The sequence below is a fragment of the Microvirga vignae genome, from assembly GCF_001017175.1.
In the GTDB taxonomy this organism is placed as follows: Bacteria; Pseudomonadota; Alphaproteobacteria; order Rhizobiales; family Beijerinckiaceae; genus Microvirga; species Microvirga vignae.
Map to the genome: position 1 here is coordinate 112,020 of NZ_LCYG01000042.1, position 55,283 is coordinate 167,302.

A 55,283-nucleotide genomic window follows, 5' to 3' on the forward strand; every position below is an offset into this window, starting at 1 on the left:
ACCTAGGCATCCATGCCTTGGCGGCGTGGCGGTTAAAGACGTGGATGGCCGGCACAAGGCCGGCCATGACGTGCAGTGTTTAAGCAAGGGCCGGATTGATTTGCTTGCAGGCGTCCACGAGGCCCTGCACGGAAGCGACCGACTTCTCGAACATGGCCTTCTCTTCGCCCGAGAACGACACTTCGACAACGCGCTCCACTCCGTTCTCGCCGATCACGATCGGAACGCCGACGAACATGTCCTTCACGCCGTACTGGCCGTTGAGGTAAGCGGCGCAAGGCAGAACGCGCTTCTTGTCCTTCAGGTAGCTCTCGGCCATCGCGATGGCGGAAGCAGCCGGAGCGTAGAAGGCCGAACCCGTCTTGAGCAGGTTGACGATCTCGCCACCGCCCTTGCGGGTGCGCTCGACCATGGCATCGAGCTTTTCCTGGGAGGTCCAGCCCATCTTCACGAGGTCGGTCAGCGGAATGCCGGCAACAGTGGAGTAGCGAACGAGCGGCACCATGTCGTCACCGTGGCCGCCGAGCACGAAGGCGGTCACGTCTTCGACCGATACGTTGAACTCTTCAGCCAGGAAGTGACGGAAGCGGGCGCTGTCCAGAACGCCGGCCATGCCGACGATCTTCTCAGGCCTCACGCCGGAGAACTTCTGAAGCGCCCACACCATCGCATCGAGCGGGTTGGTGATGCAGATGACGAAAGCGTTCGGGGCATATTGCTTGATGCCGTTGCCGACAGCTTCCATGACCTTCAGGTTGATACCGATGAGGTCGTCTCGGCTCATGCCGGGCTTGCGCGGCACGCCGGCGGTGACGATGATCACGTCAGCGCCTTCGATGGCGGCGTAGTCGTTCGCGCCCTTGTATTTGGCGTCGAAACCGTCGACCGGTGCGGATTCTGCGATATCGAGGCCCTTGCCCTGGGGAATGCCTTCGGCGATATCGAAGAGAACGACGTCGCCGAGTTCCTTCAAGCCGACGAGATGAGCCAGCGTACCGCCGATCTGGCCTGCACCGATGAGCGCGATCTTTTTCCGGGCCATGGTCTGTCCTTGGGTGTTGTTCAGGCTAGCGCCTTATAAGAGGTGGCGCTGTTTGACTCAGAAATGGGCCTGCTTCAAGCCAGCAAAAGGTTAACCAGCAAGGCTTCGAAGCCCTTTGGGATTAGCCGGCAGCTTGACCGTTTCAGAATAGCTCTGCTTTTTCAGGAGTTTAGATCCGTGTTCTTGCGGCAAATTTTCCTGTTACATTTTTATAGAAATGTAACTTAGCCTAGACGGAGCCGATTTCGAGGGACCTGAGGATAACCCGGATCATGGCCGCCAAGCGCTGATCCAGGATGTCCTGGGGCACCTCCGCATCGAGCCTTACCGTCAAAGGATTGATAAAGCGATAAACTGCATCGCTGATGAAGGCGAGCGCCCTCTCCCGGTCCCGAGGGTCGAACTTGCCCGTGACGATGCCTTCGTCCAGCACCCGTTCGATCAGCACTCTCATCCGGGACCGGTGCTTCCGAACGAGCGCCCGCGAGGTCTCGGTTGCAGAGCAGTAGACGTCGAAAAGGTGCCGGTCCTCCTTCAAGAGTTCTCGGTGGGTACGTGCCCAGGCCTGGATCAGGCGCTCCAGCTTGTCGTCGGCGGGGTCTGGAGAATCCGCGATTTCTGCGATGGTCGCCTCGAGCCGCCGAAGCCACTGGCCCGCCACAGCATCGATGAGCGCGGCCTTGGAGGCAAAATAGCGGTACACATTCGCATGGGTCATGCCGGCGGCATCGGCGATGCTCACCACCGTCACATGCCTGGGCCCGAAGCGCTTGAGCTGGTCGGCAGCAATGGCAAGCAGGCGGCTGTCGGCCGGTGCATCGACCTCCCCGATCCGCTGGATGCCGCCGCGGGGCCTTCTCATGTCTCGACCAGCCCTTCAGAGCTGCCGGATTCCTCGCGTCCATGGGGCAGGGAGAGATACTCCTCCGAGCGCATCTCGATGAGACGTGAGACCGTGCGGTCGAACTCGAAGGCCTCGCGCCCGCTATCGGCGTGATAGAGGTCCGGCGCCTCGGCTTCGGCGGAGGCGAGCAGCTTCACTTTGGCATCGTAGAGCGCATCGACCAACATGATGAAGCGCTTCGCCTCGTTGCGGCGCTCGAAGGTCATCTTCGGAATGTTTTCGAGAATGACGGTCTCGAACTCATCGGCGATGGCGAGGTAATCGGCAGCTCCGAGGGGCTTCGAGCAGAGGTCCTCGAAGGAGAAACGTGCCACGCTGGAGGCTGCCTGCGGCACCTCGACCGGATGACCCTTCACGGTCAGCGCCATCGGTTTGCCATGCTCATGACCGGTCAGGCTCTTGAAGGCCCGCGTGAGCGCCACATGAGAGCTCTCATCGGCGGGCGTGTAGAAGACGGGGCTTCCCGCCAGCTTTTCGAGACGAAAATCCGTGCGGGATTCGAGCTTCACGACGTTCATCCGCTCCTGCAGCAGAGCGATGAAGGGCAGGAAGAGCGCGCGGTTGAGGCCGCCTTCGTAAAGATGCTGCGGCTCCACGTTGGAGGTGGCGATCACCACGACCCCATGCGCGAAGAGCGCCGTGAACAGGCGGCCCAAAATCATCGCGTCCGCGATATCGGTGACCGTGAATTCATCGAAGCACAGCACCCAGGCTTCCTGCGCCAGGGCTTCGGCCACCGGCGCAATGGGATCGTCGCCTGTCACCGCGCCGGTCTTCAGCTTCTGCCGGAATTCGTGGATGCGCTCATGCACATCCGCCATGAAGGCATGGAAATGGACCCGGCGCTTGCGTCTGACCGGCAGCGCCTCGAAGAACAGGTCCATGAGCATGGTCTTGCCGCGCCCCACCGAGCCCCAGACATAGAGCCCTTTCGGCGGCGCGGGATTCTTCTTGCTGAACAGCCAACCGAGCGCACTGGGCTTGCGCGCCAAGCGATAGTTGCCGAGGTTTTCTGCAAGCGCTTCGAGCTGACGGAGCAGCTTCACCTGCGCGGGATCGCGCTCGATCACGCCTGAGGACACAAGCGCATCGTAGCGGGCGGTGATGGATTGTGGAGAGTGGAAGGTATTGGTCACGGATCAACCGATACCGTTCCACCTGACCAAGAGCAATGCGCTTGTAGGTGTCCGACGCTCAGCGCGACAGCGACAGCGGAGCGCCGGACTTGGCGATCACGCCGGAGAGCGCTGAAGGTGAGCCGCGCAGACGCGCCGCCACCGAGCCGCCGGTCTGGTAGAGATAAACCTCGCCGTCGCGGTAATCCCAGGCATTCACCTTCGACAGATCCTGGTTGGAGCAGCCCGAGGCCGAGGCGCGGTAGAGATCGAGTGCGGGCGAGCTCGACAGCTGGATGCGGCAGGACGAGCCTGCGGCATTCCGGACCGTCCAGTTGCCGACCATGGCGGTGCGGCTTGCCGGAGCCGCGGGAGCGGGCGCCGGAGCCGGAGGCAGAGTTGCAACGTCCGTTCCGCCTGCGGGAGGCGTCAGGCCGGGAGCAAGGGGAGCGGTCGACCCGGCGATCGGCGGCAGGGCCTGGCCTTCGATGGGAGCCAGCGGCGCCGATTCGACCGGTCCGGACGGCACCGCCTCGATAGGCGCAGGAGCGGGAGCCGCGGCGCTGCGCACCGGGGATCCGCCCAGTCGCGTGGAGGAGCATGCGCTGAGCGCCAGAGCGGCGCACAGGGTGGCAGTCAGAGCATAAGCACGTCGTTTCATGTCGATCATTGCAGCAGGTTGCTTTTGTCTTTCCAGGAAGGTCGTCGCGGCTACCGTGAAATGGCAGAGATCGGGAACGAGTCAAGCCGAGGCGGTCGCGCAAGCAATCATCCCGGAAGTCAGCGGCGCCGAGCACCCCAAATAGGCAGGACAAGCAGGCATGAAAAACTCCGGGAGTGAGCCAGAAGGTCACGCCCGGAGTGTTACACCAAAGCACCAGCGTTGCGCTAGGCTTTTAGTCCGGTCAGACGGCGCGAGCCACCATCATCTTCTTTACCTCGGCAATGGCCTTTGCCGGGTTCAGGCCCTTGGGGCAGGTGTTGGCGCAGTTCATGATCGTGTGGCAGCGATAGAGCCGGAACGGATCGTGCAGGTTGTCCAGACGCTCGCCGGTGGCCTCGTCGCGGGAATCGATGAGCCAGCGATAGGCCTGGAGCAGAGCCGCCGGACCCAGGAAGCGGTCGCCGTTCCACCAGTAGCTCGGGCAGGAGGTGGTGCAGCAGGCGCAGAGAATGCACTCGTAGAGTCCGTCGAGCTTGGAGCGCTCTTCGGGAGTCTGACGCCACTCGGTCTCGGGCTCCGCCGTCTCTGTCTGCAGCCAGGGCTGGATGGAGGCGTGCTGGGCGAAGAAGCTCGTGAGATCCGGCACCAGATCCTTCAGCACCGGCATGTGCGGCAGCGGATAGATCTTGATCGAATCCGATCCGCAATCGTCGATGCCGAGCGTGCAGGCCAGCGTATTGCCGCCCATGATGTTCATAGCGCAGGAACCGCAGATGCCTTCGCGGCAGGAGCGGCGGAAGGTCAGCGTCGAGTCGACATTGTTCTTGATCCAGAGCAGCGCGTCGAGAACCATCGGGCCGCAATCGTCGCGGTCGATGTAGTAGGTGTCGATGCGCGGGTTGGCGCCGTCATCCGGGTTCCAGCGGTAGATGCGGAATTCCTGGACGTTGGAAGCCCCGGCCGGCTTCGGCCAGGTCTTGCCTTCGGTGTACTTGGAGTTCTTGGGAAGAGTGAACTGAGCCATTGTTTTTCGTCTTCCTTAGTACACGCGGGCCTTCGGCTCGATGTACTGGATGTCATTCGACATGGTGTAGGTGTGCACCGGACGGTAATCGAGGATCACCCTGTGGGTGTTGTCATCGAGCCATGCCAAGGTGTGCTTCATCCAGTTCTTGTCGTCACGCTCGGAGAAGTCCTCGCGGGCGTGAGCGCCACGGGATTCCTGGCGGTTGAGTGCGCCTTCCATGGTGACGACCGCCTGACCGATGAGGTTGTCGAACTCAAGCGTCTCGAGAAGGTCGGTGTTCCAGATGAGCGAGCGATCCGTGACCTTGATGTCGGATGCGGCGCTCCACACGTCGTGGATGAGCTTCTTTCCTTCTTCCAGAACCTCGCCGGTGCGGAACACCGCGCAGTTGTTCTGCATGGTCTTCTGCATCTGGAGGCGCAGTTCCGCGGTCGGGGTCGAGCCGTTGGCATAGCGGAACTTGTCGAGGCGCGAGAGCGCAAGCTCGTCTGCGTTCTTCGGCAGATCCGCATGACGGGCATTCGGCTCCAGGATCTCGGCGCAGCGCAGGCCGGCCGCGCGGCCGAACACCACGAGGTCGATGAGCGAGTTCGAGCCGAGGCGGTTCGCGCCGTGCACGGACACGCAGGCCGCTTCGCCGAGCGCCATGAGGCCCGGCACCACCGTATCCGGGTTGCCGTTCTTCAGGGTGAGCACTTCGCCGTGATAGTTCGTCGGGATGCCGCCCATGTTGTAGTGCACGGTCGGCAGAACCGGGATCGGCTCCTTCGTCACGTCGACGCCCGCGAAGATCTTCGCGCTTTCCGAGATGCCGGGCAGGCGCTCGTGCAGGATCTTTGGGTCGAGGTGATCGAGGTGGAGATAGATGTGGTCCTTGTTCTTGCCCACGCCGCGGCCTGCGCGGATTTCCATGGTCATCGAGCGGGAGACCACGTCGCGGGACGCAAGGTCCTTGGCCGAGGGCGCGTAGCGCTCCATGAAGCGCTCGCCTTCCGAGTTCGTGAGGTAACCGCCCTCGCCGCGCGCACCCTCGGTGATGAGGCAGCCCGCGCCGTAGATGCCGGTCGGGTGGAACTGCACGAACTCCATATCCTGCAGCGGCAGGCCCGCGCGCAGCACCATGGCGTTGCCGTCGCCGGTGCAGGTGTGAGCGGATGTAGCCGAGAAATACGCGCGTCCGTAGCCGCCCGTGGCGAGGATCGTCATGTGGGCGCGGAAGCGGTGGATCTCGCCGGTCGCCTGATTGAGCGCGACCACGCCGATGCAGCGGCCTTCCGAATCCATCATCAGGTCGAGCGCGAAATACTCGATGAAGAAGTTCGTCTGGTTCCTCACCGCCTGGCCGTAGAGCGTGTGCAGGATCGCGTGGCCCGTGCGGTCGGCGGCGGCGCAGGTGCGCTGCGCGATGCCCTTGCCGTATTCGGTGGTCATGCCACCGAAGGGACGCTGATAGATCTTGCCTTCCGCCGTGCGGGAGAAGGGAACGCCCCAGTGCTCCAGCTCATAGACGGCAGCCGGTGCGTTGCGGACGAGGTACTCGATGGCGTCCTGGTCGCCGAGCCAGTCCGAACCCTTCACGGTGTCGTACATGTGCCAGCGCCAATCGTCCGGACCCATGTTGCCCAGCGAGGCGGAGATACCGCCCTGCGCTGCAACCGTATGCGAGCGGGTGGGGAACACCTTTGTGATGCAGGCGGTCCGCAGTCCTGCCTGCGAGCAGCCGACGGTGGCGCGAAGACCCGCACCGCCCGCGCCTACGACCACCACGTCGAAGGTATGGTCGACGATATTATAGGCCTTGTTGATGGCCGGGCCGTTCGTTGCTTGAGCCATGAGAGAATTCCTTAAACCAGGATGCGGCCGAGGCTGACCTTGAGGATGGCGTAGAGGCACGCCACACCGATGATCACGGCATAGAAGTTGTTCACGATGAGGGCGACGATCTTGTAGCCTTTATCGTGCACGTAATCCTCGATGATGATCTGCATGCCGAGGCGCATGTGATTGGTCACCGAGATCACGGCGAGGATGAGAATGATCGCTATCAGCGGATGCGAGATGATCGCAATCGCCTGCTCATAGGAGGAACCGGCGAGCGCGGCGACGATGATCACGAAGGAAATGATGAGCGGGATGTTCGACACCGCCGTGACGCGGTGGATCCACCAATGCTCGACGCCGTGCCCGGCAGCGCCGAGACCCTTCACGCGGGCAAGCGGGGTGCGCATGGAAACGCGGGTGTCAGCCCTGTTGTCGGCCATGGGTCCGTCTCCTTAGAACAGCAGGAAAGCGATCGCCCAGATCGCGACGGTGAGCGCGATCGAGCCGATGAGAGTGAAGCGGGCCATGTTGATGCGCTGAACGGCTTCCATGCCGTAGCCGAAGTCCCAGACCAGATGGCGCACGCCACCGAGCATGTGGTGCATCAAGATCCAGGTATAGCCGAAGAGGATCAGGTACCCGAGCGGCGAGCCGAAGAACCCCTGCACGGCATCGAACGTGGCTGGGCCGGAAGCCAGGGCCACGAGCCAGACCGCGAAGAGCGCGATGCCGATATAAAGGGCAGAGCCCGTGGCGCGATGGAAGATGGACATGGCCATCGTCCAGCTCCACCGGTAAATCTGAAGATGTGGGGACAAGGGCCGCGGGGCCACTTTCGCCTCAGCCATAGCTTTCACTCCTGATCGGCGACACTATCGCCCGTAGTTTGGAATGGTTCGTATCGGAAGCGCGGGGACACCGCAATGCGCCTTCCGCCCGAGATGGTGACAAGACGGCACACTTCGTCAGCGGCGAAGAATGCCCTGAGCTCGCTTAACGGACAATTTTTAATTATTCTCATCTCCCTTCGCGAATGACGAAGGGAACCTATGCAATTTGATCTGACTGATTTGAGCTTGTTCCGTCACGTGGTCGAGGCGGGCAGCATTACCCACGGAGCCGAGCGGGCGCATCTAGCGCTCGCCGCCGCCAGTACCCGCATCCGCAACATGGAAAAATCGCTGGGGGCTCCCCTCCTCCTGCGCACCCGGGCAGGAGTGACACCGACGCCAGCCGGGCGCACCCTGCTCCAGCATGCCCGCACGCTCCTGACCCAGGCCGAGAAGCTCAAGGAGGATCTGGGGACTTATACCGGCGGCCTGGCAGGCCAGATCCGCATTCTCTCCAACACCAATGCGCTCACCGAATTCCTGCCCGAGGCGCTCGGGGCCTTCCTGACCCAGCACCCGCAGGTCTCCATCGATCTGGAAGAGCGATTGAGCGACGAAATCGTGGGGCTGATCGCCGAGGGTGTGGGAGATCTCGGTATCGTGGCGGGCACGGTGGATACCGGGCAACTTGAGACCTACCCGTTCCGCAGCGACCGTTTCGTGCTGGTGGTGCCGCAGGGGCATCCCCTTGCCTCCCGCTCCAGCATCGCCTTCGCCGAGGTTCTGGAGCACGACTTCGTCGGTCTCGACCGGGCAAGCGCCCTCCAGCGTTTCCTCTCCGGCAAGGCCAGCCGCATTGGCAAGCCCCTTCGCCTCAGGGTGCAGCTGCGCAGCTTCGATGCAGTCTGCCGCATGGTGGAAGCGGGCGTCGGCCTCGGTATCGTGCCCGAGACAACGGCCCAGCGCGCTGCCCGCACCATGGCCATCAGCCCCATCACTCTCGACGATCCCTGGGCCGCCCGCGACCTGACGCTCTGCATCAGATCGATAAAGGACCTGCCGCCCTCGGCGCGGCAGCTGGCAGAGCATTTACGGCAAAAGGCCTAGTCGATCACGAGATTGGGAAGCTGTTCTCCCTTCGCCCGCCTCCAAAATGTCGCAGGAAGGACGAAAATCCTCTTGTGACAGCAGCATCGTAAGTTGCGCACTCGTATCAGGAGGAACGAATGAGCAGGGTGGAAAGCTTGAGTCTCATGATGGTCGCGGGCCTTCTAGCCCTACCCCCCTTCAGTGCCCAAGCCCAGGGCACCGGCACGCCTGCCGATACGACCTTCTTCGTGACCAGCGTCGGGTCAGGCAAGGGCGCGGATCTCGGCGGGCTGGAGGGCGCAGACCGGCACTGCCAGAATCTCGCCGAGGTCTCCGGCATCCGCGGCAAGGTCTAGCGGGCTTATCTCTCCTCCCAGGCCTCAGGCGGCGCCACCGCCGTTAATGCCCGCGACAGGATCGGCCGAGGGCCTTGGCAGAACGCCAAGGGTGTTGTGATCGCCAAGGACGTGGCGGACCTGCACAGCGCCAACAACAACCTCAACAAGCAGACCGCGCTCACCGAAAAGGGCGAGATGGTGAAGGGCCGCGGCGACAGCCCGAGCGAGCACGACATTCTCACCGGATCGCAGCCCGACGGCACGGCTTTTGCGGGCGGTCAGGACATGACCTGCGGCAACTGGACGAAGAGCGGCACGGACGGCGCGGCCATGACCGGGCATCACGACCGCATGGGCCTGAGCGAGGAGCCCCCGGCGAAGTCCTGGAACTCCTCGCATGCCACGCGCGGCGGGTGCAGCCAGGATGCCCTGAAGAGCACCGGTGGGGCAGGTTTGTTCTATTGCTTTGCGGCGAACTGATCAGCGCCTCGTGCGGAACCGGAGGTCCGCGTCAGCGACCCGAGGGGCCACGTCAGTGAAAAGGGGACCCGGTTATTCGCTGGCGCGGCCCTTCGGGTCGCACCCAACGATGCGCTCATTTCGGGCCCGATGCTCACGCCGCGAAATCGACCTGGGGCATCGGGATGCCGCGGCGCAGGCAGGCGGCTTCCAGGGTGTTGCGCAAGAGGCAGGCGATGGTCATGGGGCCGACGCCGCCGGGGACGGGCGTAATGGCGGACGCAACCTGCGCCGCCTCCGCATAGGCAACATCACCGACAACCTTGGTTCTGCCCTCGCCTGCGGCGGGGTTCGACACCCGGTTGATGCCTACATCAATCACGATGGCGCCGCGCTTGACCCAATCGCCCCGCACCATCTCGGGCCGTCCGACGGCGGCGACGAGAATATCGGCCTCGCGGCAGACCTCAGGCAGATCGCGGGTCCTGGAATGGGCGACCGTGACCGTGCAGCTCTGGGCAATGAGGAGCTGCGCCATGGGCTTGCCGACAATATTGGAGCGGCCCACGACGACGGCGTTGAGACCGCTAAGATCCCGGCGCACCGACTGAATGAGAAGCAGGCAGCCGAGCGGCGTGCAGGAGATGAGGCCCGGAACGCCGGTCATCAGCTTGCCCGCATTGATGGGGTGGAAGCCGTCCACGTCCTTCGTCGGATCGATGGCCTCGATCACCTTCTGCGCATCGATCTGCTTCGGCAGCGGCAGCTGCACGAGAATGCCGTCCACCGCCGGGTCAGCATTGAGCTGCGCGACCAAGCCGAGAAGCTCCGCCTCGCTCGTGGAGGCGGGAAGTACGTGCTTGAAGGAGCGCATCCCCACGTCCACAGTCTGGCGGGCCTTGTTCTTCACATAGAGCTGGCTTGCCGGGTCCTCACCCACAATCACCACGGCAAGCCCAGGCGTCACGCCCTGGCCCGACAGGTCCCTCACCGCATTGGCGATCCGGGCGCAAAGACCTTCGGCATACGCTTTTCCGTCGATGATCGTGGCGGTCATGGGCTAACGTCCTGTCAAAGCAGCAATGTCTCTGGCGAGGGCTTCCCCCTCGCCGGCAATCAGAAAGGTCTTCAGTCGGGTGGTCGCGCCCGTCTCGAGGCTCACGGCGGAGGCCGGCAGCCTCAACGCTTTGGCGAGCAGTCGCCTCACGCCTTCGTTGGCCGCTCCGTCTTCCGGCACCGCCCGCACCCGGATCTTCAGGACCGGCTTGCCATCGGAGAGCGTCTCCACCCCATCGATGGCATCGCGCCCGCCTTTGGGAGTCACGCGCACGCGGACCTCAAGACCTTCGGGGCGGATGCGCCAGGGCATGGCCGTCACTCAAAGTGCCCAGCCCGGAACCTGGTATTTCAGGCGATCCAAGATGTTCTGGATGAAAATGATCAGGAAGATCAGGAGAACCGGAGAAATATCGACCCCGCCGAGATTGGGCAGGATTTTTCGGATCGGCCGCAAGGCAGGCTCGGTCACCGCATCCAGGAAGCTCCAGATCGAGCGGACCACGTCGTTGCGGGTGTTGACCACATTGAAGGCCACGAGCCAGCTCAAGATCGCCGAGGCGATGATCAAATAGGTATAGAGCTGCAGGGCCAGTTGGATGACGGTAATCAGAGAACTCATGGGAAACCTGTCAGGATCGGGCGCTGCTCATGTAACCTTCCAAGCGGGGCGGAACAACCCATAAGGCCCGCAAAACCGGCTCCCCTCCCCCAAAAGGCGGTCCTCCGCCACGCTCTCGCCGATTGACAGACCAAAGCGAGGGGGCCTAAAACTCAGCCGCTTGGTCTTGAAAAGCGACCGGGGCTGTAGCTCAGATGGGAGAGCGCTGCAATCGCACTGCAGAGGTCAGGGGTTCGAATCCCCTCAGCTCCACCAAGCCTCAAGTGGTTGGAACGACGACAGTTTCTGCTTCTTAGGGAGGACGCCCCAAACAGCCAGACAAGCCATTCCGTCACAGCGTTGTCACAGCTAGACGGAAAACGATAATGGCGACCATCCGCAAGCGCCGTTCTTTCTGGCAAGCTCAAGTCTGCCGTGAAGGCTACCCTCCCCTTTCTAAATCCGTCAGAACCAAAGCTGACACTGCAGCGTGGGCCAGAGATAAAGAGCGCCCGGTAAATCGCGCCGAACTACCGACCACGGGCCGAGAGCCAAGAGGCGTGACCGTAGGTGACCTCCTTGGCCGCTATTGTGAGACGGTTACTCCAGCCAAGCGCGGAGCAGAACCTGAGCGACACCGGATCAGAACCCTCTTAGCTCACGGCCTAGCAGAAGCCAGCCTGGATAAGCTCATCCCGGCTGCGATCGCTCAGTATCTGCCATCACCCAGCGCTGCTTTGAGGTGGCAAGGCGAGAATGGGAGCTGCCTATCCCTAACAATCCGGTACAGCAGATCACCATACCGGAGGCTCAGAAGTCCCGTGAGCGTCGTTTAGAAGATGAAGAGGCTGATTGCCTTGCCTTAGCTGCCATTATGTCAGTCTGGTACTCCGTCCTCTGATCGCCCTCGCCGTGAAACAGGAATGCGCCAGGGAGAACTCCTGTCTATCCGGTGGAAGGACGTGGGTATGACTGCTCCGACGATCCGCATCCTCAAGACTAAGAACGGCCATCCGCGCACCATCCCGCTCACGCCAAGGCGGTCGAGATACTGCCTTCATTAGAAAGGAAGGATGAGCAGGTATTCCCCGTGACGCCTATTGCCGTGCGGCTTGCATGGGAGCGACTGAGGAAGAGAGCTGGGCTAGAGGACTTACGACTGCATGACCTTCGCCATGAGGCCGTGTCCCGTCTCTTTGAATGTGGGTTGACTGTCCCTGAGGTAGCTCTGATCAGTGGACATCGTGATCCACGAATGTTGAGCCGCTACACTCACCTGAAGCCGGAAAAGGTGGCTGAGGAGTTGGCCAAGGCGACGACTCAGCAGCCATGAAGAAAGGAGCCTGATGGGAGGACCGTCAGGCTCTTGAGTTCACCAGAGGACCAAGGAAGTCATTGGACTAACGGCTAAGCCTTCCGTCAGTTCCTTTGACCTAAGCCTTGCCTGCTAGTGCTGCCGTTCTGCCGCCTCTATTTGATGTTCCTCAGCCACACGCTCGGTCGTTTCTGTTTCACTCTTAACGCAATACCGTGGAACCCCGGACGGTGTAGGCATGAGATGGCGAAGAACCCTGAAGTGGCCGCTTGGAAGCTTACGGGAGGTTCCACTAGCCTGTACTACCTGCCCGATCTTGAACATGTACTTTGCCATGACACTCCTCCACTGTGTGATTTGTGATGGCATGAACCGCTCTTGCTGGGTCACGCGCTGGCGCAAACCCGCACAAGGCCGTCGGCTTTGAACCGATGCTCGGCCATGTAATGTCAATTAACGCAGGTTAATCCGGGTTCCGCGGTCGCTCATAACTCCGATTGAGCTTCAACACATCGCGGCCTTCCCCAACTGTTCAGCCGCCCGTCTGGTCGGGTGAGCTCCTTCCTACAAGGGGCAACCGGGGTATTGGCCAGCATGACCGGGATGGTGATGGCTGGGCTCGTGAGCCTTTTTCACACCACTGGCAACTCAAGCAATCAGGGCAGAGGTCAATTCCAAAGGGTCAGCGCAACCTGACTTCTCAGGTGCGACTATGCCCTTGCTCGTGCCGCCAATGTTTTACGCCACTTCAAAGCGGCGTTGTTGCGCCACTCGACGATGAGCCGGAAGACACAAGCCGCCATCGTCAATCCCACACCTGTTCGCCACCACTTCATGTCCCAGGACGGATCAAGATCATCCCACCCCACCAGATCGAGAACCGGCTCCTCGATGAAAACCAGGAGGAAGTACGACAGGAGGAACACGAAGATGGCGGTCAGTCCTGCTGCAACGTATTTCATCTCGCCTTTACCCACGCCTCGACAACGTGCCCTGTGTTGAATCAACCAGAGCATGATTGGCCTCGCATGGTTAACGAATACCTGCAGGAAGTTCCATTACCTCCAAGGAAGGTGAGGTCCGCCCGGTGACTTGCGAGGTATCTGATGGCCTGTGCCCAGCCCAGCTACCCCCTTAGGGCAGTCGCGGCGATGAGTTCGGCATAGCGCCTCGTCATTGGAGGAGGAACATTGAGGTGCTAGGCTTGAACCAACCTCAATGAGGACGAACAGTTGTTTACCAACCTAGCCATATCGTTGCTGGCTATCCTTGCTGGTTCCCTTGGCATGCTACTGCTGCTCATTGTCTGGTTCGGCGGCAGAACCATAGAACCTGAGCTAGAGAGCGGCCTTGACCCAATCCGGGGAGAAAAAGATCAGGCGGCTATCTACGACACGCATGGTCCGTTCATTCCCATGCCTGACCATTTAAGGACTGCTGATGAGATGATCGCCTGGATGACCCAGGAGTTACCGAAGATCACTGCCGACCCTCCAAAATAGTGGATGATAAGCAATCACTCCGCCCTGTATTATGAAGGCCAGCTAGCTTGACTGAGGGGAAAAGCAATGACCACATCAGATAAGCCGCAAATGAAGAACAGGATTGAGGAACTTGCAACCTCAATGTCTCCTGAGCAGGAGGCTGCTATCCGGACGCTCGCCAATGAACTGCACAGAGTGAATGAGGCAGTGATGAACTGCGTACAGAAGGGCCTTTCTGTGGAGTTGCAGCGAGTGAAGCGGTTCCACTCTGAGGAAGGCTATTGGGGCGACATGATCGTTCCCATCATCGTAAAACAGAAGTGAAATATCATCCCGCTAGCATCTTCTGCTTCTCACCCTGATGAGTGCGACAACGGTTCAGGGAAACATCAGCACGCCTTGCCATGTGAGCTAAGAGGATCAGGAACAGCGTCCTACGGCGCATAGCGGAGCATGGGCCTTTGAAAATTCGTTGCAAATAATCTCTTTTCCTATGGCTCAACCCAAGTCAACGAGGGGTAGCCTTGTGCGTTCGGTCCTGAAGGTCAGCTGCCGGTACATGCTGCACGAGGCAATGCCGTTCAAAAGCCGAGAGCGTGTCACAGCCTCACGCCGCAACACGCTCTTGAGAGTTATTCGCCAGTCAGCAGGCGTGGCGTTACTCGCCACGCCCGACCGAACTTAAGCAGCAAACTGGTTCATCGTGTTGTGCGCACCACCTGCCTTCAGGGCGGCCTCGCCGGAGAAGTATTCCTTGTGGTCGTCGCCGATATCGGAGCCGGCCATGTTCTGATGCTTCACGCAGGCGATGCCCTGGCGGATTTCCTGGCGCTGCACGTTGCGGACGTAGCCCAGCATGCCCTGATCGCCGAAGTACTCCTTCGCGAGGTTGTCGGTGGACAGAGCCGCCGTGTGGTAGGTCGGCAGCGTGATGAGGTGGTGGAAGATGCCCGCGCGCTTGGCACCATCCGCCTGGAAGGTGCGGATGCGCTCGTCGGCTTCCTTCGCGAGATCCGTGTTGTCGTAGTCCGCGCTCATGAGCTGCGCGCGATCGTACTTCGACATGTCCTTGCCCGCCTTCTCCCACGCATCGTAGACCTGCTGACGGAAGTTGAGCGTCCAGTTGAAGGACGGCGAGTTGTTGTAGACGAGCTTCGCGTTCGGGAAGGCCTCGCGGATGCGGTCCACCATGCTCGCGATCTGCTCGATGTGCGGCTTCTCGGTTTCGATCCAGAGAAGATCGGCGCCGTTCTGCAGCGCGGTGATGCAGTCGAGCACGCAGCGATCCGCACCCGTGCCAGGACGGAACTGGAAGAGGTTGCTCGCCAGACGCTTCGGACGCATGAGCCTGCCGTTACGGTTGAGGACCACATCGCCGTTGACGCAATTCTCGGGCGTGATCTCCTCGCAATCGAGGAAGCTGTTGTAGAGATCGCCGATATCGCCCGGCTTTTGGCTGATGGCGATCTGCTTGGTGAGGCCAGCGCCGAGCGAATCGGTGCGTGCCACGATCAGACCGTCATCGACGCCGAGTTCGAGGAAAGCGTAGCGCACGGCACGGATCTTGGCGAGAAAGTCCTCGTGCGGAACGGTGACCTTGCCGTCCTGGTGGCCGCACTGCTTCTCGTCCGACACCTGGTTTTCGATCTGGATGCAGCAGGCGCCGGCTTCGATCATCTTCTTCGCGAGAAGATAGGTGGCCTCCGCGTTGCCGAAGCCCGCATCGATATCGGCGATGATCGGAACGACATGGGTCTGATAATTGTCGACGGCGTTGAGGATTTCCTTCTCCTTGATCGCGTTGCCGCTATTACGCGCGGCATCGAGATCGCGGAACAGAAGCCCAAGTTCGCGGGCATCGGCCTGACGCAGGAAGGTGTAGAGCTCTTCGATCAGCGCAGGAACGCTGGTCTTCTCGTGCATGGACTGATCGGGCAACGGGCCGAACTCGGAGCGCAAAGCCGCGACCATCCAGCCGGAGAGATAGAGATAGCGGCGCTTCGTGGAACCGAAATGCTTCTTGATCGAGATCAGCTTCTGCTGACCGATGAAGCCGTGCCAGCAACCAAGCGACTGTGTGTAGAGAGACGGATCGGCATCGTAAGCGGCCATATCCTCGCGCATGATCTTCGCGGTGTAGCGCGCGATGTCGAGCCCAGTCTGGAAGCGGTTCTGCAGGCGCATGCGCGCCACCGATTCTGCATTGATGCCATCCCAGGTCTTGGCGGTTTCAATGGTGCGGTGAGCCTGTGCAATCTGATCTAGGTAAGCCACTTTCGTATCCTCGCTTTGGAGAAGATTGAACGAGGAAGTAGCCGGGGCGTTCGGGGACGGGAAGACAAGTTAAGGTTCAGGTGTGAAGCCTTACAAGCCAACAGCTGTTAATTTGTAAATTATTGACAATCTTCTGCAGAAGCCATGCAATTGATCCTATTGAGAAATTGTCTGGTTTCAGCCTTGCGCGGTCCCGCCATCGAGAAAGAGATACGCCTTAAGTCTATGATTTTCTGGAAAAGGGACACCTCGCGTCAGCCTTTTCAGATGGACGCGAGAAATTTCGAGGCGATCCCGCGGTACAATGTAAAGATTTCACAAATCATGACATTAACAAGGCGCTCACGAGTTCAGGACACTGCCTTTGCAAAGGAATGACAAGCTGCAAGATAAACCGGTTCTTCATCGAAAAGGCTGGCGCCAGATTGCCCCGGAAGGCGCTCCCAACAGCCCTGCAATCGCGTTTATGGGGTGGAAATCCGCTTACTTCCGCGTGGCGGCGACCGGCGCGATCATGTCGCCCCAGAGGCCATCCTCTGGATGGTGGCGCATGACCGCAAGGAACGGCGAAGCTCCAGACACCGTCGGTATGTCTCTATTCTCTGTTCTCTGTCTAATGCGAGATGAGGAGCTTCTGTCATGCCAACGATGATAGCCATCGAAGCCAAGCCCCTCGGCGTTGGAGACATCAACAGCGAGTTTCACCACCTTTATCTAGTGAAGACGGTCACTGACAGCCAAGGCCGCATCCTGTCGGAGAAGGTGATCCGGGGCAGCTTCGAGTCGGACGGAAGTCTCGGAGCTCTCGCGGATGTCGATCTGGCATCCTCTCCCGACAGGCGTGGTTCGGATACCTTCGAGGAACGGCATCGCACCTTGTTGGATCTCGGCGGCCGCAATGCCGAGGACGTCTGGAAAGTCATGGTCCAGCATGCTGTGAATATCGATGCCGCCCGCCTGCCTTACAGTTTCGGTATCTATAGGCAGTTGCCGGGAGGTGACCTCAACAGCAATTCGGTCGTCGCCTGCGTGCTTCATCGCGTCGGTATCAATTGGTCCGTGACCTATCCCACCGGCATCCGGCCGGGGGAGGCACCGCTCTATGGCCAGCTCCAATACTTGAATGTCAATGATGTTCTTTACGAAACAGCGCGCAACGACCGCATTTACGGTGACGTTGGGCATGATTCCCTTTTTGGAGGGGCACTCAACGGTCGGCTCTACGGCGAGAGCGGAAGCGACAGGCTCTATGGAGCAGGCGGCAGCGACTAAATGACGGGAGGCCCCGACAACGACCCTCTTTACGGCGGGGAGATACCCTCATTGGCAACTCAGGCTATGATGCCTTTGTGTTCAACACACGAGCAAATAGCGTCACGAACTTCGATACGATCTCGGATTTCTCAATCCTCTACGACAGGATCTGGCTCGACTACAACGTCTTCACCGCTCTCGGAGCCACGGGCCCCTTGACGCCATCGGCGTTCTGGACCGGAACTGCCGCCCGTAAAGCAGATAATCAGGTCATATACGACTCGGCTCATGGGGTTCTCTATTATGACCCGGATGGCGTCGGCGCCACGGGACAGGTCGCCGTCACGAAGATCTTGACAGGCCTCGAGATGACCTATGCCGACATTTTCGTCGTCTAGTCACGGCTCGGCTCTTGCTCCTCTGCCATCTCCCGCGGGCTCGGGCGGGTGACGATGTAGAGCGCAACGCTTCCCATGATGGCTGCGAGGATGAAAGGCAGGTAAGCGTTTCGGGTCAGCCAGACGGTGATGGTGTAGGACAGGGCGAGCATCAGGAGTGCATAGAGTTTGGCGCGAGAGGGGATCGCGCGCTGGTCGCGCCAGGTGGTCAGAAGAGCGCCGAAACGGGGATGCTCGTAAAGCCGTTCGGACAAGGCCGGATTGGATCGGGCGAAACACCATGCGGCCAGGATGATGAAGGGTGTCGTCGGCAAGACCGGCAGCACGATCCCGACAATGCCGAGCACAAGGCTTGCATAACCGAGAGCGAGGTGAAACCTACGCATGATCCCATTCCCGCATCTGTTCCTTCAGGTTTGAGATAAATGCATACTCGTCCCCAACGTGCCTGACGCCAATCAGCGCAGCAGCTCCTGCTCCACGCTCGCGCCGATGTCCAGAAGCCTGCAATCCTGGCCGTGCCGCGCCATCAGCATGAAGCCGATGGGGCGCTCGCAATCCGGCAAAGGCAGCGACAGGGCCGTCAGATCGAACTGGTTGGCCACCTGTGTGTTGCGCAGGATCAGGCCATCCGTCTCGTTGTAGAGTTGCTCGTCGGCCTCCAATGGTGCAATCAAAGGTGCCGTGAAGGCGGTCGTCGGCAGGGCCAGCACGTCGACAGGGACGAGACGCCGATCCATAGCCTCTACCAGGGCGCGGCGGCGGCGCATCATCCGCAAATATGCGTGAGCCGGAACCGCGCTGCTGCGCGCGAGCCAATAATGAACCCGCGGGTCGATCTCAGCCGAACGGCGCTCAAGCCAATCCGCATGAACCTCCGCAGCTTCGATGGAGGCGATGGAGGCTGCTGCGGTCGTCTCCCGCATGGCCATGAGAAGATCGTCGATCGGGTGGTCGACGATTGTTGCACCGGCCTGCGAGAGGCGATCCAAGGTTCTTTCGAACGCCTCCTCTACCATCGCTTCGCTGCGCGAGAATAGGCGTCCGCGTGGAATCCCGATCCGCAACGCCGCCAGCGGATAGGGTTCCAGCGTGCAGGGTTCGTCCCCTGCCATGATCGCGTCAGTAAAAGCGCAATCCTGCACGGAGCGGGCGAGTGGGCCGATGGAATCGAGACTGGGCGAGAGCGGAAAAGCACCCTCCAACGGCACGCGTTTCGCCGTCGGCTTGAAGCCCACGACGCCGTTGAGCGCAGCTGGAATGCGCACCGAGCCACCGGTGTCGCTGCCGATGGAGATCTCGGACGTGCCCTCCGCCACGGAGACGCCAGCCCCGGAAGACGAGCCGCCGGGAATCCGCAACGGATCCACCGCATTGCCGGGGGTGCCGTAATGCGGGTTGAGGCCGAGCCCCGAGAAGGCGAACTCCACCATATTCGTCTTGCCCAGGATCACGGCACCGGCTCGGCGCAGGCGGTGGACGATCGTGGCATCCCCTGCGGCGGGCGGGGCATCACGCAGCACGATGGAGCCTGCCGTCGTCGCCTCCCCCGCCACATCGAAGAGATCCTTGATGGAGATGAGCGCGCCGTCGAGCGGGCCCAAGGAGATTCCGGCCTGCCGACGTGCATCGGCAGCATCCGCGGCGGCCCGGGCCGCTGCGGGGTAAAGGTTCAGGAAGACCCGCTCATCGTCCTCTCGGGCCGTCAGTCGTGCCAGGATTATCTCGAGCTTGTCTCGCACCGTCATCATGGAAGCATCCGACTTGAAAGTAAGTTATCTCTGCCACCATCGTGGCGCACGACGAAGTGTCAAGGCGTCCGACGTTTCTGCAGCCTCGTTCTAGGAGGCGTATCGCTCGATGGTCTCACCTGCCCCATCACCATCCACCATCACGTTCTTGATCGGGAAGACGATGACGCAGCGAACGCCGTCAGGGCGGAAGTCGAGCTTGATCTCGCCACCGCGCTGCTGTGCGAGACCGCGTTGAACCAACCTGGTGCCGAAGCCCTGACGCTTGGGCGGGTCACCGGCGGGCCTCCGCTCTCGACCCATTCCACGATCAGCACAGGCGGGTTCAGCGAGGGCGATGCCGCCCACACGACGTTCACCTTGCTCTCGGGCACCGTGAGGCTTCCATACTTTGTTGCCTTCGCGGCAAGCTCATGAACGGCAAGGCCAAGGTGCGAGGCACGATGGGAGGGTCCCGTTCCGTGGGGCAGCCTCTGCTGCGGTTTCGTCGCGCTTCTCCATGTCAGCCGATTTCTTGAACCGGCATGAGAATCCGCACCAGCACTTCAGGCCTGTCGGACGGCCATTCGACGCTTGCATCGAGCTGCCGCGCCAAGCCCTTCAGGATGATGCCCGAAGCACCGTTCTGCGCCGCCTGCTTCTCTTCGCGGCTGAAGGCATCATCGGATAATTGAAAAAGCAGCCGGCCATCGCGAACATGCATGACGAGCTTCAACTTGCCGTGCCGCTCCTTGTAGGCAAAACTGATTGCGTTCACGATGATCTCGTTGAACAGAAGCGCCATGGGCGCGGCCTTTGTCGCCTCCACTTCAATGTTCTCGACATCGAACTCGGGAGTGATCGTCACACCGGAGACTGTGGCCGTCAGTTCCCCGCAGATCCCTCGCGCGAAATTGCTGACATCGAAGCGGGACGAGCCCTTCTTGTCATAGAGATCACGATGCGCTGCGCCGAGAGCCTGAAGGCGCTCTCTCATGCGTTCCAGCACCCGGCTCGTCGCCTCATCCTCCGCATGCCGGATCTCGATGGCGATCAGCGACATGAGAAGCTGCAAGTTGTTCTTCACGCGATGGTCGAGCTCATGCAGAAGTGCAGTCCGCTCATCAAGGAGCTTCTGCAGGGCATCCTGAGCCTGGCGCTTCTCGGTCCGTTCGCGCGCCTCGGCGAGCGCACGCAGAACCGTCGCGGGCAATCGGTCCAGCCTGTCCTTGATGACGTAATCCGTCGCGCCGCGCTTGAGCGCCTCGACGGCCACCTCCTCGCCGAGGGCGCCGGAGACGAACACAAAGGGCAGTTCCGGGCACTGCCCCCGCACGAGGGCGAGTGCATTCAATCCGTTAAAACCGGGCAAAAGGTAATCGGCCAGCACGAGGTCCCATTCACCATCGCGGAGCGCTCGCGAAAAATCCTCCTCAAGAACGACGCGCTCTATCGAGACCAAGAGGCCGACTGACGACAGAGCCTCCGTCACCAGCTCAGCATCGAGCGCGCTATCCTCCAGAAGGAGGATGCGGAGCGCTCGGCTGGACTGGAGTGTGGCCGGCTGGTCCATGGGCTGGAACCTAGCGGTCGTCCCGCCTCGGTGGCAGCTCGTTGAGGATGGCCCAGAACACGCCGAGATCCTGGATCGCATCGAAGAATTCGCGAAAGCCCACCGGCTTCACCACGAAAGCGTTGACGCCGAGCTCGTAGCTGCGGATCAGATCGCTTTCTTCTCGCGAGGAGGTGAGCATCACCACCGGCGTCCGCCTCAGATGCGGATCGGCCTTGACCTTCTCCAGTACCTCGAGCCCATCGATCTTCGGGAGCTTGATGTCGAGCAGCACCACGGCTGGATCGCTGGTGTTGCGATTCTGGTGCGAGCCGCGGCGGCTCAAGAAGTCGAGCGCCTCCTCGCCGTCGCGCACCACGACGACCTCGTTGGCAAGCTGACTCTGTTCCAGTGCGGCCAGGGTCAATTCAAGATCCTTCGGGTTGTCCTCAACCAGCAGGATTGGTTTCAATTCCGGCATTCATGCCGCTCCTTCACTCTCGGGCAGGGCAATAGAGAAGGTCGCACCCTTGTCTGGCTGACCTTCGGCCCAGCTGCGTCCCCCATGTCTCTCGACGATGCGGCGAACATTGGCCAACCCGATCCCGGTTCCCTCGAAATCCTCGATCCGGTGCAGTCGCTGGAAAACGCCGAACAGCTTGTCGACGTACTTCATGTCGAAGCCGACGCCGTTGTCCCGAACGAAAAAGACGATGTCCCCATTATCCCTATAGGAACCCACTTCGATGCGGGACGTATCCCTTGTTCGAGAATATTTGACGGCATTATCCAAAAGATTCTCGAACACGAGCCGGATGAGCACCGGATCAGCCACGATGGTCGGCAAATCGCCGATAAACCATTCAATCCGGCGGCCCCCCGCATGCTCGGTGAGCTTCCCTCGAATCTCCTCGACAAGCTCGCTGACCTTCACGGAGCGCGGCTTGAGCGCCGTGCGGCCCATCTGGGAGAAGCGCAGCAGATTGTCGACGAGCGTTCCCGCCGTGTAGGCTGACTCGATGATCGTATCGATATAACGCTTGCCGCGCTCGGAGAGGCTGCTCCACTCCTGCTTCTTCAGGAGTTCCGAATACCCGACGATATGGCGGAAGGGCGCACGCAGATCGTGGGATACGGAATAGGAAAAGGCCTCCAGCTCCTTGTTGGAACGGCGAAGCTCTTCGGCCAGAGCCGCCAGTTCCTCCGCGCGACGCAGCACGATGCCGACGATGGCATTGCGCAGCTCCTTCACCGCTTCGATCTCGCTCTGGTCCCAGCGAAGCGAGCGCCCGCGTACGGTCTCCTTCCAGATCTCGAAGGAACGCCGGGGGTGGAGGCGCGATGTGCCGGCTTCCTCCTGCACGGGCTTTTCCGGATTGCCGCCCCACTTGACGGTCTGCACCATCTCGGGCCGGAACCAGAGGATGTAGCTCGAGCGCATCTTCGAGATGGAGATGGAGAGAAGACCGCTCGCCTTGTCCGCATAGGCTTTCGCCTCCGGCAAGAGTTCGCCCAAGCGATCCGTGGCGAATATGTCTTCCTGGTGATGCTCGGACAGCCAGGCATAGAGCGCCTTGACCTCATCCTCTCCGGGTGTTTCGCCCAAGCACCAACAATGCTCGTCCGTGACGATAGCAACACCTTGGGCTCCGGCGAGCAGCATCAGGTCCGCCGGATGGTTCACGAGCCCATCCACGAACAAGCTTTCCCCTGCCATATAGGCGAGAAGCCGCGCCTGGATAGCACCGAGCCGCACACGATTTTCCGCCAGCGTCGTGTTCTCCCGGGCTTCCAGCTGCAACGAGAAGATCTGGGTTAGGAAGTCGCAGGCATTGCGCGCCGGCAGCGAGACGCGCTTAGGCTCGCTGTTGTGACACGAGATCAGCCCCCAGAGCGCACCGTCTCGCAGGATCGAGATGGACATGGAGGCGGGAGTGCCCATGTTGCGCATGTATTCGAGATGCACGGGCGAAACGCTGCGCAGTACCGAGTCGCTCAAATCGAGCGGCGCGGGATCGTGAGACTGGATCGGCACGGGCGTGTAGTTCGCATCGGGAATGATGCGCAGGCGATTGCGGCGGTAGAGTTCCCGCGCCTGGGCCGGGATGTCGGAGGCGGGAAAACGCAGATCGAGATAGGACGGCAGAGCCTCGTTCCGGTCCTCAGCAATGACGGTGCCGTTCCAATGTTCGTCGAAGCGATAGATGAGAACCCGGTCGAAACCGGTCATGCGGCGCACATCCTCCGCCGCGACCTGACAGAGACGACCGATGGTGGAGGCTCCATGCAGTTCCTCCACGAAGCGGCGCAGGGCCGGATAGAGCACGTCGAGGCTGGAAACCGTGTCCTCGGGTACCGCCTCCAGTTCGATTATCACATGACTCCCCGAGCGGGAGAGCACAGCGTCGAAAGCCGTCTCGCCCATGGACGTTTTCAGCACGATCGCACGGACATAGCGAGCCGTACCCAAAGGCGTCTGCTCGGCCACATCCCCATCCAATTGCGCGGCCACCTCGGGCAGAGCCTCGCGGAAGGTTTTTCCTAAGATTGATACAGGATCGATCCCGAAGACAGACACCGCATTGGCGCTCGCGTGCGTGATCATCTTGTCTGCGCGGGACATGGCGAACAGGACGCCGTGAGGCTGAATGCTGCCGGGGATGTGAATCGGCTCGCGCTCACAAGCAGTCAAATCAATCTCTTGCGGCATTTGGCTGTTCATGGGGCCTCGCAGAGCCAGTCGTGCATAACGTCGAAGGTTTTCTGAGCGGTCTCGACGATCACACCGTCGGCTTCAGGAGAGGAGGCCTCCAAAAGCCTTGCTCCGAACCGTTTCCACATGACAGCGATCTCACGCCCATAGCTTTTGAAATAGGCACAGCCCGTCTCGCCATCGAGCCCGAGCGTCCGCTCCACCTCTCGCGCGATGATTGCGCCGCCGAGCGTGGATCCTTCGACCACATACATGCTGCCGAGCACGGCTGCAGGCGATGGTAAAGGCATGAGAGGATTGCATTGCGGCAAACGGGTGATCTCGTCGCAGGACAGTCCGAGGGCCTTGAGATCCTTCGTCAGAAGCTTGGTCTTGCACCGGCTCTCGAAGAAAGCCTTGTCAGGCGCAACGGCGCTGGCCGCCTCCTCCCATGCGCCATGAAAACCGTAGAAGCGGATCAGCAGCTTCGTGTAGCTGTCGCGCGTGGCGATGCGACGTTCAAGGTCCATCGCCTTCTCGATCCGGTCGTGAGCGGGTCTGGTTTCTGTCTTCAACCGTTCAAGCAGCGTCATGGCACCTCGTCCGTAGACCGGCCCAGCTTTCTGGCGGCGAAGCGTTCGATGAGGCCCAGCCCGTCGTGGATCAGAATGGCGAGCAGCGCAACCACCAATCCACCCTGGAGAACGAAGGCAATATTGTTCGACTGCAGCCCTGCGATGATCACCTCACCGAGTCCCTTCGCAGCCACGGTGGAACCGATGGTGGCGGTGCCCAAGCTGATGATGACGGAGAGACGAATGCCGGCGAGGATCACGGGAAAGGCCAAAGGCAGCTCAACCTGAAAGAGGCGCTGTCGCGCGTTCATCCCCATGCCTCGCGCTGCCTCCAAGGTCTGCGGTGACACCTGTGTCAGGCCTGTCAGCGTATTCTCGAAAATCGGCAGAAGTCCATAAAGGAACAGCGCAATGAAGGTCGGCTTTTCCCCGAATCCGACGAGAGGTACCGCAATGGCGAGAACCGCAATGGGCGGAAAGGTCTGCCCGATATTCACGAGGCTGCGCGAAAGCGGAAGAAACTCGGCCCCCGAAGGACGCGTGACGAAGATGCCGAGCGCGACGGCGAGAACGGTGCTGGCAAGGGTGGCCAGAGCCACTGTCCGCAGATGCTGCAGGGTCAGAAAGAGCAGGCTTCCCTGATTGTAGATGGCCGGCGCGCGATTATCCGTCAAAGGCTCGAAGAGAAACGCGAAGGCCTGCGGCATCGCGATGAAGAGCACGAGCAGGACCACAGCCGTCAACCGGAGAACCGAAGCCACCTTCATGGGAGAGGTCGCCCGTGCCCCAGAATACCACCGACGCTCACCTTGCCGATGATCGCCCCCGAGGCATCCGCCACCGGCAGGGCCTTCCGCCCTGACCACATGAGACGCGAAAGCGCATCGTGGAGGCTCTCAGAAGCCGTAATCGGCTCGCCCTCGGCGCTGCCCGGTTCGAGAGCGTCCTGCACTTTGGTGAGGGTCAGAAGCCGGAAAGGTCGCTCCGCTGTTCCGACAAGTCGCTCCACAAACTCATCGGCCGGGTGCATCAGCAACTCGGCGGGTGTCGCATGCTGCAAGAGCCGCGCCTGATCCATGACGGCGATACGGTCGCCGAGATGGAAGGCCTCGTTCATGTCATGGGTGACGAGAACGATGGTCGTTCCCAATCGACGCTGAATGGCAAGAAGATCGTCCTGAGCCTTGGAGCGGATCACCGCATCGAGCGCCCCGAACGGCTCATCCATCAAAAGAAGCGCAGGCCGTGCCGCCAGCGCACGCGCCACGCCGACACGCTGCTGCTGCCCACCGGATAATTCATGCGGGAATTTTTGGGCGAATTCCGCCGGATCGAGCTGGAAGAGATCGAGCAATTCCTCGACGCGTTGTGCGATCTTCTTGCGGTCCCATCCGAGCAGGCGCGGTACGGTAGCGATGTTGGCGGCGACCGTCCGATGCGGGAACAACCCATAGCCCTGAATGACATAGCCGATGCGATGTCTCAGCTCATCTTCCGGGATCGAGCGCGTATCCTCCCCATCGATGAGAACGCGTCCTGCCGTAGGCTCCACCAGACGGTTGATCATGCGCAGCAAGGTCGACTTGCCCGCGCCGGAGGTGCCTACGACCACGGTGATCGTGCCCTCCTCTACCTGGAAGGACACGTCGTCGACCACGGTGGTTGCACCATAGCGCTTGGTGAGATGGTCGATCTCGATCATGCGAGCGCCCCCTTGGCGATATCGACCAGGGAATCGAGGATGATGGATGCGGCAAAGGACAGGCCGACCGTGGGAATGGCGCCGAGCAACACGAGATCGATGGCCGTCTGACCGATCCCCTGGAAGACGAAGCTGCCGAAGCCTCCTCCTCCGATGAGCGCCGCCACCGTGGCAAGGCCGAGATTTTGGACGAGCACGATGCGGATGCCCGCAAGGATCACCGGAAGAGCAAGCGGCATCTCGATCTGCATCAGCCGCTGGCGCGCCGACATGCCCATGCCGCGCGCCGCATCGACGACGGCCGCAGGCACTTGGTTCAAGCCGGCAATCGTGTTGGCGACGATGGGAAGGAGCGCATAGAGAAAGAGAGCAATGAAAGCCGGTGTGGCCCCGATGCCCCGGATTCCGAGTGCTGCGGCTAAGGGCACGCTGGCCGCGATCGCGCCGAGCGGCGCCATGAGAAGGCCGAACAAGGCGATGCTCGGAATCGTCTGCACGATGCTCAAGCCCTGCAGCACCGCCGTCCGCAGCGTTCTCATGCGATGACCGGCGATACCAAGTGGAATGCCCACGAGACAGGCTGCCGCCATGGAGCCGAAGGCAAGCAGGAGGTGCTGGCGAGCCTCACGCCAGAAGCTGTCTGCGCGGGTGTGATATTCCTTGAGGATCGAGAGATCGTCCCAAATCCCTGAGACGAGCAGGAAAGCCAGAGCGCTCACACCAGCAGCCAAAGCTGCGAGACGCCCATAAGGATCAAGCTTCATGCGCGCGAAGGCATCGATGGCCAGCAGCGAGAATGACAAGGCCAGGAGCCAGAAGCCAAGCGACGGCGAAACGCGAGCAAAGCTGTTGCCGGCCGGCGTCAGGAAACCGGCGGAAAGACCCAGGGACGGGAGCAGAATGGCAAGACCGATCACGGCTAATCCCAACCGGCCGAGCGGCTCGCGCACCAGCACGCTCCCGACGGCGACGCCGAGCGCCACCGCCGCCACGACCGCGCCCATGGAGATCGGCAGCGCCTCGATCAGCAGGCGTGCCTCACCGGACGCGATGCGGGTGGCGCGATAGGTGGCAAAGGGAGCGGCAAAGAGCGCGATACCAATGAGAATGGCGATCACGCTCCCGAGCCGGTCGAGGGAGAACGCGGGGCGTGGCGGAAGCATGCCGAGCGCGCTCGTCCGGGATGTCACGGAACTCACGTTGAACCTTAGTCTTTTCTTGGCCACCCTGTTTTCGCTTTGCGCGACACGTCGTGCCCTTACTTGATGAAGCCCTTGGATTTCAGATAATCGGCCGCAACCGCTTTCGCCGCTTCGCCAGCCACCTGCACGCGGGCGTTCAGCTTCTGGAGGGTGGTCAGATCGAGTGAGGCGAAGATGGGCTTGAGGATGTCCGCGATCTTCGGGTTCTCCTTCAGCACGACTTCACGAATGATGGGCGCCGGCGCATAGACGGGCTGCACGCCCTTGTCGTCCTCCAGCACCACGAGGCCTGACGGTGCGATGCCGCCATCGGTGCCATAAACCATGGCGGCATTGGCGCCATTGGTCTGCTCGGCCGCCGCCTTGATGGTCGCCGCCGTATCGCCGCCGGAGAGCACGATGAGCTGCTCGGGCTTCATCGTGAAGCCATAGGTCTTCTGGAAGGACGGGAGAGCTGCGTCCGAATTCACGAATTCGGCGGAGGCCGCGAGCTTGACCTGGCCGCCACCGGAAACCCACTTGCCGAAATCGGTGAGGGTCTTGAGCTTGTTGGCTTCCGTCACGTCCCTGCGCAACGCGATGGCCCAAGTGTTGTTGGCGGGCGCGGGATCGAGCCAGACGATCTTGTTGGCGTCGTAATCAAGCTTCTTGGCGGTCTCGAAACCCTTGGCTGCATCCTTCCAGAGCGGATCGTCCGCCCGGTTGAAGAAGAAGCCCGCATTGCCGGTATATTCCGGGTAAATGTCGATCTCGCCCGCAGTGATCGCCTTGCGCACCACCGGCGTCGCGCCGAGCTGGATGCGGTCCTGCGTCTTGATGCCAGCCGCCTCGAGGCTGAGCAGGATCATGTTGCCGAGAACCGATCCTTCCGTGTCGATCTTCGACGACACGACGACGTCGGCCTTGGCAGGGCTCAAGGCCAAAAGGCCGAGGCCCAAAGCAGCAACAAAGGCGTTCAGAACGGGTTTCATATCGGGTCCCCATCAGCGTGATCAGACGAGCGCTAAGCTATTTCTAGGTCACGCTTGGCATTTAAGCAGAGGGAGCACCGTGAGTCCCGGCCTCCCAGGTCAAAACTTCGTGTCAGAACGACAGCATCCACCACCGGCCGGGGCCGGCAGTGGATGACGCGAAGAGGGACGGATCTGTCGGCTTTTAAGCGCTCAGGGCCGACGAAGGCTCCTGGGCGATGGTGAAGCGCACCTGCGCCTGCGGACGGTGATCCTCGGAGAGGATGCGCCAGGTGCGCTCGGCCTCGGTGCGGCTCTCGAAGGGGCCGACAACGCGCTCGGTGCCCTGGATCAGGCTTTCGCAGTCGCAGGAGGTATACTCGCCGCCCACCACCCAGAAACGAGACTTTTGCATGGTCGTTCTCCGTTGTGACCTGAGAGCCAACGCTCTCATCATAAAATTTACATCCGTTGACAAAAGGGCTGCCTAAGCCACAAACTCTGTGCATCGGCGGGCCGTCTGAAAGGTATAATCCTTGAAGATGTCTTTGTTTCAATGGCTGATTTCGAAAGAAAAGTGGCCTTGTAAATTGCCGACAGAGCTTGGTGAGTAAACTTGTAAAAAGATTTACAAATGGATGAGAGCAGAAAACTCTTCGTCGGCCCGCGCCTCAAGCGCCTGCGGCGGGACCTCAATTTGAGTCAGGCTCGAATGGCCGAAGAGCTCGGGCTCTCGCCGAGTTATTTGAACCTCATGGAGCGTAACCAGCGCCCTATCACGGCGCAGGTGCTGATCCGCCTGGCTCATGCCTATTCCCTGGACCCACGCGAATTCGCCAATGACGATCACGAGCGCACGGTCTCGGAGCTCGAGGAGATCTTCGCCGATCCACTCTTTCGTAGCGCGCCGGTCTCCCGCATCGAGCTGCGCGAGACCATCGAGAGCGCCCCCACCCTCGTCGATGCGGTCAACCGTCTCTACCGCGCCTATCAGGCCATGCGCGGGGCACGCGAGGCGGTGACGCCCAGCCTGAACGATCGGGATCGCGCCGAGGATGCGCCGCAGATCAACCCGGTGGACCGGGTGCGCGAGCTGATCCACGAGGCGAAGAACCATTTTCCGGAACTGGACGAGGCCGCCGAGTCGCTTGCTTCCGATCTTGCCGTCACCGGACACGAGCCCTTCTTCGCGATCGCGGAACGTCTCCGCTCGAAGCACGGCATCCGCGTGCGCGTCATGCCCATCGACGTGATGTCGGACAATTTGCGGCGCTACGATCATCACCGCCGCCAGCTCCTGATTTCGGAACTCGTCGATCCGTCCGGCCGCACGTTCCAGGCCGCTTATCAGCTCGCCTTTGCCGAGATGCGCAACACCATCGATGCGCTCGCCGCGAAGCTCGAACCCACCGATGGCCCGGCGCGGCGGCTGCTGCGCGTGTCCTTCGGCAATTACTTCGCCGGCGCACTCATGATGCCCTATGGGAAATTCCATACGGCAGCGGAAGCCTTGGGCTACGACGTGGAGGTGCTGGGCGCGCGCTTCGGTGCGAGCTTCGAGCAGGTGGCGCACCGCCTCACGACGCTCGCACGCCCCGGCGCACGCGGCATTCCCTTCTTCCTCGTTCGCGTGGATGCGGCGGGCAACGTGTCGAAGCGCTTCTCATCCGGACGCTTCCCGTTCTCGCAATTCGGCGGCACCTGCCCGCTCTGGAACCTGCATTCCACCTTCAGAACGCCGCGACAGGTGGTAACCCAAATCATCGAATTGCCCGACGGCTCACGCTGGTTCTCCATGGCCCGTTCGGTCAAGCGCGCCTTCAATCCCTGGGGGATGCCCGATCCGCAATTCGTGGTGGGTCTTGGCTGCGAACTGAAATACGCCCATCGCCTCGTCTATGCGCGGGGCCTCGATCTTTCCTCCGCAGACGCCACGCCCATCGGCATCAATTGCCGCCTATGCGAGCGCGTTGCCTGCCCACAGCGTGCAGCGCCGCCGATGATGCATGCGCTGATCGTAGATGAGATGAGACGCGGCGTTTCGCCGTTCGAGTTCGACGCGACGTGATCAGGGGGCAACAGGCCGGTCATGCCGGTAGAAGGCATTAGAAATCCCGTTCAGGTCCCGCACCCCCGTGAACGTCATTCCGATCTTCTCCAGCACCCGGCGTGAAACCTTGTGCTCCGCGACCGCAAAGCCGATCGTATGATCGAGCGGCGTCACCTTGTAGATCCAGGTCAGGAGAGCGCTCGCCACCTCCGTCGCATAGCCCTTTCCCCAAACATTTCGCGTGAAACTGTAACCGATTTCGAGTTCGCCGGTCTCCTCGAAGCGGCTGAAGCCAGCCCGACCGATGAACCGGCCTGCCGAGTCGAGTACCTTGAATTTCGACCAGCCATGCTCAGCGTAATCGGCGCGGAAACAGACAAATTTTTCCCGAAGAATCGGCTCGTCCCAAACGTTCTCGCCCGCTTCCAGAAAATGCTGGACCTCCGGGTCGCTGTGCAAACCTGCAAACAACGGGAAGTCCTCTTCCTGCCATGGATAGAGCCGCAAGCGCTCCGTGGTGAGCACGGCATCCGCATTCATACGGGGGTCCGCTCATCGAGCCAGTGGTCGAGGAACCGGTCGATCCAGCGCGAGACATGGGGATCGTACTGGAAGCGCCCGTCGAGCTGGCGGACACGATCCTGTGCACCGGGCGTGGACAACCGCTCCTCGGCCACCACGGTCCAGCGGCAGATCATGGCGTGGGTGACTTCGGGATGGAACTGCAGACCGAAGGCCTTCTCGCCGACCTGAATCGCCTGCGTCGGAAAATCGTCGCCCGTGGCGAGCGTCTCGGCACCCGAGGGGCAATCGAAGCCCTCGCGATGCCAGTGATAGACATGACTCGGCCAGGGAACACCCCAGACCTCGCTCAGGCGTTCTCCGGCTTCCGTCGGCAGCAGAGGATAATAGCCGATCTCGGCGCGGCCTTCCGGGTGCTGCCACACGCCAGCTCCCAGGTGCTTCGCGAGCATCTGGGCACCGAGGCAAAGCCCTAGGAAGGGTTTGCTCTCTTTCAGGGGAACGCCGACCCAATCGATCTCCGTCTTGATGAAATCGTCCGGATCATTTGCGCTCATCGGACCGCCGAAGATGACGGCGCCCGCATGTTCGCCAAGCGTCTCAGGCAACGGATCCCCAAAGCGAGGGCGGCGGATATCGAGCCGGTGGCCGCGCTCCGCTAGCAGACGTCCGACGCGGCCCGGCGTCGAATGCTCCTGATGAAGGACAATAAGTATCGGGGCCTTGGCTCCCTCTCTAGCCATGGCCCTGCTCCGCTGCATCGGCCTTCCAGACCTGAGGCGGGCGACGGGTGAACGCGAGGACAAATCGACTGAACATGGCGCGATTATTCAGAGGAGGCCTGTCTTCCGCAAGGGCTATGGCGATGTTCTCGAGCCGGCTCTCGGTGCGGCTCCCAACGCGTCGAGATAACGCCTCGCCACATCCCGGGCCGGTTTTTCCTCAATAGCGATCTCGGCGTTGAGGGGCTGGAGTTTGGCCGTCGTCGGGGAGGTGAAGACCGGAGCCAGGGCCTGGGCGATCTCAGGTATCGCTGCAGAGTCTCCGTGCCGATCACCGGCGCCGGCTCGTCAACGATCGGCGCGCCGATGGTGCGGCACGCATGGCCTTCATATATCGCCTCTTGGCTGAACGGCGCTTCTGCCCCGCGGAAAGCGGAAGCCGTACACGTTCTCGAAGGCCGGAAGAGCCGCCGGGCTGTCCACAAACTTGGCGGAAGCCGCAAGCCTGGAATCGGCAGATCCCACGGCTTGAGCGAAATCCACCATGGTCGTCAGATTGAGACGCCGCGCCACATCACCCCGGACGGCGATCAACCATGTGTTGTTGGCGGGAGCCGGGGGAACCACACCAGCTTGTGACGCTCGGCGGCCGGCCGTTTGATGGTCTCGAAAGCAATATCGGGCGATCTCCAGGCCGGATCGCCCTCCCTTTGATGGGAGGAGGCCCCATTGCCCGTATACTCGGGATAGGTGTCGATCTCTCCCGAAAGAAGGGCGGACCGGACCTTCCGACTCGGCCCCAGCTGCAGGCGCAGATCGACCGGGATGCCTTCGCGTTCGAGGGCGAGAGCGATCATGCTGCCGAGCAGGGCTCCTTCGGTGTCGGCTTTCGAGCCGATGACGACCTGGAACTGCCCTTGAGCCAAGCCCGGACCGCTGGTGAGAGCCCAGACAAGACCTAAGGCGAAGAGTCGCACAGGACTTCCGCAAAGTCTGGACTTCACCATCGCTTTTTTCGAACAGAGTCAGGTTCTTGGGGACCTATGCAATTGGAACCAGCCGCTCTAAGATCAAGCCGGGTATAAAGCATAGGGACTCTGAGGGGGCCTTCGCCTTTTGCACCCTCGTGCAAGGATGATAGAACCTTCTGATTCCCGAAACGGCCTTTGCAGGCACCTGGGACAGGTCTGGTGCCGCGAATGTCGATCTTCTGGCGTCTTGCGTGAAAGAAAGAGAAAACGTGACTGACAGCTTGAAAAGCGAAGGGGATCTCACCGGTCTGCGCATTCTAGTCGTGGAGGACGAGGCGGCGATCTCTCTGCTGCTGGAAGACATGCTCCTCGATTTCGGCTGTGAGGTGATCGGCCCGGCCGCGCGCCTTTCCGCTGCGCTTGATGCTGTCGCCCGCGAGCAGATGGACCTTGCCATTCTCGACGTGAACGTGGCGGGTGAGCCGATCTATCCGGTGGCCGAAGCTCTGGCTGAGCGCTCCATTCCCTTCGTGTTCTCGACGGGATACGGCAGCGCGGGCATCCGTGACGCCTTCCGTGATCGCCCGGTCCTTCAGAAGCCTTTTGCCCAGCATGATCTGAAGCAGAAGCTGATCCTGGCCCGGAACAAGAGCGCCTCCTGAGCACCCGAAGCCGAGCTTTTCGCCCTTTTCTCTCGCCTCTTCCGTTGCGGAATAGCCACTGTGCCATAGAGCACAGAAGAGTCCTTCTGAAACAGCTTTGATCTTGCCTTATTCCTGCTGAGCTTAAATTCCGCAGAGTAAAAGTAACGTTATCACAGCTATCCTCCATGTCAGCATCCTCACTCCGGCTCCTTGCGGCGGCAAGCACTCTCGCTTTGTGCCTGGCCGAGGCCCATGCTCAAGCACCTATTCCGCGGCAAACGCCTGTTGCCGGCTCGATCGTGGCTGCCAAAGGCGGGGAAGAGATGCGCTTCGTCCGCGAAGATGCTTGGCGCGCCGCTCAGATCAGGCAGGACGTGATCGGCGGTGATACCCTGCGGACCAACGCCATCGGCAATCTCGCCATTCTGTTCGCGGACCAGACCCAGATTCGCGTTGGACGGAATTCCACCCTTGTCGTGAACGGGGTCGCGTCCACCCAGGGCAATACGCAGCTGAGCCTGGAATCAGGCCAGGTGTGGGCTCGCGCCGCCCGTGGCGGCACGGGCGTTGACGTGAAAACACCCGCAGCGGTCGCGGCTATCCGAGGAACGGATTGGTCCCTCTCGGTGGACAGCTCGGGCAAGACCTCTCTCATCGTGCTGGAAGGCGTGGTGGAGCTCAAAAATGCGCAAGGCTCCGTCACAGTACGTCAGGGCGAAGGTGCGGTGGCCGCCATCGGCCAAGCCCCGACGAAATTCGTACTCGTGAAGCCCAACGACCGCGAACAGATGCTGTTCTACTACGGCTTGCGCGATGCGTTTATCGGGCTTCCCGCCACGCCTCTGAAAGGCCCTTCCATGCGGGCTGAGCGCGCCCGCCTCACCGCCATCCCGCCAGAAGCACGGGGGGCGGAGGACTGGCTCAGCCTTGCCGAGGTCTCACTGGAGCTCGACGGTCGCACGCGGGCTGCGCAGTCCCTGGCAGAGGCACAGCGCCATGCTCTGAGCGCAAGCCAGCGCGCCCGAGCGGACCTCGTAGCCGGACTTCTTGCCGGGTTGGGACGTCGCTGGAGCGAAGCCGAGGCCCATTTCAGCCGCGCAGAGCGGGGCGTAAACGGCGACAGGCGTGTCACGGCGACCTATGGCCGCTACATCGCAGCCTCGATGGCCGACCCGAAGCGCGCCCTGTCTGAACCCAAAGCTCAGAGAGACAGCGCGCTTGCCGCGATGGCTCATGCCTTCGTGGTGGGCTTCAAACAGGACCTCAAGGCCGCCGCCGAAGTCATCAAGGCTGCGGAAAAGAAATATCCCGACGATGCCCGGCTCGCCATCTTCGCGGCACAGGTCGCATTCCTGCTCGATCACAAAGACGAGATGCGCGCCTCCCTCGGTCGTGCTCGCGCCATCGATCCGGAGGATCCGGATGTTCTGGCGGCAAGCGCTGCGGTCAAGGCGGCCCTGGAGAGCGACCTTGAAGGCGCCCTTTCGGAGTTGCGCAAGGCAGCGGCCATTGCCCCCGGCAAGTCATCGGTCTGGAACAGCCTCGGTCTGGTCGAGTCCGAACGCGACGCAACCCTTGAAGCAGAGGCGGCATTCAAGCGCGCCATCGCAGAGGATCCCGATGATCCAGTTTCCTATGCCAATCTCGCCATCCACATTCTCGACCAGAATCGCGTCGACGAAGCAGGTGCGCTGATCGACAAGACCTTCGAGCTCGATCCCGGTTTCCATGCGGGCTATGTTTATCGTGGCCGCTACCTCATGCAAACGGACGAGAACGCAAAGGCCATCGAGGCAACCCTTGCCGGGCTGGCAGCCAACCCTGCCTATTCGCAGGGATTGCTGATTGCGGCGGCGGCTTATTATCAGAACGGTGACTACGAGCTTGCACAGCAGGCTCTCGACAATGCTGATCGCCTCGATCCGAACGATCCCGTCGTCTCGGTGGCCCGCACTGCCTTTGCCATCGACCAGTATCAAGCGGACGAGGCAATCCTCAGCTCACGTGAAGCCCTGAGGCGGTATCGAGCCCGCGGCGGATATTTCGCCCCGCTCGCGGTGAACAGGCAGGGCGGTTCCTTTACGGCCGATGCCTACCGTTTCATCGGGCTCCATGAATGGGGACGGTTCTACGGCGACAGAGTTTTCAATCCGTTCGAAGGTGCAAGCTATTTCGATCAGGCGGCCTCGCTGCGCCCGCGCATCACTCTGACTGAGCCAGACCTGGATGAGGTCAACGATTCCAATCTCGACACAACATCCCTGAACCTGACGATTCAGGGCTTGTTCTTCGATCCGTTAGCCGTTGCCGGACGCATTGGACGGACAGACATCATTCGCCGTCCCTTCCTCGATGCTGAGATCGGCGGCGAGATTGTCGATCGCGATGGTCGCCTCGGCTGGAAAACGGAGGCGAACGTCGCAGGCTTCGTCAACAATCCGGTACCGACGTCCTTCTCTTTCAGTGCCAGCCGCACCCGAGGCAATGATGAGAATGTTCTGCTCCAGGAGGAGGCTGACAGCGGGGCGTTCTTCATCGGCATGGCCCCCTCGGCGGCCGACCGGTTTCTCGTCTTCGGCACCGCCTCGGAGGGAAGACCTAGCCTCGTCACTCTGCCCCCACCCGCACCATTCCTCGAGCGTCGTGACGACACCACCATCCAAGCGGGAGGCGGCTGGAGCCATACATTCGGCTATCGGAACGTGCTGACTGCGGCACTCTTCTACAGCCGCGGCAAGTCGCGCCAGGAGCAGTCCGGCAGAGAGACGGGAACCGTCGAGGCGGATCCCTTCCTCTTTGGCTTCCCTGATCGCCTTGGTGCGACGGTCCCCTATAGCTTTGAGGCACTTCAGGATACACGCCGTCGGTCCGAGACCGAGGGTACTGTGGCAGCCCTCGGCCATACCCTGGGCATCGGTGATTTCACCCTGCGCTATGGCTTCGAAGGCCAGAAGGGCGAGACAAACGCCGACAACAGAACGGCAAGGACCGGACTGTTTCAGGAAAGGGCGCCCCGCACCTTCTCCGGGCTCCTCGATTTCATTCTGTCGAGCGGCGAAAGGTCTCTTCTCGATTCATCATTCAACGCCGCACGTGGCTATGCCGATCTTTTCTGGCGTCCATCCGACCGCTTTGAGCTTCAGGCCGGTGGCCAATATGCCTTTTACAATTTCGACACGCGAGGCGAGGTCAGAACCAGGAGCTTTGTCGACTTTTATAATGCCGATCCTCTCATCCCGTTTCTGTCTGGCCCCATCGAGCGCTCTGCATCGACAACGCGCTCTGTCTCCACTGAACAAGAGAACTCCACATTCGACCCACGGATCGGGGCGGCCTTTTCACCGGTTGAGGGGCATTGGCTGCGTGCAGCCTATCGGTACGACACGGAGTTCCCGCTCGGCTTGACGCTCTCTCCTGTTTCGACAGTCGGCCTTATTCCCAATCTGCTTCCGACGACGGTCGGCAGCCGCACTGAAACGCTTGCGGCTCGCTGGGATGCAGAATGGAGTCCCCAGATCTTCACGGCCATGGAATATCAGAGACAGGATGTGAAAGGTCTCAACCTGCCGATTCTCAATACGCTCAGCAGTTTGGATCTCGAACAGGGACGGATCGAGCGCATCTCCGCAACGGCCAATATCTGGCTTGGCCATGGCATTGGCCTGTTCGGCATCGTGGGCTTCTCCGATACGGAGAATCTGACCGTTGGCGATTACCATGGCCGTCAAATTCCCTTCGTTGCGGAACGTTTTGCCCAGGCAGGGGTCACCTTCGTTCACCCGAGCAGGCTCAAGTTCACCTTGGTGCAAACCTTCTTCGGCGATATCACAGGGAACCTGGCGGGCCAGCCCCTCGACGATTACTGGACCACGGACGCTTCGATCACGTGGGAAACACCTGACCGTCATCTCCTCATCGGCGTGACCGCGCTCAACCTCTTTGACGAGACATACGAGTTTGCACCCAATGTTCCGGGTATGGGCCGCACTGTCGCGGCGAGCCTGAAGGCACGGTTCTGAGAGTGATCGCACCCAATCCCGCCATGCAGACGCAGACCGGAGAGCCGCTCTGGCGGCACTTCATCATGGCGGGACTGATTGCAGCTCTTCTGACGCCGCTCGTCTTCTTCCCGCCTTTTGCGCTCATCGAAGCAAAGCTCTTCGATATCCTCTCGATCATCCATCCGCCGCGACCCAATCCTTACGGTGTGGAAGTGGTGGCTATCGACGAGCCGTCCTTCTCCGAAATCGGCCAGCGCTGGCCCTGGTCTCGCGCGTTGCACGCCGAACTCATCGAGCGCCTGCGCGCAGCGGGAGCGAAGGTGATCGCCTTCGACATCATCTTTTCCGAGCCCTCGACGGAAGAGGCCGACAGGCGCTTCGCCGCAGCGCTCGGGCCCGACGTGGTGCTGGCGGCAGACGACGTGACGACGAAGCTCGATCACGGCATTCAGATCACGCGCGTCAATCCCATCGATTCCTTCCTCGATGCAGGGGCTGTACCAGGTGTGGCTTCGGTCGATCCCGACGGCGACGTGTACTTGCGCCGTATGCCGCTGCAGCCGGACGGTTTCGCGGCCGAGGTCCTGCGCCTCGCAGGAAGGCCGGTACAGCCGCCGCCCGAGGGGGCTCTCATCCAGCATTTCGGCCCACCTCGCACATATCCGACCGTGTCCTATTACCAGGCGCTCGATCCGGAGGAATTTCTCCAGCCGGGACGTTTCAAGGACAAGATCGTGCTGGTGGGCTTGAGCCTCAAAGCGGCGACGTCAGCCGATGCAGGCGCGCCCGATACCTTCCCGACCGCCTATACCCTGACCACGCGCGAGCTCACGGCGGGCGTCGAGGTGCAGGCGACGATCGTCGACAACCTGCGCCACGACCTTTTCGTCATCCCTGTTCCGCGCATTGCCGTGATGGCGTTGCTGATCGCTGCGGCCTTTCTTGCAGCCGCCATGTCCATTCACGGCGTGACCTGGCGCACCGGGTTCGCAGCGGTCTTCGTGATCGTCTTCTTCATCGCGGGTGCGTGGCTTGTCCTGCGCATCGAGCGCGTGTGGATGCCGCCTGTGCTGCCAGTTGCCGCGGCCCTGGCGGTTTTCGGCACACGCTTCGGCCTCGATTACGCCCGCGAGCGGCAGCTGCGCCATGCCGTGTCCGAGGCCTTTTCGCGCTATCTCTCGCCTGACCTCGTCGCAAAGCTCGCGCGCGATCCGAGCGCGCTCAAACTCGGCGGCGAGCGGCGCGACCTTTCCATCCTGTTCTGCGACGTGCGCGGCTTCACCTCGCTCTCCGAAAAGCTGAAGGACGAGCCGGAGCGCCTGACCACGCTCATCAACCGCCTGCTCGATCCTCTTTCGGAAGCCGTTCTCGCGGAAGGCGGCACCATCGACAAATACATGGGTGATTGCATCATGGCGTTCTGGAACGCGCCGTTGCCGAGCCCGGACCATCCGCGGCGCGCCGTGCGTGCGGCCATGCGCATGATGGAAGCGGTCAGTGCGTTGAATGCTACCCTGCGCCAGGAAGAAGGTGACAATGCGCCCACCTTCGCGGTTGGTATAGGCATCAACACGGGTGATTGCGTGGTGGGCAATGTGGGTTCACGCTGGCGCTACGACTACTCGGTGCTCGGCGATACGGTGAATCTCGCCTCACGTCTGGAAAGCCTGTCGAAGGAATATAGAGTCTCACTGATCCTCGGTCCCGCCACGGCGCAAGCCGTGCGTGACGATTATGTTTTGATCGAGCTCGACCGCATTGCCGTGCGGGGACGCGCAACGGAGTCGGCCATTTTCACCGTTGTGGCGCCGGCCTCGCAGCGGCAGGACCCGACGATTGCGGGACTGACGACCGCTCATGCCCGGGCTGTCGAGAGCATTCGCAAAGGACAAAGGAACGAAGCGCTCGGCCTCGTCGTGCGCTGCCAGTCGCTCGCCCCTTCCCTGGCCGGCTACTACCGCACGCTCATGCACAAGATCGCCGAAATCCCGGAATAGGCTCATCGCTCTTGCGAGCGAATTGCAAGTAAATTGAGAGACTTGCACTTGGGGATGCAGTCACTATAACGGCGGCTTCGCTTGAACCCACTGCCCCGTTTGTCGATGTCAGCCATGAGCCGGATTCAAAAGCTTGCCATCGGCAGCATATTCATCGGCGCGCTCGTCTTCGCGCTCAAATATGCCGCCTACTACCTGACGGGCAGTATCGCGCTCTATTCGGATGCGCTGGAAAGCATCATCAACGTGGTGACTGCGATTGCGGCCTTCATGGCCGTACGCGTGAGCGCTGCGCCTGCCGACGCCAACCATCCTTATGGCCACCACAAGGTGGAATATTTCTCCGCGGTGCTCGAGGGCGTTCTGATCATCGTCGCCGCCCTGATGATTTTGCGCGAAGCTTACTTCGGCTTCTTCACGCCCAAGATGCTCGATGCTCCCGGTACGGGCCTCGTCATCAATGCGGCAGCGAGCGTCATCAACGGCATCTGGTCCTGGATGCTGATCAGCCAAGGCCGCCGCCTGCGTTCGCCTGCCATCACGGCCGATGGCCGTCATCTGTTGACGGACGTGTTCACCTCGGCGGGCGTTCTCGTGGGCCTCGTTTTCATTCCCGTCACGGGATGGACCTGGCTTGATCCGGTGCTAGCGGCTTTCGTTGCGGTCAACATCCTCTGGTCCGGCTGGGGTCTGATCAAGGAAAGCATCGGCGGTCTCATGGACGAGGCTTTGCCTGAGGCGACGCTCTCGCGTGTGCGCGATATCATCTCCGGCAACGCGGAAGGCGCCATCGAGGCGCACGACCTACGCACGCGCCATGCGGGCAAGATGACCTTCATCGACTTCCATCTCGTCGTGCCCGGCACCATGAGCGTGACCGATGCGCACGACATCTGCGATCGCCTGGAGCGGGCATTGAAAGACGAGGTCGAGGACGCGCTCATCACGATCCATGTGGAGCCCGACAACAAGGCGAAGCACGCCGGCATCGTGGTTCTGTAAGGCCGCACTTTCGCTGCCGCTCTGGGCAAGCTTCGCCCTTTACCCACTCATCTAACTGTGAATCCGCGCGCCATGGTGATGGCGACAGGGAGATGTGGATAGAGATGTCTCAAGACACTTTGATCGCGCGCTCGAAATGGGCCGCTGCTTTTACCGGAGTTGCCGGTAATTCTACACCGGCATGGCTGTGGGCATTCTCGCTTTGGTCGTGCTTTCCATTTATGGTTCTCTGACGATCTCGACCATTCTGATCGATCAGAAAAAGGCCGAACTCAAGAATCTGGTCCAAACTGCTGTCAGTATCGTTACAGATCTCGAGGCCCGTTCGAAGCGGGGTGAGATATCCGAGGAGGAAGCCAAAAAGCTTGCATCATATGAGCTGCGCATTCTGCGCTATGGCGGATCGGAATACTTCTTCATCATGGACTATCAGAACGTGATGTTGATGCACCCCTTCAGCAAGTCGCTCGAAGGAAAAGACAATTCGAACCTCAAAAGATGCAAACGGCGTCGCGTTCCTCAAGGAGATGGTAACGGTGGGCCGTCCAGGCGGCGGCTTCGTGCCGTATCTCTTTCCCAAGCCCGATCAGACTGAGCCCTTTCCGAAGCTTTCCTATGCCGTTAACTTCGACAAATGGGGCTGGGTGATCGGCACAGGCGTCTACATTGACGATCTTAATGTGATCGCCGCGTCATGCCGCAACATCTTTCTTGCGCTGGTTGCCGCCTCCGCGCTCATCGGCATCGCCTTCGGCCTGGGCCTCGGCATCTCCGAGCCGATTCAGAAGCTCGTGACGAATATGCGCAGCCTCGCTGGCGGCGATCTGAGCGTCACCATCGAGGGCACCGCACGCCGCGATGAGATCGGCGTGATGGCGAATGCCGTGCAGGTGTTCAAGGACAACGCCATCGAAGCGGGTCGCCTGGCGGCCGAGCAGCAGGCGAAAATGCGCCGGGCGCAGATGCTCGACGACCTCACCAATCGTTTCGAGACGAAAGTTTTCTCTCTCACGCAGGGCCTTTCTACGGCTGCGACGCGGATGGAAGCCACGGCTCAGTCGATGATCTCCGTGGCCGATCAGCCCCCCAGCAATCGATGACCGTCTCGTCGGCGGCCCAGCAGACCTCGGCCAATGTGCAGACGGTGGCCGCCGCCACCGAGGAGCTGTCGATCTCGATCCGCGAGATCGCCCGCAACGTGCAGGAAGCCGCCCGCGGCACGGACGCGGTGACCGGCAGCATCGGGGACGTGCAGCAGGGAGCCGGCCAGGAACTGGCCCGCCACTCGAACGAGCTCGGCCGCGAGGTCGCAACCTTCCTTCAAGGCGTCAAAGCCGCCTGATCCTGATCTGCCCTGCTTCTACAATCCTAAGGCCCGGCATTGCCGGGCTTTTTTCTTTTCCGCCACGCTGAAACAAGTTCCCGCCGGAAACCTTTTCAACAATGACAGGCCTGTCCCCGCTTCTGGGCAAAAGCCTGTCAGGAGCAGCGGATCGACATGATGGCGCCGTGCGGGTTCCTGAAAACGGCAGCCGACCGTGGAATAGCTGGCCGAGCACCCGCCCCGGCCTTAAAGGAATGGAGGCTGACATCGCGACATCGCCTGGGCTGAAAGCACCCTCCATATGCCGGATTGAGCATGGGGAGGAGGCTCCCAGCTCGACAATCTGAAAATCACATGAACCGGTTCAACCGGATGAGCATCGATGATGCATGACCCTTGTGGTCACGACGGGCCCTCCCTCTCCTGGCAAGGGCCCGTTTGCTTGGGTGCGGGCTTATTGTCAGGAAAGCATCCATGCCGACGGGGCTTTTCCGCTCCGTTCATCGGCCTAGCTTTCCTTCTATGTCATGGAGGTATCGGGATGAGAGTTCTGGCGGCGGCAATGCTCGTGATGACGGCAATCCCCAGTGCCTGGGCTGCCGATCTCTCACTGCCCGCCCCTCCTGCTGTTGAAGAGGTGGACGAGCTAATTGTCGTGCGCCCCGTACGGCGGGTGACCACGACGCGATATGCCTGCGTGAGGTGCTCCCGTCTGCCGCTCGGCGGCTTGAGGAAGCCGTATGTAGCCCATGTGCCGCTCGGCGGCCTGCGCAAGGCCTGCCCGCCGGCTGTCGTGGAGACGATTCGCGAGCCGGTGGTGCTGCGGGTGAAAGGCTGAAAAGCAAAAAGCCGCCCGAGAGAGCGGCCTTTTTGGAATTGGAGCGGGCGAAGGGATTCGAACCCTCGACCCCAACCTTGGCAAGGTTGTGCTCTACCCCTGAGCTACACCCGCACGCTCCGTCTCGTTCAGATTGGTGGAGCCAGGCGGGATCGAACCGCCGACCTCTTGCATGCCATGCAAGCGCTCTCCCAGCTGAGCTATGGCCCCTAATCTGAACAGGCCGATCTTTCGATCGACCCTCTGTCTCTTCACCGTGGTCACCACACGATCTGCCGAGCCCTTACAGACTTACCGGACCCACCGTCAACCCTTGTTTTCTAAGGGAGAAGAATGGTGCCGCAAGAGGGATTCGAACCCCCGACCCCCTCATTACGAATGAGGTGCTCTACCAGCTGAGCTATTGCGGCGTACCGATCATGCGATCGAAGAGGGCGTCGTCATACCCTCTCGCCTGCCGCTTGGCAAGGGTAGGGCCAAGCGGAATTTCGCCTACCAGATGGAAAAAACGCTGCGGCGAGCCGACGCTGGCTCCTCGAGCTTAGGCACATCCGGGGGAGTGACCGGAAAGACCACAGGTCCCGGCTTCGGATGCGGCGTTTCCTCTTCCTTCGAGGGCTCGGGCCAAGCGGCTTCCACCGTGCTGACGGGTTCTACCGGAGCAGGGACAGGCTCCGGTGCGGAGGCGGCGGCCATTGCAGGCTGCGGCTCCTCGGCAGCCGCCACGGGCAGCGCCCTGGGCTCGTCGTCGATATCCGCCGTCACGTCGTCGTGCATGGTGATTTCCGGCGCGATCAGCACATCCGGTGGGGCCTGCCAGACGAAGGCGTCGAGACGACCGGTGACGGGAGAGATCGGCGCCCAATGATCCGAGACGACACCATCCGCTATCCAGGCCGGATCGCGCGGAGCACGGGTGGCGCGGGCAAGCCATTCTCGACCCTTGCCTGTAGAGCCATGCTCCGCCTGTTCGAGATCGGACATGAGAAGGCACACGCGCATTGTGGGCCGATCCGCCAGAAGCGGCTCCAGCGCATCGCGCGCGCGGTCGAACTCGCGCGATTCCAAGGCCGAGCGAGCAATCGCGAGCCTGCCTTCCGGTGCGCCGTTCGAGAGCTTGAACAAGGTTTCGGCGCGCTTCAAGCGATCGAGGCCCGAATCGCCGGGACGCAGGTTGAGATAGACCTCGGCCAGATCCGGATGCGGCTGGCTGCGCCAGGCGGCTTCCACGATCTTGGCAGCCCGACGCAGATCGCCCCGGCGGGACAGGAGTTTTCCGGCGAGAGCGGCGGCGGGCACGAGATCGGGAGCGAGCTTCACCGCATCCTGGGCGCTGCGCAATGCGCCCTCGGGGTCGTGCTCGGCCCGGTCGAGGGCATCGGCGGTCGAAAGCACCGCGCGATGGCGCTTGGCGGTGGCCTTGTCGAGAAGGCCGAGCGAGGTGCGACGCTCGATGGCTTCCAGTGCTCCGCGCCAATCGCGCTCGGCGCAGCGCGCCTCCAGCACCGCATCGCTCGCCCAGGCGGCAGCGGGAGCGATGCGGACGGCCTCGGAGGCAAATTCGCGGGCAGCCAGAGCATCACCCCGGCGGCGGGCTTCAACGAAGAGACCGCGCAGGCCCAGCACCCGGGTCTCGTCCTCGTCCATCATCTGCTTGAAGGCGGCTTCTGCGGCCTCCCGATGCCCGGAGACCTGGGCGGCCTGGGCTTTCAGAAGAAGCGTCAGGGGCTCGTGGCCCAGAAGGCGCTCGGCCTCGTTGGCATAGCGGCGGGCGGCGATCGTATCGCCCGCGCCCACGGCCACCATGCCGCGCGAGACGGCCTGATAGCCACGGGAGCGGCGGCGCGCCCGCGAGGCGAAGGTGAGGCGCGACGGCAGGCGCAGGATCGTGCTCACCGCCGACCAGAGAAGAGCGAGCGCCAGTGCAAGGCCGACAAGAGCGACCGCCGCCACCGCAACGGAGGTCTGCACCTCATAGCCGCCGAAGGTGACCAGGACCGTGCCTGGCCGGTCGGCGAGCCAAACCGCCCCGAAGGCTGCGACGCAGAGAAGACCAATGAAAACGAGAGCGCGCCACATTCTGGGCTGTTCCTTTTATTGCGTCGAACGGTTGAGGGTGGCGAGAGACTCTTCGGAGATCTCGCGGGAGGCCTGCTGCGCTCCGGCCAAAGCCGTCATCTGCCGTCCCCATTCTTCCGATATCCGCCGCGCCGGCTCAGGCAAGGACGCCCAGGCGGCCGCCGCTCCGCCCATGTCGCCCTCGGCCAGCGCCTGTCGGATGCGAGCGAGCGTCGCGGGAACACCCGTCGCGCCCGGTTCGTTCACGGGCCGCACGGTGACCACCTTGTCCATCATGCGAAGCAGCCGGTCGGACCATTCGCCGGAGGCGGCACGCTGGTCCCGCAGGATCTGCGCTTCCAGCGGCTCGAAGCTGTCGAGCATCGCGGCGGCTGTCGGCGCTCCCTTGTCGGCGAAAGACTCCAGAGCCTTCAGCTTCTCGGGGTCGGTTCCGGTCTTTTTCAGCCCCTCCAGCACATCCGCAAAGGGCATGCCACTGCGCAGCGCATTGTCGAGGCGCTCGGCGAGCACCACACGGGTGCCGGTCTGGCCCGCCGCCTCCGCGCTCTTGCTGCTCTGAGCCACCTGTTGCGAGAGAGCCGCCAAGCGCTGATCGTGCTCAGCCAGACGGCGATCCAGGCCCTGAACCGCATTCGAAGCATTGGCCGCGTTCTGCGCGTTCGTCCGCACCTCGTTTCCGAGAGCCGAGAGGCGCTGCGAAAGATCATTGAGCGCCGCCTCGTTCTGCGGTGCAGGCGGCTCGGGCAGCGGCCTGTTGAACGCCTCCTCCGCCCGGGCAGCAGCGCGGTCCGCTGCTCCTTGAATTTCCTGAAGCCGCTGGTCGAGCGGGCCGCGCGCCGATTCGAGCGCTTGGAGCCGCCCTTCAACGGCCGATAAGTCCACGCTCTGCGGCCGTGACTGGCCCAGCGCATTCACCCGCTGCTCCAACTGGGCAAGGCGCTGATCTTCTTGCGCCGATGTCGGTCGCTGCCAGACCTGCAGACCGTAGACGAGACCGGCGCCGACCAAGCCGCCGAGAAGGCTGGAGCCAATAAGAGCAGCCGTCGAGGTCCGGCGCTCGGGAGCGGAGGGCGGACCGGGAGGCACAACGCCTGGCTCTTGGCTCGGCTCTTGGCTCGGCTCTTCGCTCTGCGGCGGCAACTCCTCGGCTGACGCACTTGGTTCGATGGAATCGGCGTTTGTGCCGGAATCGAGCGTCGCTTCCGGCGAGCCGACCGTGTCTTCTGCCCGTACATCAGGCTCCGGCAGAACCGTCTCCTCTGGCTTCACGTCATCCCAGGCTTTGTCCTGCTGCGCGCCATCATCGATGACGGTCGCCTTCAGGTCGATGGTTGCCGGCTCGCGGGCAGATTTCTTGCGGGCCTTCTTGGGAGCTTTGGGATCGGATGAATCGGTCACAGGTCACTCATGGTGGAGCAATTGGGGCAGATCAGAATGGAATGCAATTGAGGCAAGCTTGAGCGCAGCGTTTCGGTTCCCCGATGAGGCTGGAGCCTTAAAGGAGGAATTGGATTCATCGGACTACGATCCTTTCCTTCGGCAAAGATCCCTCATCGAACATCCTAAACGAAGCCGTAGCGCAGGTCACGAAAGGCTCATCACCAACCTGAGAAGCGCATCTTCACTAGGCTGATCGGCGACGCGAGTGGCTGCGCCTGCCGCTCTTAGAGGGGCTGCCACATCCGCCGACAGGCAAAGATGCGGGCACTCACGGATTGCGGTGTGGAGACCCGCCCTCTCGGCCAGCCTAACGAAAAGATCCGCGCTCCTTCGAGAATAATGGAGCACAGCCCCGATTTCGCCAGTCTGAAAGGCCTCCTCGGCCTGATCAGGCAAGCTCTCGATGGCTTGCGCTTCATAGGCCTCCCAGGTCAGCACCTTAAAGCCCGCTGTGCGAAGGGAGGAAGCCGGCTCCTCCTTGTGATGCCGCCCAGTGACATGAAGAAGCGTACGAGGCGACTGAAGCGTCTCCCGAATCAGCCTGGACAATGAAGTCGCATCGCCCTCCGCTGCTATGACCGAGGCGAAGCCCTCGGCCCGCAGCACCTCCGCCGTGCGTTCGCCGACGGCGAAGACGGGAACGCTCTTGTCGGCAGAGGAGGACAGAGCTTCCACCGCATGGGCGCTGGTGACGATGACCGCATCATACAGGCCGACAGAGGCAGGATCGCCCGTCGGCAAAATCCGGAGCACGGGTGCGATCAGCGCCTCGTGCCCGAGGGCCGCGAGCTTCTGCGCCGTGCGCTCGGCATCGTCCTTCGCGCGTGTGACGAGAACCCGCATCAGGTCCCTAGGAATCCGGCCGGCATGCGGGTCCGCAGCTCGGTTCCGGCTTCCCGGCCGAGCGTGACCGCATCCTCCGGCGAGCCGCGCCGAACAGCTTCCAGGCATTCCGAGCCGTCCGGGCGCAGCACGAGGCCGCGGATTTCGAGCTCGTCGCCCACCATACGGGCATGGCCTGCAATCGGGGTGCGGCAGGAGCCATCAAGAATGGTCAGGAAAGCGCGCTCGGCAGCGAGCGCATGGCCGGTAGCCGCGTCGAGAATCGGCTGCACGGCCCTACGCACCTGCTCGTCCTCGGCGCGGATGGCGATGGCAATCGCCCCCTGCCCCACGGCGGGTAGGAAATCATCCGTTTCGAGCGTGGTGGTCACGTGATCGGTGAGGCCGAGACGACGCAGGCCCGCCATGGCAAGGAGCGTGGCATCTACCTCGCCGCGCTCCAGCTTGGCGAGGCGTGTCTGCACATTGCCGCGCAACAGCGTGACATTCAGATCCGGGCGCAGGCGGCGGATCTGCGCCTGACGGCGCAAGGATGCGGAGCCCACGACGGCACCGGGCGGCAGATCGGCCAAGCTCTTGTAACGATGGCTGATGAAGGCGTCGCGCACGTCCTCACGCGGCAGGAAGCCCGCGATCACGATGCCCTCCGGCAGGGTCGTCGGCAGATCTTTTGCGGAGTGAACGGCGAGATCGATGGAGCCTTCAAGCAACGCGATATCGAGTTCCTTCGTGAAGAGCCCCTTGCCGCCGGCTTCCGAGAGGGGCCGATCCTGAATCGCATCACCCGTGGTCTTGATGATCGACAGGGGCAGATGCTCCACAGTCCAGCCGTGGGAGGCGACCAGCCTGTCTTGCGTCTCGTGGGCCTGCGCCAGCGCCAGGGGGCTGCCGCGCGTGCCGATGACCAGGGTCGGTGAAGAGGTCATTCCCGCTGCGTACTCCTGCTAAACAACATCCGCGTTTGATCTTGTGCGGCGGGGCGGACTATAGGGGGAGGACAGCCGGGCCGAAAGCCCGAAAGATCACGTAGCAACGGTAGCCTCCAGACCATGCGCATCTTAGGCATCGAAACCACCTGCGACGAAACCGCGGCCGCCGTGGTGGGCGTCGGCTTCGACGGACGAGGGGAAATCCTTTCCAGCGAAGTCCTGAGCCAGATTGCCGAGCACGCGGCCTATGGCGGCGTAGTGCCGGAGATCGCGGCCCGCGCCCATGTGGAGGTGCTCGACCGCCTGATCGCCCGCGCCCTCAAGAACGCCAATTGCGCGATCAAGGACATCGACGGCATTGCAGTGGCCGCAGGCCCTGGCCTTATCGGCGGGGTTCTGGTCGGCCTTACCACGGCCAAGGCGATCGCGCTTGTGACCCGCAAGCCCCTGATGGCGGTCAATCACCTCGAAGCCCATGCGCTCACCGCGCGGCTCACCGACGGCATCGGTTTTCCCTACCTTCTGCTTCTCGCCTCCGGCGGCCACACGCAGCTTGTGGCGGTGAAGGGCGTGGGCGATTACGTGCGCATCGGCACCACCATCGACGACGCCATCGGTGAGGCCTTCGACAAAGCGGCGAAGATGCTGGGCCTGCCCTATCCCGGCGGGCCGCATGTGGAGCGCGAGGCGGCACGAGGCAATCCGGAGCGCTTCGCCCTGCCGCGCCCCATGCAGGGACGGGCCGAGCCGAATTTCTCGCTGTCGGGCCTCAAGACCGCCGTGCGGATCGAGGCGGAGAAGATCGCGCCGCTCACACAGACCGACATTTCCGATCTCTGCGCCAGCTTCCAGGCCGCCATCGTGGACGTGGTGGTGGACCGCACCCGCGTGGGCCTGCGCCGGTTCCGCGAGATCGCGGGCGCGCCGAAGGCGCTCGTGGTGGCAGGCGGCGTGGCCGCGAACCAGACCATGCGCCAGGCCCTCCAGCGTCTGGCCGTCGAAACCGGCCTCAAGCTCGTCGCCCCACCCCTGGCGCTCTGCGGCGATAATGCCGCGATGATTGCCTGGGCGGGCCTCGAGCGGATGCGCCTTGGCCTGATCGACGACATCAACGCGCCGGCCCGCGCCCGCTGGCCGCTCGACACCAGCGGCCAGGCGGTGGGAGTGAAGGCCTGATGGTGAAGCCCATCGGCATTGCCGGAGCCGGAGCCTGGGGAACGGCGCTCGCCAATGCGGCCGCCATCGCGGGCAATGACGTCATCCTCTGGATGCGTTCGCCCCAGCAGGCCGAGGACCTTGGCAAGACACGCACGAACGAACGCTTCCTGCCCGGCGTGCGTCTGCATGACCGGATCACGCCGACCGCCGATCTGAACCAGCTTGCCGCATGCCGCGCGGTTCTTCTCGTCACGCCCGCGCAGTCGACGCGCGAGATGACGGCAGCCCTCGCCCGCATTCTGCCAAGTGAGACGCCGCTTGTTCTCTGCGCGAAGGGCATCGAGCGCACCACCGGCTCATTTCTCTGCGACGTGGTGGAGGAGGTTCGCCCCGGCGCTCCCGTCGCCGTTCTGTCGGGCCCGAGCTTTGCTCACGACGTCGCACGCGGCTTGCCCACCGCGGTGACGCTCGCTTGCCGCGATGCCGCACTGGCCGAAGATCTCGCGATGGCCCTCTCCGGTCCTACGCTTCGCGTCTATCACCGCAGCGATGTGCGTGGCGTCGAGATCGGGGGTGCGGCGAAGAACGTGCTCGCCATCGCCTGCGGCGCAGTGGTGGGGCGTGGGCTCGGCGAGAGCGCAAAAGCCGCCCTCATCGCGCGAGGCTTCGCGGAGCTGTTGCGTTTTTCGCGCGCCTATGGCGGCGAGGCGGAGACTCTGATGGGCCTGTCCGGCCTCGGCGACCTCGTACTCACCTGCTCCTCCGCGCAATCGCGCAACTTCTCCTTCGGCCTGCATCTCGGCCAGGGCCAAAGCGTCGAGGCCGCCTCCGGCGGCAAGCTGGTGGAAGGCGCCACGACTGCCAGCGCCCTCGTCGCTTTGGCGAAAGCAAAAAACATCGACATGCCGATTGCGGAAGCCGTCGAGCAGATCCTGTCCGGCGCATGGACCCTCGATCAGGCGGTCGATGCGCTCATGAACCGTCCCATCAAGTCCGAGCATTGAGTTAGCAAACAATGGCCAAGTGGCTCTACAAGTCAGAACCCTCCGTCTGGTCCTGGGACAACCAAGTTGCGCAAGGCGACAAGGGCACGTTCTGGAACGGCGTTCGCAACCACGTCGCCAAGCTGAACCTGATGGCCATGAAGAAAGGCGAGCAGGGCTTCTTCTATCACTCCAACGAGGGCAAGGCCGTTGTCGGCATCGTGGAGGTGATCAAGGAATACTACCCCGATCACACCGACGAGACCGGCAAGTTCGGCATGGTGGACATCAGGGCCGTCAAGGCCTTCAAGCGCCCGGTCACGCTCGACGAGATCAAGAAGCAGCCGGGACTCGAGAAGATGATCCTCGTCAACAATTCCCGCCTCTCGGTTCAGCCGGTAACGGACGAGGAATGGGCCGTCATCTGCAAGATGGGTGGGCTCTAGCGTATGACGGCGTTCTATGTATGATACATTATAGCCAAACCGGACCATCCATCGATGACATTTGCCGGAACCAACTTCGTCGCCATTCTCGTCTGCGCCGTCGCTGGATGGCTGTTCGGCATGGTCTGGTACATGTCGTTTGGGAATGCCTGGATGTCGGCCATCGGCAAGACCCGTGAGGATCTGAAGCCCTCACCCGGTCCCTTCATCATCGCCTTTGTGGCGCTCCTCGTCATGGGCTGGGTTTTGGCTGGTGTCATCGACCATATGGGACAGGTCACAATCCGCAATGGCGTCCTTTCCGGCTTCTTCATGTGGCTCGGCTTCGTCATCACCACCCTGACCGTCAACCACGGCTTCGGAGGCCAGAAGCGGAGGCTCACCCTGATCGATGGCGGACACTGGCTCGGCGTGCTGCTGGTACAGGGCGCGGTGATCGGATCCTTCGGGGTCTAGATATCGGGCTCCCTGGGGACTGCGCCGAGCGACAACCCAAAAGTAGCAAAGACCAAAGTCCGATCCCCGCCCCGCTTGCCCGAACCCTCTCTCTTTCCGTAAACCTAGACCTAATTACTCGATAACGACGAGTCTGGGAGAAGCGTCATGGAAGAGAAGATCTACGACGTGCCGTCCGAGTGGAGCCACCGCGCCTATCTGGACGATGCCGGCTACCGCGCGAAATACGAGGCTTCGGTGAAGGACCCGGACAAGTTCTGGGCCGAGGAAGCCAAGCGCATCCACTGGTTCAGGCAGCCGACCCGGATCAAGAACACCAATTTCGGTCCCGGCAACGTCTCGATCCGCTGGTTCGAGGACGGCATCACCAACGTCGCCTATAACTGCGTCGACCGGCATCTCCACACCCGCGGCGATCAGGTCGCCATCATCTGGGAAGGCGACGATCCGTCGGAATCCAAGAAGATCACCTATCGCGAGCTTCACGCCGAAGTGAACCGCATGGCCAACATCATGCGCAACCGCGGTGTCGGAAAGGGCGATCGCGTCACGATCTACCTGCCGATGATCCCGGAAGCTGCCTATGCGATGCTCGCCTGCGCGCGGCTGGGCGCCATCCACTCCGTGGTGTTCGGCGGATTCTCGCCGGATTCGCTTGCCAGCCGCATCCAGGATGCCAAGTCCGCCTTCGTCATCACCGCGGATGAAGGCCTGCGCGGTGGCCGTAAGGTGCCGCTGAAGGCGAACGTGGACGCGGCCATCGAAACCGTGGGTCGGGGCGTAGTGGACCACGTACTCGTCGTTCGCCGCACGGGCGGCGCCGTGAACATGGTGCCGGGCCGTGACGTGTATTACGACGAGGCGGCAGCGCAGGTATCCGACGATTGCCCCTATGAGGAGATGAATGCGGAGGATCCGCTGTTCATCCTCTACACCTCCGGCTCGACCGGCACTCCGAAAGGCGTGCTGCATACCACCGGCGGCTATCTCGTCTATGCGGCGATGACGCATCAATACGTGTTCGATTACCACGACGGCGACATCTACTGGTGCACCGCCGACGTGGGTTGGGTGACCGGTCACTCCTACATCCTCTATGGCCCGCTCGCGAACGGCGCGACCACTCTCATGTTCGAGGGCGTGCCCACCTATCCGTCGATCTCCCGCTTCTGGGAAATCATCGACAAATACAACGTGAACATCTTCTACACCGCGCCGACCGCCATTCGCTCGCTCATGCAGGCGGGCGAGGAGCCGGTGAAGAAGACCTCGCGCAAATCGCTGCGCCTGCTTGGTTCCGTGGGCGAGCCGATCAATCCGGAAGCCTGGGAATGGTACTATCGCGTCGTCGGCAACAGCCGCTGCCCCATCGTGGACACCTGGTGGCAGACGGAAACCGGCGGCATTCTCATCACTCCGCTGCCAGGTGCCACGAAGCTGAAACCCGGCTCCGCCACGCGCCCGTTCTTCGGCATTAGACCTGAGGTCGTGGATGCCGAAGGCAAGGTGCTGGAGGGCCAAGCCGAGGGCAATCTCGTGATCGCCGATTCATGGCCGGGCCAGATGCGCACGGTCTATGGCGACCATGAACGCTTCGTGCAGACCTACTTCTCCACCTATCCGGGAAAATACTTCACCGGCGACGGCTGCCGCCGCGATGCGGACGGCTATTACTGGATCACCGGCCGCGTGGACGACGTGATCAACGTCTCCGGCCACCGCATGGGCACGGCGGAGGTGGAATCCGCGCTCGTCGCCCATCCGAAGGTCTCGGAAGCAGCCGTCGTCGGCTACCCGCACGACATCAAGGGCCAGGGCATCTACGCCTATGTCACCCTGATGGCGGGCGAGCAGCCATCGGAAGAACTGCGCAAGGAGCTGGTAGCCTGGGTCCGCAAGGAAATCGGCCCCATCGCCTCGCCGGACCTGATCCAGTTCGCCCCAAGCCTGCCGAAGACCCGCTCCGGCAAGATCATGCGCCGAATCCTGCGCAAGATCGCCGAGGACGAATTCGGCTCGCTGGGCGACACCTCGACGCTGGCCGACCCCACCGTGGTCGACGACCTGATCACCAATAGACAGAACAAGCGCACGAAGGCGGCTTGATCGATACGCCATCCCGGGGCCGCATAGCGGAACCCGGGATCGCAATGCACACTCTAGCGTCATGGCCGGCTCGTCCCGGCCATCCATGTCTTAAGAACTGCTACGCATGAAAGGCGTGGATCCCCGGAGCAAGTCCGGGGATGACGGCGAAAAGCACGATATCCTGTGCCTGATCCCAGATCGGCTCCCGCTGCCGGCGAGAACGCTCTTTAGACCATCGGAACCGCAGCCGTTTCCTTCGCGTCTCACCCTCGTGTCTTCAAAGAAGGAGGGTTCGAGACATGATTGCGCGGATCGCCATCGCATGGGCCGCTGTCACCCTTGCCGTCTCGGGCGCATCGGCCCGCGAGGTCGTGCCGTTTGGGACAAGCGTGTCGCCGGGCACCATCGTCATCAAGACGGGCGAGCGGCGGCTCTATTACGTGCGCGGTGACGGGACCGCCCTGCGCTACCGTGTGGCCGTCGGGAAGCCGGGCAAGCAATGGTTCGGCGAAGCGCAGATCGACGGCAAATACGTACGTCCCGCTTGGTCGCCGCCAGCGGAAGTCAAACGCGACAATCCCCGCCTTCCCGACGTGATTCCCGGCGGCGCGCCGAACAATCCCATGGGCGCGCGGGCACTCACCCTCGATCTCGACGAATACGCCATCCACGGCACGAACCGCCCGAGCTCCATCGGCACCTATGCCTCTTACGGCTGCATCCGCATGCTCAACGAGGACATCATCGATCTCTACGATCAGGTGAGCGTGGGCACGCGGGTGGTGGTGACGCCATAGATCGATCCGGACATGGGCATCGAAAAGGTGCAACTGATTTTCAATCGAGATCCCCGCTGAGGATCACATGCAAGCCTCGCAAAAGGGTCGAATGGCAATCCTCCGCCGGATTGCCGACAATGATTCGACCACGGGTCTCTTATGGTTTCTTTCCTGTCACGGGTTTCGCTGCGAAATCAGATCCTGAGCATCGGTCTGCTCGGGGCCATCGGGGTGGTGGTCCTTGCCCTCGTCTACATGATCGGGGACGGCTCTGTGCAGGAGCATCGCCGCGAAGCCGCCGCGGCCACGCATCTGGAGCATCTGATTGACTCAGCCGACAAGGATTTGCTGAAGGCCCGGCTCGCCGAAAAGGACTTCTTCCTGCGCAGCGACGAGAAACATGTCGCCGATCATGCGAGCAGCATTAGCGAGGTCAATCGCGATCTCGCGGAGGCCGAGAAGCAGATCGCAACATCACCCGACCAAGCCGATCTTCAGCCCAAGGTCGCCAAGCTCAAGGCTGGCCTTGCGCGCTATGTTCAGCACTTCGGCACGGTCATCGACATCCAGCGCAAACTCGGATTCGATGAGAAGTCAGGGCTGCAGGGAGCGATGCGGGACTCGGCTCATGCGGCCGAGAAACGACTTGAGAACTTCGACGATCAGCATCTGACAGTTCTTCTGTTGATGATGCGGCGCCACGAGAAGGACTTCATCCTCCGCGGCGACCCCAAATACGGCGAGGATATCAAGAAGCGCGTGAACGAATTCCTGCAGGACATTTCCGGTGCCTCGATTCCCGCTAAGACCAAGACTGAGCTCGTCGATGCGATTACATCCTACCAGCGCGCTACCCTCGCCTTCATTGAGGCTCGCATGCAGCTCCAGGTGGAAAGCAGGGCCCTCTCGGAGTCCTATGGTGAGGTCGAGCCCGTCATCGCGGACATTCTGAAATCGGTTGGTGAGCATTTCGAGGCCGCCCAGACGACTGCGGAGGCCACCACGTCCCAGATCTCCGTCATGATCTGGTCCGCGATCGGCTTGGTTCTCGCGATCCTGACGATCGCGGCTCTCGGCATCGGTCGGGCGATCACGAATCCTCTTCTGGCCATGACGGCTGCAATGCAACGCGTGGCAAAGGGTGACTATGGCGCGCCCGTGCCGGGCTTAAGCCTCAGAAACGAGATCGGCGCGATGGCTGCTGCGATTCAGGTTTTCAAGACCAACGGCGAGGAGATGGAGCGCCTGCGCGCGGAGCAGGAGCGCGCCCAAGAACAGAACGTGCTTGAGAAGCGACGCATCATGACCGAACTGGCTCGTAGCTTTGAGTCCAAGGTGGGCGCTCTGACCCAGAGCCTCTTGGGTGCTGCCGCTGAGATGGAAACGACGGCGCAATCCATGACGAAGGTGGCGGACGAGACCAATGCCCAGACGGTGAGCGTGGCTTCGGCCGCCGAACAGACTTCGGCCAACGTGCAAACGGTGGCGGCAGCGACCGAAGAGATGTCGGTCTCGATTCAGGAGATTGCCGCTCAGGTGGCCCAGTCCGCACGCATCGCGGATCATGCGGTCGAGGGAGCCCGGCGAACGAACGTTACCGTGCAGGCCTTGGCCGACACGGCCGAGAAAATCGGCAATGTGATCCAACTCATCAACACCATCGCCGGCCAAACCAACCTGCTGGCGCTCAACGCAACGATCGAAGCCGCACGCGCGGGCGAGGCCGGTCGCGGCTTTGCGGTGGTGGCTTCCGAGGTCAAGGACCTGGCGAGCCAGACCGCCAAGGCGACGGAAGAGATCGGGACGCAGATTGCCGGGGTGCAGCAGGCAACCCGGGATGTGGTCGCAGCCATTCAAGAGATCGCTCAGACGATCACCGAGATGGCCCAGATCTCGACCGGCATTGCTGCCGCAGTCGAAGAACAGGGAGCTGCCAC

Annotated in this window: 56 protein-coding genes, 4 tRNA genes and 1 pseudogene (1 of these 61 only partly in view); 25 read left to right on the plus strand and 36 right to left on the minus strand. The window is 62.0% G+C overall.

Annotated elements, in window-relative coordinates:
- Positions 1-79 precede the first annotated feature (79 nt).
- The 8 genes from mdh to sdhC form a co-directional block, all read right to left on the minus strand.
- Positions 80-1,042 carry a malate dehydrogenase gene (gene mdh, locus AA309_RS16510; RefSeq protein WP_047190111.1) on the minus strand — a complete coding sequence of 321 codons (963 nt, stop codon included), beginning with the start codon at positions 1,040-1,042 and terminating at the stop codon, positions 80-82.
- A gap of 229 nt (positions 1,043-1,271) precedes the next feature.
- Complete coding sequence (locus AA309_RS16515; RefSeq protein WP_047190112.1) at positions 1,272-1,904, minus strand: TetR/AcrR family transcriptional regulator; 633 nt, start codon at positions 1,902-1,904, stop codon at positions 1,272-1,274.
- Positions 1,901-3,082, minus strand: coding sequence for a cell division protein ZapE (gene zapE, locus AA309_RS16520; protein WP_047190113.1), 1,182 nt, complete (start codon positions 3,080-3,082; stop codon positions 1,901-1,903). The genes AA309_RS16515 and zapE overlap by 4 nt, the downstream gene beginning before the upstream one ends.
- Positions 3,083-3,140: 58 nt before the next feature.
- Positions 3,141-3,722, minus strand: a complete 582-nt coding sequence (locus tag AA309_RS16525; RefSeq protein ID WP_047190253.1) for an AprI/Inh family metalloprotease inhibitor — start codon at positions 3,720-3,722, stop codon at positions 3,141-3,143.
- Positions 3,723-3,966: 244 nt separating this feature from the next.
- Complete coding sequence (locus AA309_RS16530; protein WP_047190114.1) at positions 3,967-4,749, minus strand: succinate dehydrogenase iron-sulfur subunit; 783 nt, start codon at positions 4,747-4,749, stop codon at positions 3,967-3,969.
- Positions 4,750-4,764: 15 nt separating this feature from the next.
- Positions 4,765-6,585, minus strand: coding sequence for a succinate dehydrogenase flavoprotein subunit (gene sdhA, locus AA309_RS16535; protein ID WP_047190115.1), 1,821 nt, complete (start codon positions 6,583-6,585; stop codon positions 4,765-4,767).
- 11 nt (positions 6,586-6,596) lie between these two features.
- Positions 6,597-7,013, minus strand: coding sequence for a succinate dehydrogenase, hydrophobic membrane anchor protein (sdhD, locus tag AA309_RS16540; RefSeq protein WP_047190116.1), 417 nt, complete (start codon positions 7,011-7,013; stop codon positions 6,597-6,599).
- 12 nt (positions 7,014-7,025) lie between these two features.
- Positions 7,026-7,421 (minus strand): succinate dehydrogenase, cytochrome b556 subunit, encoded by a 396-nt coding sequence (sdhC, locus tag AA309_RS16545; RefSeq protein WP_047190117.1) that lies wholly within the window; start codon positions 7,419-7,421, stop codon positions 7,026-7,028.
- 201 nt (positions 7,422-7,622) lie between these two features.
- Here sdhC and AA309_RS16550 point away from each other — a divergent pair, with 201 nt between their 5' ends.
- On the plus strand, positions 7,623-8,510 hold the full coding sequence (locus AA309_RS16550; protein WP_047190118.1) for a LysR family transcriptional regulator: 888 nt from the start codon (positions 7,623-7,625) through the stop codon (positions 8,508-8,510).
- 119 nt (positions 8,511-8,629) lie between these two features.
- A pseudogene (locus AA309_RS16555) lies at positions 8,630-9,310 on the plus strand (hypothetical protein).
- A gap of 133 nt (positions 9,311-9,443) precedes the next feature.
- On the opposite strand, the gene folD reads toward AA309_RS16555, so the two are convergent.
- Genes folD through AA309_RS16570 form a run of 3 tightly spaced genes read right to left on the minus strand, consistent with a single transcriptional unit; the run spans position 9,444 to position 10,967 of the window.
- A complete protein-coding gene (gene folD, locus AA309_RS16560; RefSeq protein ID WP_047190119.1) occupies positions 9,444-10,346 on the minus strand; it encodes a bifunctional methylenetetrahydrofolate dehydrogenase/methenyltetrahydrofolate cyclohydrolase FolD in 903 nt (300 codons plus the stop codon).
- A 3-nt stretch (positions 10,347-10,349) separates the two neighbouring features.
- Positions 10,350-10,658 carry a DUF167 family protein gene (locus AA309_RS16565; RefSeq protein ID WP_047190120.1) on the minus strand — a complete coding sequence of 103 codons (309 nt, stop codon included), beginning with the start codon at positions 10,656-10,658 and terminating at the stop codon, positions 10,350-10,352.
- A 9-nt stretch (positions 10,659-10,667) separates the two neighbouring features.
- Positions 10,668-10,967 carry a YggT family protein gene (locus AA309_RS16570; RefSeq protein WP_047190121.1) on the minus strand — a complete coding sequence of 100 codons (300 nt, stop codon included), beginning with the start codon at positions 10,965-10,967 and terminating at the stop codon, positions 10,668-10,670.
- Positions 10,968-11,146: 179 nt separating this feature from the next.
- On the opposite strand from AA309_RS16570, the gene AA309_RS16575 reads away from it, so the two are divergent.
- From AA309_RS16575 to AA309_RS37245, 3 genes are all read left to right on the plus strand, one after another.
- A tRNA-Ala gene (locus tag AA309_RS16575) sits at positions 11,147-11,222 on the plus strand.
- Between the two features lie 692 nt (positions 11,223-11,914).
- Positions 11,915-12,010 (plus strand): hypothetical protein, encoded by a 96-nt coding sequence (locus AA309_RS37240; protein WP_280136909.1) that lies wholly within the window; start codon positions 11,915-11,917, stop codon positions 12,008-12,010.
- A 41-nt stretch (positions 12,011-12,051) separates the two neighbouring features.
- Entirely contained in the window at positions 12,052-12,279 is a 228-nt protein-coding gene (locus AA309_RS37245) for a tyrosine-type recombinase/integrase (RefSeq protein ID WP_280136912.1), read from the plus strand.
- A gap of 692 nt (positions 12,280-12,971) precedes the next feature.
- Here the strand turns inward: AA309_RS37245 and AA309_RS16580 are convergent.
- Positions 12,972-13,223, minus strand: a complete 252-nt coding sequence (locus AA309_RS16580; RefSeq protein WP_150117608.1) for a hypothetical protein — start codon at positions 13,221-13,223, stop codon at positions 12,972-12,974.
- A gap of 270 nt (positions 13,224-13,493) precedes the next feature.
- Between AA309_RS16580 and AA309_RS16585 the strand changes: the two genes are divergently transcribed.
- Both AA309_RS16585 and AA309_RS16590 read left to right on the plus strand, forming a co-directional pair.
- Positions 13,494-13,763, plus strand: a complete 270-nt coding sequence (locus AA309_RS16585; RefSeq protein ID WP_047190123.1) for a hypothetical protein — start codon at positions 13,494-13,496, stop codon at positions 13,761-13,763.
- 66 nt (positions 13,764-13,829) lie between these two features.
- The gene (locus tag AA309_RS16590) at positions 13,830-14,069 is read left to right on the plus strand and encodes an SMc00767 family acetate metabolism repressor (protein ID WP_047190124.1); all 240 of its coding nucleotides are present in this window, start codon (positions 13,830-13,832) and stop codon (positions 14,067-14,069) included.
- 357 nt (positions 14,070-14,426) lie between these two features.
- On the opposite strand, the gene AA309_RS16595 is transcribed toward AA309_RS16590, so the two are convergent.
- The gene (locus AA309_RS16595; RefSeq protein WP_047190125.1) at positions 14,427-16,019 is read right to left on the minus strand and encodes an isocitrate lyase; all 1,593 of its coding nucleotides are present in this window, start codon (positions 16,017-16,019) and stop codon (positions 14,427-14,429) included.
- Positions 16,020-16,658: 639 nt separating this feature from the next.
- Here AA309_RS16595 and AA309_RS16605 point away from each other — a divergent pair.
- Positions 16,659-17,291 (plus strand): calcium-binding protein, encoded by a 633-nt coding sequence (locus tag AA309_RS16605; protein ID WP_047190127.1) that lies wholly within the window; start codon positions 16,659-16,661, stop codon positions 17,289-17,291.
- Between the two features lie 77 nt (positions 17,292-17,368).
- Complete coding sequence (locus AA309_RS16610; RefSeq protein WP_047190128.1) at positions 17,369-17,671, plus strand: hypothetical protein; 303 nt, start codon at positions 17,369-17,371, stop codon at positions 17,669-17,671.
- On the opposite strand, the gene AA309_RS16615 is transcribed toward AA309_RS16610, so the two are convergent.
- From AA309_RS16615 to AA309_RS16670, 12 genes are all read right to left on the minus strand, one after another.
- Entirely contained in the window at positions 17,668-18,057 is a 390-nt protein-coding gene (locus AA309_RS16615; RefSeq protein ID WP_047190129.1) for a YbaN family protein, read from the minus strand. The two genes, AA309_RS16610 and AA309_RS16615, sit on opposite strands and share 4 nt — an antisense overlap.
- A 72-nt stretch (positions 18,058-18,129) precedes the next feature.
- Entirely contained in the window at positions 18,130-19,422 is a 1,293-nt protein-coding gene (locus tag AA309_RS16620) for an amidase (protein ID WP_047190130.1), read from the minus strand.
- A 90-nt stretch (positions 19,423-19,512) separates the two neighbouring features.
- Positions 19,513-19,770, minus strand: coding sequence for a sensor histidine kinase (locus AA309_RS16625; RefSeq protein WP_047190131.1), 258 nt, complete (start codon positions 19,768-19,770; stop codon positions 19,513-19,515).
- A gap of 154 nt (positions 19,771-19,924) precedes the next feature.
- The gene (locus AA309_RS16630; protein WP_047190132.1) at positions 19,925-20,974 is read right to left on the minus strand and encodes a sensor histidine kinase; all 1,050 of its coding nucleotides are present in this window, start codon (positions 20,972-20,974) and stop codon (positions 19,925-19,927) included.
- Positions 20,975-20,984: 10 nt separating this feature from the next.
- Positions 20,985-21,434 (minus strand): response regulator, encoded by a 450-nt coding sequence (locus AA309_RS16635; RefSeq protein WP_047190133.1) that lies wholly within the window; start codon positions 21,432-21,434, stop codon positions 20,985-20,987.
- Complete coding sequence (locus tag AA309_RS16640) at positions 21,435-23,663, minus strand: ATP-binding protein (protein ID WP_244470384.1); 2,229 nt, start codon at positions 23,661-23,663, stop codon at positions 21,435-21,437. It lies immediately after the preceding gene.
- Positions 23,664-23,671: 8 nt separating this feature from the next.
- Positions 23,672-24,238, minus strand: a complete 567-nt coding sequence (locus AA309_RS16645) for a biliverdin-producing heme oxygenase (protein ID WP_047190135.1) — start codon at positions 24,236-24,238, stop codon at positions 23,672-23,674.
- On the minus strand, positions 24,235-24,987 hold the full coding sequence (locus AA309_RS16650; RefSeq protein ID WP_047190136.1) for an ABC transporter permease: 753 nt from the start codon (positions 24,985-24,987) through the stop codon (positions 24,235-24,237). The genes AA309_RS16645 and AA309_RS16650 overlap by 4 nt, the downstream gene beginning before the upstream one ends.
- Positions 24,984-25,922, minus strand: coding sequence for an ABC transporter ATP-binding protein (locus AA309_RS16655; protein WP_047190137.1), 939 nt, complete (start codon positions 25,920-25,922; stop codon positions 24,984-24,986). The genes AA309_RS16650 and AA309_RS16655 overlap by 4 nt, the downstream gene beginning before the upstream one ends.
- The gene (locus tag AA309_RS16660; RefSeq protein ID WP_047190138.1) at positions 25,919-27,085 is read right to left on the minus strand and encodes an ABC transporter permease; all 1,167 of its coding nucleotides are present in this window, start codon (positions 27,083-27,085) and stop codon (positions 25,919-25,921) included. The genes AA309_RS16655 and AA309_RS16660 overlap by 4 nt, the downstream gene beginning before the upstream one ends.
- A gap of 95 nt (positions 27,086-27,180) precedes the next feature.
- A complete protein-coding gene (gene osmF / locus AA309_RS16665; protein ID WP_047190139.1) occupies positions 27,181-28,095 on the minus strand; it encodes a glycine betaine ABC transporter substrate-binding protein OsmF in 915 nt (304 codons plus the stop codon).
- Positions 28,096-28,279: 184 nt separating this feature from the next.
- Complete coding sequence (locus tag AA309_RS16670) at positions 28,280-28,489, minus strand: DUF4170 domain-containing protein (protein WP_047190140.1); 210 nt, start codon at positions 28,487-28,489, stop codon at positions 28,280-28,282.
- A 219-nt stretch (positions 28,490-28,708) separates the two neighbouring features.
- Between AA309_RS16670 and AA309_RS16675 the strand changes: the two genes are divergently transcribed.
- The gene (locus AA309_RS16675; RefSeq protein WP_047190141.1) at positions 28,709-30,142 is read left to right on the plus strand and encodes a helix-turn-helix domain-containing protein; all 1,434 of its coding nucleotides are present in this window, start codon (positions 28,709-28,711) and stop codon (positions 30,140-30,142) included.
- Here the strand turns inward: AA309_RS16675 and AA309_RS16680 are convergent, their stop codons facing one another.
- The 4 genes from AA309_RS16680 to AA309_RS36540 form a co-directional block, all read right to left on the minus strand.
- Positions 30,143-30,664, minus strand: coding sequence for a GNAT family N-acetyltransferase (locus AA309_RS16680; RefSeq protein ID WP_047190142.1), 522 nt, complete (start codon positions 30,662-30,664; stop codon positions 30,143-30,145). It lies immediately after the preceding gene.
- On the minus strand, positions 30,661-31,389 hold the full coding sequence (locus AA309_RS16685; RefSeq protein WP_052954774.1) for a glutamine amidotransferase: 729 nt from the start codon (positions 31,387-31,389) through the stop codon (positions 30,661-30,663). Before AA309_RS16685 ends, AA309_RS16680 begins: the two co-directional genes overlap by 4 nt.
- A gap of 366 nt (positions 31,390-31,755) precedes the next feature.
- Positions 31,756-31,914 carry a hypothetical protein gene (locus AA309_RS36535; RefSeq protein WP_425286888.1) on the minus strand — a complete coding sequence of 53 codons (159 nt, stop codon included), beginning with the start codon at positions 31,912-31,914 and terminating at the stop codon, positions 31,756-31,758.
- A 44-nt stretch (positions 31,915-31,958) separates the two neighbouring features.
- The gene (locus AA309_RS36540) at positions 31,959-32,345 is read right to left on the minus strand and encodes a glycine betaine ABC transporter substrate-binding protein (protein WP_244470385.1); all 387 of its coding nucleotides are present in this window, start codon (positions 32,343-32,345) and stop codon (positions 31,959-31,961) included.
- A gap of 263 nt (positions 32,346-32,608) precedes the next feature.
- Between AA309_RS36540 and AA309_RS16695 the strand changes: the two genes are divergently transcribed.
- The 8 genes from AA309_RS16695 (at position 32,609) to AA309_RS16720 (ending at position 42,145) form a co-directional block, all read left to right on the plus strand.
- Positions 32,609-33,001, plus strand: a complete 393-nt coding sequence (locus AA309_RS16695) for a response regulator (RefSeq protein WP_047190144.1) — start codon at positions 32,609-32,611, stop codon at positions 32,999-33,001.
- Between the two features lie 167 nt (positions 33,002-33,168).
- On the plus strand, positions 33,169-37,002 hold the full coding sequence (locus AA309_RS16700; RefSeq protein ID WP_047190145.1) for a FecR domain-containing protein: 3,834 nt from the start codon (positions 33,169-33,171) through the stop codon (positions 37,000-37,002).
- A 2-nt stretch (positions 37,003-37,004) separates the two neighbouring features.
- Positions 37,005-38,981: a CHASE2 domain-containing protein gene (locus AA309_RS16705; RefSeq protein ID WP_244470386.1), complete on the plus strand. Its 1,977-nt coding sequence runs from the start codon at positions 37,005-37,007 to the stop codon at positions 38,979-38,981.
- 114 nt (positions 38,982-39,095) lie between these two features.
- Positions 39,096-39,983, plus strand: coding sequence for a cation diffusion facilitator family transporter (locus tag AA309_RS16710; RefSeq protein WP_047190146.1), 888 nt, complete (start codon positions 39,096-39,098; stop codon positions 39,981-39,983).
- 181 nt (positions 39,984-40,164) lie between these two features.
- Complete coding sequence (locus AA309_RS32140) at positions 40,165-40,578, plus strand: cache domain-containing protein (protein ID WP_052954777.1); 414 nt, start codon at positions 40,165-40,167, stop codon at positions 40,576-40,578.
- Positions 40,511-41,083, plus strand: a complete 573-nt coding sequence (locus AA309_RS37250; RefSeq protein WP_280136910.1) for a cache domain-containing protein — start codon at positions 40,511-40,513, stop codon at positions 41,081-41,083. Before AA309_RS32140 ends, AA309_RS37250 begins: the two co-directional genes overlap by 68 nt.
- Positions 41,080-41,325 carry a hypothetical protein gene (locus tag AA309_RS36550; RefSeq protein ID WP_052954779.1) on the plus strand — a complete coding sequence of 82 codons (246 nt, stop codon included), beginning with the start codon at positions 41,080-41,082 and terminating at the stop codon, positions 41,323-41,325. The genes AA309_RS37250 and AA309_RS36550 overlap by 4 nt, the downstream gene beginning before the upstream one ends.
- 523 nt (positions 41,326-41,848) lie before the next feature.
- Entirely contained in the window at positions 41,849-42,145 is a 297-nt protein-coding gene (locus tag AA309_RS16720; RefSeq protein ID WP_047190147.1) for a hypothetical protein, read from the plus strand.
- A gap of 39 nt (positions 42,146-42,184) precedes the next feature.
- Here AA309_RS16720 and AA309_RS16725 read toward each other — a convergent pair.
- The 7 genes from AA309_RS16725 to hemC all read right to left on the minus strand — a co-directional run bounded on the left by AA309_RS16725 (position 42,185) and on the right by hemC (position 47,433).
- A tRNA-Gly gene (locus tag AA309_RS16725) sits at positions 42,185-42,259 on the minus strand.
- A gap of 20 nt (positions 42,260-42,279) precedes the next feature.
- Positions 42,280-42,355, minus strand: a tRNA-Ala gene (locus AA309_RS16730).
- A 124-nt stretch (positions 42,356-42,479) separates the two neighbouring features.
- A tRNA-Thr gene (locus AA309_RS16735) sits at positions 42,480-42,555 on the minus strand.
- An 82-nt stretch (positions 42,556-42,637) separates the two neighbouring features.
- A complete protein-coding gene (locus AA309_RS16740) occupies positions 42,638-44,224 on the minus strand; it encodes a heme biosynthesis protein HemY (RefSeq protein ID WP_047190148.1) in 1,587 nt (528 codons plus the stop codon).
- 15 nt (positions 44,225-44,239) lie between these two features.
- Positions 44,240-45,622, minus strand: a complete 1,383-nt coding sequence (locus tag AA309_RS16745) for a COG4223 family protein (protein WP_047190149.1) — start codon at positions 45,620-45,622, stop codon at positions 44,240-44,242.
- Between the two features lie 186 nt (positions 45,623-45,808).
- On the minus strand, positions 45,809-46,507 hold the full coding sequence (locus AA309_RS16750; RefSeq protein WP_047190150.1) for a uroporphyrinogen-III synthase: 699 nt from the start codon (positions 46,505-46,507) through the stop codon (positions 45,809-45,811).
- Complete coding sequence (gene hemC / locus AA309_RS16755) at positions 46,507-47,433, minus strand: hydroxymethylbilane synthase (protein ID WP_047190151.1); 927 nt, start codon at positions 47,431-47,433, stop codon at positions 46,507-46,509. Before hemC ends, AA309_RS16750 begins: the two co-directional genes overlap by 1 nt.
- 123 nt (positions 47,434-47,556) lie before the next feature.
- Between hemC and tsaD the strand changes: the two genes are divergently transcribed.
- The 7 genes from tsaD to AA309_RS16790 form a co-directional block, all read left to right on the plus strand.
- A complete protein-coding gene (gene tsaD / locus AA309_RS16760) occupies positions 47,557-48,612 on the plus strand; it encodes a tRNA (adenosine(37)-N6)-threonylcarbamoyltransferase complex transferase subunit TsaD (protein WP_047190152.1) in 1,056 nt (351 codons plus the stop codon).
- Positions 48,612-49,598, plus strand: a complete 987-nt coding sequence (locus AA309_RS16765; RefSeq protein WP_047190153.1) for an NAD(P)H-dependent glycerol-3-phosphate dehydrogenase — start codon at positions 48,612-48,614, stop codon at positions 49,596-49,598. The genes tsaD and AA309_RS16765 overlap by 1 nt, the downstream gene beginning before the upstream one ends.
- A gap of 11 nt (positions 49,599-49,609) precedes the next feature.
- Positions 49,610-50,023 (plus strand): EVE domain-containing protein, encoded by a 414-nt coding sequence (locus AA309_RS16770; protein WP_047190154.1) that lies wholly within the window; start codon positions 49,610-49,612, stop codon positions 50,021-50,023.
- Between the two features lie 54 nt (positions 50,024-50,077).
- Complete coding sequence (locus tag AA309_RS16775) at positions 50,078-50,479, plus strand: DUF1761 domain-containing protein (RefSeq protein WP_047190155.1); 402 nt, start codon at positions 50,078-50,080, stop codon at positions 50,477-50,479.
- Between the two features lie 147 nt (positions 50,480-50,626).
- Complete coding sequence (gene acs, locus AA309_RS16780; protein WP_047190156.1) at positions 50,627-52,585, plus strand: acetate--CoA ligase; 1,959 nt, start codon at positions 50,627-50,629, stop codon at positions 52,583-52,585.
- A 281-nt stretch (positions 52,586-52,866) separates the two neighbouring features.
- Positions 52,867-53,364, plus strand: coding sequence for a L,D-transpeptidase (locus AA309_RS16785; RefSeq protein WP_047190157.1), 498 nt, complete (start codon positions 52,867-52,869; stop codon positions 53,362-53,364).
- Between the two features lie 141 nt (positions 53,365-53,505).
- Positions 53,506-55,283, plus strand: partial view of a methyl-accepting chemotaxis protein gene (locus AA309_RS16790; protein WP_047190158.1) — the 5' portion only. Its footprint extends 202 nt past the window's final position; the window shows 1,778 of its 1,980 coding nt (coding positions 1-1,778); its start codon is at positions 53,506-53,508; its stop codon lies beyond the right edge, outside the window.

Excerpts from the sequence above, each read along its gene's own strand:
- mdh (WP_047190111.1), bottom strand. The coding sequence starts at position 1,042 with ATGGCCCGGAAAAAGATCGCGCTCATCGGTGCAGGCCAGATCGGCGGT.
- AA309_RS16515 (WP_047190112.1), bottom strand. The coding sequence starts at position 1,904 with ATGAGAAGGCCCCGCGGCGGCATCCAGCGGATCGGGGAGGTCGATGCA.
- AA309_RS16525 (WP_047190253.1), bottom strand. The coding sequence starts at position 3,722 with ATGAAACGACGTGCTTATGCTCTGACTGCCACCCTGTGCGCCGCTCTG.
- AA309_RS16530 (WP_047190114.1), bottom strand. The coding sequence starts at position 4,749 with ATGGCTCAGTTCACTCTTCCCAAGAACTCCAAGTACACCGAAGGCAAG.
- sdhA (WP_047190115.1), bottom strand. The coding sequence starts at position 6,585 with ATGGCTCAAGCAACGAACGGCCCGGCCATCAACAAGGCCTATAATATC.
- sdhD (WP_047190116.1), bottom strand. The coding sequence starts at position 7,013 with ATGGCCGACAACAGGGCTGACACCCGCGTTTCCATGCGCACCCCGCTT.
- sdhC (WP_047190117.1), bottom strand. The coding sequence starts at position 7,421 with ATGGCTGAGGCGAAAGTGGCCCCGCGGCCCTTGTCCCCACATCTTCAG.
- AA309_RS16550 (WP_047190118.1), top strand. The coding sequence starts at position 7,623 with ATGCAATTTGATCTGACTGATTTGAGCTTGTTCCGTCACGTGGTCGAG.
- folD (WP_047190119.1), bottom strand. The coding sequence starts at position 10,346 with ATGACCGCCACGATCATCGACGGAAAAGCGTATGCCGAAGGTCTTTGC.
- AA309_RS16565 (WP_047190120.1), bottom strand. The coding sequence starts at position 10,658 with ATGCCCTGGCGCATCCGCCCCGAAGGTCTTGAGGTCCGCGTGCGCGTG.
- AA309_RS16570 (WP_047190121.1), bottom strand. The coding sequence starts at position 10,967 with ATGAGTTCTCTGATTACCGTCATCCAACTGGCCCTGCAGCTCTATACC.
- AA309_RS37240 (WP_280136909.1), top strand. The coding sequence starts at position 11,915 with ATGACTGCTCCGACGATCCGCATCCTCAAGACTAAGAACGGCCATCCG.
- AA309_RS16580 (WP_150117608.1), bottom strand. The coding sequence starts at position 13,223 with ATGAAATACGTTGCAGCAGGACTGACCGCCATCTTCGTGTTCCTCCTG.
- AA309_RS16590 (WP_047190124.1), top strand. The coding sequence starts at position 13,830 with ATGACCACATCAGATAAGCCGCAAATGAAGAACAGGATTGAGGAACTT.
- AA309_RS16605 (WP_047190127.1), top strand. The coding sequence starts at position 16,659 with ATGCCAACGATGATAGCCATCGAAGCCAAGCCCCTCGGCGTTGGAGAC.
- AA309_RS16615 (WP_047190129.1), bottom strand. The coding sequence starts at position 18,057 with ATGCGTAGGTTTCACCTCGCTCTCGGTTATGCAAGCCTTGTGCTCGGC.
- AA309_RS16620 (WP_047190130.1), bottom strand. The coding sequence starts at position 19,422 with ATGATGACGGTGCGAGACAAGCTCGAGATAATCCTGGCACGACTGACG.
- AA309_RS16630 (WP_047190132.1), bottom strand. The coding sequence starts at position 20,974 with ATGGACCAGCCGGCCACACTCCAGTCCAGCCGAGCGCTCCGCATCCTC.
- AA309_RS16635 (WP_047190133.1), bottom strand. The coding sequence starts at position 21,434 with ATGCCGGAATTGAAACCAATCCTGCTGGTTGAGGACAACCCGAAGGAT.
- AA309_RS16640 (WP_244470384.1), bottom strand. The coding sequence starts at position 23,663 with ATGCCGCAAGAGATTGATTTGACTGCTTGTGAGCGCGAGCCGATTCAC.
- AA309_RS16645 (WP_047190135.1), bottom strand. The coding sequence starts at position 24,238 with ATGACGCTGCTTGAACGGTTGAAGACAGAAACCAGACCCGCTCACGAC.
- AA309_RS16650 (WP_047190136.1), bottom strand. The coding sequence starts at position 24,987 with ATGAAGGTGGCTTCGGTTCTCCGGTTGACGGCTGTGGTCCTGCTCGTG.
- AA309_RS16655 (WP_047190137.1), bottom strand. The coding sequence starts at position 25,922 with ATGATCGAGATCGACCATCTCACCAAGCGCTATGGTGCAACCACCGTG.
- AA309_RS16660 (WP_047190138.1), bottom strand. The coding sequence starts at position 27,085 with ATGCTTCCGCCACGCCCCGCGTTCTCCCTCGACCGGCTCGGGAGCGTG.
- osmF (WP_047190139.1), bottom strand. The coding sequence starts at position 28,095 with ATGAAACCCGTTCTGAACGCCTTTGTTGCTGCTTTGGGCCTCGGCCTT.
- AA309_RS16670 (WP_047190140.1), bottom strand. The coding sequence starts at position 28,489 with ATGCAAAAGTCTCGTTTCTGGGTGGTGGGCGGCGAGTATACCTCCTGC.
- AA309_RS16675 (WP_047190141.1), top strand. The coding sequence starts at position 28,709 with ATGGATGAGAGCAGAAAACTCTTCGTCGGCCCGCGCCTCAAGCGCCTG.
- AA309_RS16680 (WP_047190142.1), bottom strand. The coding sequence starts at position 30,664 with ATGAATGCGGATGCCGTGCTCACCACGGAGCGCTTGCGGCTCTATCCA.
- AA309_RS16685 (WP_052954774.1), bottom strand. The coding sequence starts at position 31,389 with ATGGCTAGAGAGGGAGCCAAGGCCCCGATACTTATTGTCCTTCATCAG.
- AA309_RS36535 (WP_425286888.1), bottom strand. The coding sequence starts at position 31,914 with ATGGTGGATTTCGCTCAAGCCGTGGGATCTGCCGATTCCAGGCTTGCG.
- AA309_RS16700 (WP_047190145.1), top strand. The coding sequence starts at position 33,169 with ATGTCAGCATCCTCACTCCGGCTCCTTGCGGCGGCAAGCACTCTCGCT.
- AA309_RS16710 (WP_047190146.1), top strand. The coding sequence starts at position 39,096 with ATGAGCCGGATTCAAAAGCTTGCCATCGGCAGCATATTCATCGGCGCG.
- AA309_RS32140 (WP_052954777.1), top strand. The coding sequence starts at position 40,165 with ATGGCTGTGGGCATTCTCGCTTTGGTCGTGCTTTCCATTTATGGTTCT.
- AA309_RS37250 (WP_280136910.1), top strand. The coding sequence starts at position 40,511 with ATGGTAACGGTGGGCCGTCCAGGCGGCGGCTTCGTGCCGTATCTCTTT.
- AA309_RS36550 (WP_052954779.1), top strand. The coding sequence starts at position 41,080 with ATGACCGTCTCGTCGGCGGCCCAGCAGACCTCGGCCAATGTGCAGACG.
- AA309_RS16720 (WP_047190147.1), top strand. The coding sequence starts at position 41,849 with ATGAGAGTTCTGGCGGCGGCAATGCTCGTGATGACGGCAATCCCCAGT.
- AA309_RS16740 (WP_047190148.1), bottom strand. The coding sequence starts at position 44,224 with ATGTGGCGCGCTCTCGTTTTCATTGGTCTTCTCTGCGTCGCAGCCTTC.
- AA309_RS16750 (WP_047190150.1), bottom strand. The coding sequence starts at position 46,507 with ATGCGGGTTCTCGTCACACGCGCGAAGGACGATGCCGAGCGCACGGCG.
- hemC (WP_047190151.1), bottom strand. The coding sequence starts at position 47,433 with ATGACCTCTTCACCGACCCTGGTCATCGGCACGCGCGGCAGCCCCCTG.
- tsaD (WP_047190152.1), top strand. The coding sequence starts at position 47,557 with ATGCGCATCTTAGGCATCGAAACCACCTGCGACGAAACCGCGGCCGCC.
- AA309_RS16765 (WP_047190153.1), top strand. The coding sequence starts at position 48,612 with ATGGTGAAGCCCATCGGCATTGCCGGAGCCGGAGCCTGGGGAACGGCG.
- AA309_RS16770 (WP_047190154.1), top strand. The coding sequence starts at position 49,610 with ATGGCCAAGTGGCTCTACAAGTCAGAACCCTCCGTCTGGTCCTGGGAC.
- AA309_RS16775 (WP_047190155.1), top strand. The coding sequence starts at position 50,078 with ATGACATTTGCCGGAACCAACTTCGTCGCCATTCTCGTCTGCGCCGTC.
- acs (WP_047190156.1), top strand. The coding sequence starts at position 50,627 with ATGGAAGAGAAGATCTACGACGTGCCGTCCGAGTGGAGCCACCGCGCC.
- AA309_RS16785 (WP_047190157.1), top strand. The coding sequence starts at position 52,867 with ATGATTGCGCGGATCGCCATCGCATGGGCCGCTGTCACCCTTGCCGTC.